Consider the following 56,794-nt stretch of genomic DNA (forward strand, 5'->3'; position numbering starts at 1 on the left):
GTGCCAGTGTGGCAGGCGAGATGGTGATGGCCGGGCAGGTGCGGAAACCGAAGTCCAAGGTCAGGTCCGTGTTCGAATTGGTGTCGCCGTCAGCGATGGATTCACCGTTCGAAGTCAGTGTGATCACCGGGCTAGTCACGGGCTGCCCTTGTGCGGTCTGGGTGCCGTTGTCATCATTGTCCACGCTGTTGTCCGTGGTCACAGTGGGACTTGTGCTCAGCGGAGCGGAAGCGGGCGGTGTGGGGATGTAGATGAAGTATTGGCCGGGCACCAGGTTGTTAAACACGTAGGCACCGGTGGCACTAGTCGTGGTGGTGGCGGTGGGCGTGGCGCTCAGGGGATTTTGACCGCTGCGGAAGAGCTGCAAGCCGACGCCGGAAATGCCGACCTCGGCGGCGTCCTTGACGCCGTTCACATTGGCATCAGTCCACACCATGTTGCCGATGCTTTGTGGCGGGTAACGGAAGCCCAGGTCCACGGTGAGGTCCGTGTTATCGTCATCAGCATTATCCGTGGTCTTGCTCACGCCGGTCTCAGTGGCGGTATCGGTCGGCTCAGCATCCGCCATGAGCGTGAAGACGGCGGTGCTGATGCCGGTGGTGCTTGGCGAGGCGGCATCCACACCGTCCTCTCCGGTGGCACTGTCATCGCCAGTGGCGGTGCCGGGCACTGACTCGTAGTCGTCGAGCGCCTGACCAGCGGCAAAATTGCGCAGCGGGATGTGGATGAAGTAGCTGCCCTCCGTTAGCGTGGTGAAGGCATACAAGCCGCCGCCCGCCGTGGTGGTGATCGCCACCGGGATGCTCGTGCCGGGCGTGTCACCCGAATCATACAGCTCCACCGCCACCCCGTCGGCGCCCTCGCCGCTGTCGTAACGGCCATTGAGGTTCGCGTCCTTGAACACCAGGTTGCCCACACCCACCTTGGGCTTCGGCGGGTAGGAGTCATACATGGCGGAGGCCTCCAGGTCGGCAGTGCTCGGCATCCCCGGCACCCCAGGGTAGAAGTTGGCCAGGAAGACATTGCTGCCGTTGCTGCCCAGCGTCACCTCGATGAAGCGCAAGCCGCTGTTGTCCACGGCGATCATGCGGTTGTTCACGTCGTCCCAGGCCAGCGTCTCCACATCCACCGAACCACCGCTCACGCCACCGACAATGTTATTGTCCGAAACCGCGAGAATGGCACCTGTGGTGGGGCTGATTTCATACACATGATCGTCGGTGCCATCCACGGCGTAGAGCCTGCCGTCAGCAGTCATTTCTAGCCCGTCGGTGTAGCGATCCACCTGACTCTGACCAGCGATGTCACCCACCAGTGTGAGGGTGGAGGCGAGCATGGGATTGGCATTGAGGTTGCGAATGTCCAGGTAGTAAAGGCGGTCCGTGGTGGTGCTATTGTTCTGATTATTATCACGCGGATCAGCCGTGTAGAAGCGCTTCGTGCCGGGGTCGTAGGCCAGGCATTCAATGGCCCCGCCACTGGTCGGCTGCTGGATGTGGCCGAGCAGGGTGAGGATGATGTTGCCGGCGTTCGCCGCCGCATCGTTGAGGTTGTAGATCCAAAGCGACTGGGTGTTTGCCGGGGCGCCGCTGAAGCGTTCGGTGGAGAGGATGTAGGCCTCGCCGGTAAAGCGGTTCACCGCCATGGACTCGATGTCCCCGGCGTCCTCAATGTCACGCACGGTGGGGTCGGAGGGGCGGCGATACTTCAGCCGGCCATAGTCATGAGAGGTCGCGGCGGGATTGGTGTAGTTGTCAAACGACCACAGGTGCATGGCCGCAGAGATCGTGTGGTCTTCGTCAATCAACCACAGCACGGTGCCGCCCGTCGTGGTCACATGGTCCTCCACTTCGCCATTGCCGCTCACTCCGATCGGGCCCGGGCTGCTGGTGGAAGTGAGCCGCACGCGCACCCCGGTGGTGCCGGGCGAGGCATTGTTTGGGACGGTGAAGTTGAACGTCCGGTTGGAGTTCGAGGTGCCATTGGCAACAGTCGTGTTATTGGTGATCTGCTCACCCGAATCAGTGAGCACACCGTTGCGGTTGAAGTCGATCCAGATGTTGAGGAAGACCGTGGAGCCCGTGGTGTTGGTCACATTCACCGTGAGGGTGTTGCCAGTTGCTCCCTTTGTGATGGTCGCGGGCACCGTTACGCCGTCCTCGTCATCACTCCCGGTGGTATCGTCACCCGTGGCGGTGGCGTTGGTGGTGTTGCTGGCATCCCCGTCCACAAGAGGGCCGATTTTCAGCGTGTTGAGCACCGTGCTGCTGGCACTGCCAAAGGGCGAGTAGTCGCCATAATCCACCGCTGCCTGGGCTGCGGAGGTGAGAAGCAGGCAGGCAAGCAATGCACGGAGGCCGGAGAACGAGCCATCTGCAATCCGCTCTGGTGCTCTGTTTAGATGGTACTTCATGTCAGTTCTTGCTTACGAAAGTTTTGCCGCACGGTGCCGATGCGCAGATTTGCAGGAGGTAGTCCTCCTTTTCGCCGCTGCCTGCCGTGCCCGAAACAGTGGTGGCGGCGCTGGACGTGAACCGGAAGCGCGCAGCCATATTGCCGACAAACGCACCCAATGGCACCGCCACGCTGGTGTCCACGTTGGCCGCCGTGGCGCCGGTGGTGTGGGTGACGTTGACCGTCATGCTGCTGGTTGCGCCCTGCGAAACCCTGGCTGGGAGGGTGACGCCGTCTGCGTCATCGCTGCCGGTCAGGTCATCACCCGTGGCGGTGGCGTCGGTAGCGGTGACGGATTCGGTATCGGTAAGTGCACCAATTTTCAGCGTGGAAAGTAGAGTGCCGCAGGCGCTGCCGACCATGGCGAAGTCGCCGAAGTCAGCCGTGGGTGAGGCGATGGGGTAACGGGCCGTGCTTTCATCGACGAGGCGGCGCACGGCGTTGGTGCCTGCGGGTTCAAAGCGTGAGGCCAGCACCTTGCCATCCGCGTCCCAGACTTTGAGGCCGACGTAGTTCAGCACCGTGGTGCCGCTGACATCACGAAACTCCACGCCGAGGGCATCGGCGGTGATGGCAGGCTGGAGATTGCCGCGTGTGCCGAGGGTGAAGCTGAGATCAGACCGATCAGTCCGATCCGACCAATCCGACCGATCCTTCTGGGAAGGCCGCTGCGCCACCGTGAAGCCGTGCTCCAAGCCGCGCAGATCATTCACAAACCACTCCTGCACCGTCGCATCCCACTGGTAGCTCAGGCGTTGGCCCTGGGTGGCCACCAGCGGTATGCCCGTTACCTCCTTCTGCGCCTTTCCGAAGCCATAGCTCTGCAACATCAGCCCCCACTCCCAGCCGCCGCTCTTTGGGGTGGTGTGGAAGCCCCTCCCGTCAAACTTCGTCACCCACTGCTGTCCAGGATTGTGCGCCTGCCAGGTACCGTCCACCAAGGTGAAAGCATGCTGCCCGGCCTCATAGGCAGCGCGGACACCCTCCCAATCAGACTTGGAAACGCCCGCTGGCAGCTTGTCAGCGGCAGCCATGCCGACTTTGGCCGCAGGCGGCTCACTGGTGGCGCTGGTGAGAAAAGTAACTGCCAGCGCTGCCAGCAAACAGATGTGACGGCTCACCCCTGAGCGACGCCACACCGTGATTGGGGCCGCGTCATTCGGCAACGGCGTTCGGGCAATCACACATTCCTCCAGCACAGGCGTCGATCCTGAAGCACTGGGTGAAGAGCAGGTCATGGATGTAAAGGAATGCAATTGAGGGGGGTGAAGTAGCTCTATTTTATGGGAATTATGGTTTTATTCCATTAAAATAAAATATTGCTACAGTAAAGTTAATATTTTTCCTCTTCGCCAGCCACTCAAGCCGCTCTCCGCCTCCTCCCATTCCCCTTCGGCTGCCCGATTGCCGTCCCACCCAGGTGCCGCCCTCAATTCCTGGCCGGGTGCGCCGCGCTCCCTACACGCCGGCAGCTCCCAAACGGCAGATTGGGCCGCTGTCGCGGCATGCTGAACCCAACGCACAAAAAACCGCCGCATGGCGGGGGCTCCATGCGGCGGTTGGGCGGTCTCGGTGGATGCAGACCTGCAGTTTTAACCCTGCGGCTTCGGTTCACGCGCTTTGGGCATCGCGGCGGTGCCCACGCAAACAGTTGTTCAATTCCAAGGGAAAACCGGCAGACCGGGCCAGTTGCTGCGCGCACCAGCCACCTGATGAATCTAGTTTCCGCTCCTGAATTGGTTTGAGCCACAGATTCAGGGAAGCCACAGATAGTTTTCTGCTTTGGAAATCTGCGGTTTTCCTGAATCTGCGGCAATTGATCAGGCTTTCTGAGTCCGAAGTTTTGGTGCGTAAGCCCTGCCCGCGCCCCCAAAAAATCCGCCCCCGCCCTCGACACCTTCGCATTCACCCGTATTCTCGCCGCCCGCATTTCCGCCCTTTCTTATCCCCAACTCCCATGAGTAAAAAAATCGTCCTCGCCTATTCCGGCGGCCTCGACACCTCCGTCCTCCTCTCCTGGATCAAAGACACCTACCAGGCCGAAGTCATCGCCTTCTGCGCCAATGTCGGCCAGGACGACGAATTGAAGGGCCTGAACGCCAAGGCCAAGAAGACCGGCGCCTCGAAAATCTACATCGACGACCTCCAGGAAGAGTTCGCCACCGATTTCATCTACCCGATGATCCAGGCCGGAGCCATTTACGAAGGCGAATACTTCCTCGGCACCAGCATCGCCCGCCCCCTCATCGCCAAACGCATGGTGGAGATCGCGAAGGCCGAAAAGGCCGGTTTCATCGCCCATGGTGCCACCGGCAAAGGCAACGACCAGGTGCGCTTTGAACTCACCGCCGCCGCCCTGGCCCCCGAAATCGAAATTATCGCTCCTTGGCGTGACGAACGCTTCCGCACGCAGTTCCCCGGCCGCGCCGAAATGATCGCATACTGCGAAGAAAAGGGCATTCCCGTACAGGCCAGCGCCAAGAAGCCCTTCTCGATGGACCGCAACCTCCTGCACATCAGCTACGAGGCCGGCATCCTCGAAGACCCATGGTTCGATGCCAGCGACCCCAAATACAAAGGCTACTTCAATACGCTTTCCGTCTTCCCCGAAGACGCTCCCGACAAAGGCGAAACTGTGATCCTTGAGTTCGAAAAGGGCAACTGCATCGCTGTGAATGGCAAGCTGCTCTCACCTCTCGGCGTCATGAAGCTGCTCAACAAACTCGGTGGCAAGCACGGCGTCGGCCGTGTGGACATGGTGGAAAACCGTTTCGTCGGCATGAAAAGCCGTGGCGTCTATGAAACCCCCGGCGGCAGCATCCTGCACTTCGCCCATCGGCAAATCGAAAGCCTCACGATGGACCGCGAAGTCATGCACCTGCGCGACAGCCTCATTCCGAAGTACGCCACGCTCGTGTACAACGGCTTCTGGTATGCGCCAGAGCGCTATGCCCTCCAGGCGCTCGTCACCGAGAGCCAGAAGAAAGTCAGCGGCACCGTGCGCATCAAGCTTTACAAAGGCAACATCATCGCCGCCGGCCGCAAGAGCATCTTCAGCCTCTACAACCCGCAGATCGCCACCATGGAGGCCGATCCCACGAAAGCCTACAACCAGGACGACGCCACCGGCTTCATCCGCCTCAACGGTCTGCGCCTCAAAACCGGCGCACTGCGCGACCGGAAGAAATAGCGGCCGTGTCACGCCCGTGAACAGATCAAGGCACCAGAAACGGCAGTTGATGGTTGATGGCCTGATATTTCGGGTCTTGCGCGTGAAAGCCACATTCTCCTGCGGCGTGGAACGCTGAGAACTTTGCAAACGGCTGATGTTCAGGCCATCAACTATCAACCAGCCACTATCAACTCAGCTTCACCATAACGTGAATCCCACCTGCCCCGCACGTCTGATGCTCGGGTTAAACAGCAGAAACAGCGCTCCGATCACATAGGTCAGATTGGCCAGTCCCACCCAGATCGGCACGACCACATGCGGAATCAGCGGACCGCGTGGCGGCTTTATGCCGGGAAACACATGGTTGATGAACAGCACCCCCGCGCCTGCTCCCGCCAGAAAGACCAGCGCCAGCAGCCAGCGGCAGTACTTCCGCTCATTCATGAACCCATACATCACTGCGAGGCTCAAGGTGTACCAAAGGGTGGCACCCGCAAACCACCAGAAAATCTCATGAAACAAAAACATCGTGATCACCACCGCCCCAAAAATCATGTGCGCCCACATGAACTTGCGCGCAAAATTAATTTCCTCGCGGTGGGTGGCTCCACGAAAGCGCTGTACATCAAGCATAACGTCAGGGATCGGTAGGGGAAGTCTGGTTGAGGTTGTCTTTGATGATCACTCCCGATTTATGCTCAAAGGGGAACCACGCACCGTTCTTAGCAAGTTTGCGGCCACAATCCAAGCAGAAATTGCTGGTGACCAATACATTTTTCACTGCTCCCGTGCTCCACACCGCTGAGGTGGAAAGTCCTGCAAACGTATTTCCATTGAGGATCAGTCCATTGACCCCACCACTCCCGGCAACATTCCTTGATGGAAAACTGCTTCACCAGCCCCTCAATCCTTCATTCCCAGCACCCGCACCAGAAACGCCCACTCGTCCGCCGTCTTCTCGATCGTCTTGTTCAGCGCCGTGCCCGCGCCATGCCCGGCGCTCGTTTCGATGCGGATCAGCGTTGGCGGCCCGTCCTTGGCCTGAGCTTCCTGCAAGCGTGCGGCGAACTTGAAGCTGTGCGCGGGCACAACGCGATCATCGTGATCGCTGGTGAGCACGAGCGTCGCCGGATAGCGTGTTCCGGACTTCAAGTTGTGATACGGCGAGTACTTGAGCAGCGCCTTGAACTCCGCGCCGTTCTCCACCGTGCCGTAATCGCTCTTCCAGCCCCAGCCGATGGTGAATTTCTCGAAGCGCAGCATGTCCAGCACACCCACGGCAGGCAACGCGGCGGCGTAAAGATCGGGACGCTGCGTCATGCACGCGCCGACGAGCAAACCGCCGTTGCTGCCGCCCTGAATCGCCAATTTTTCGCGTGAGGTGTATTTGTTCGCGATCAGCCACTCCGCTGCGGCGATGAAATCATCGAACACGTTCTGCTTGCCGAGTTTCACGCCCGCCAGATGCCATTCGCGGCCGTACTCGCCGCCACCGCGCAGATTCGGCATCGCGAAGACGCCACCCATCTCCAGCCACACAGCGCGTGAAACGGAAAATCCGGGCACCATGTTGATGTTGAAGCCGCCGTAGCCATACAGCAGCGTCGGATTAGATCCGTCGAGCGGGAGGCCCTTCTTGTGGACGATGAACATCGGCACCTGCGTACCGTCCTTGCTGTTGAAGAAGACCTGTTTCGTTTCGTAGCCCGCACCGTCGAATTTCACCTCGGGCTTCCGCCACAGCCTGCTCTCGCCGGTTTTCAAATCCATGCGGTAGATCGCACCCGGCTCAGTGAAGCCCATGAAGGTGAAAAACGTCTCCGTATCCTTGCGATGCCCCCAGAGGCCGCCTGCGGAGCCGATGCCTGGCAGTTTCACGTCACGAATCAGCTTCCCGTCATAATCGAAGCACTTCACCTCCGTCTTCGCATCGCGCAGATACTCGCAGAACATCTGCCCACCCACCGTGCTGACGCCTTCCAGCAGCACCTTCGGCACCTCCGGCACCACGATGCGCCAAAAGCCCCGCTGCGGCTTGCGCGTGTCGATGGCGATGACCTGGAAGCACGACGCATTCAAATCCGTGCGGAAGTAGAACACCGGCCCGCCATTGTCGATGAAGGAGTAGCGCGCGTCGTTGTCGTTGAGCAACTCCACCACCGGCCCATCACCGGCGATCTTCTTGTAAAACACCCGGTTCTTCGGCTCCGTGCCCAGCCACACCTGGATGATCAAATACTCGCCATCTTCTGTCACGCTGCCGCCAAAGCCCCACTTCGGCTCGTCTTTGCGCTCGTAGATCAGCGTGTCGTCACTCTGCGTCGTGCCCAGCTTGTGGAAGTAGAGCTTGTGAAACTCGTTCTTCGCCGTCAAAGCCGCACCGGGCTTCGGTTCATCATAGCGCGAGTAGAAAAAGCCGCTGCCGTCCTTCAACCACGACACACCGCTGAACTTCACCCACTTCACTACATCGTCCAAATCACGCCCCGTGGCGATGTCGCGCACGCGGATCGTCGTCCAGTCGCTCCCCGCTTCCGAAACGCCATACGCGATGAGTTTGCCATCCTCGCTCGCCTCATAATCCGACAGCGAGGTCGTCCCATCCGCCGACATCGCATTCGGATCGAGCAGCACCTTCGCCTCGCCCTCCAGCGAATCCGTCGTCATCAACACGGCCTGATTCTGCAAGCCCGAGTTGTGCGTGAAGAACCACCGTCCCCCACGCTCGAACGGCTGCCCCACGCGTTCGTAATTCCACAGTTCCTTCAACCGCTGCTGAATCGCCTCCCGCTTCGGCAGCTTCTCCAAAAAATCGAACGTCACCGCATTCTGCGCCTTCACCCACGCCTTCGTCTCCGCCGCATTGTCATCCTCCAGCCAGCGATACGGATCAGCGATTTTCACGCCATGATGCACATCGACGACGTCCTCCTTGCGGGTCTGGGGATACGTCAAAACATCGGCAGCGAGAGTGGAGGCAGTCATGAAGAGCAAAAATGCGGAGCGCATGCCTATCATCCTGCGCCGCGGGCAGGTATTTGCAACGCCTCAGGCCTTTGGTGAAGCCATGGCTGCCCGTTCCTCCAATCGGGCCGGGTCGTTGAACCGCAGCAGCTTCGCAGTGGCTCTGCCCATCACTGTCAGCCCTACAACCTGCAGGCCACGAATCTGGAAATGCTCATGCCACTTGTCCCGTCTCGGCTGAAACAGCACCACCACTCGTTTGCGTGAATCCAGAGTCGCAATGTCGGCACCCTTGTGCCGGTTGCAGAACGCACAGCAGAAAGCCAGATTGCCAGCGGTCGTGCTACCTCCGTGTTTTTCACTGATGATGTGATCCACTTCGCAACCCCAGAAGCAGTCATCCTCATGAATCAGACAATACTCGCAGCGCTGCGAAGCTCGGGCTGCAATTTTGCGCCTGAGCGCAGCAGCAATGTGCGACTCACTCACGACTGAGGAGCTGGCGCGCACGCGCTTTGGCGAGGCGCATGAGGTGTTCGAGCTGCATATACTCGTCCAACTCACGTTTCTCCTCGGGGAGCAGCCCGGTGTTTTTCTCCTTCGCAATCAAAGCGGCCACTTTCCTTCGTGCCTTGGCAGAAGGTTTGAACGAAGCCACGTCAGCGCTGGTGCTGCCGCCAGCCATGAATTCGATGATTTCCTGGTGCGCTTTGGTCATGTCACCATGCTAGCCACCATTCGCCATTTTCCAATTCTCATTTTGCAATTCCACCCTCCCCCGCCACGCTCGGGCTCACCCAACTCACCACCATGCCCATCAGCCCTGACCAATACGAAAAGCTCGGCAGCTTCTACCTCGGGCGCGAATACGATCTCGCTACCAAATCGATCAAAGACGATCTCATCCTCTACGATTCGAAGGATCTCGTCACCCACGGCGTCGTGCTCGGCATGACGGGCTCCGGCAAGACCGGTCTCTGCCTCGCGCTGCTCGAAGAAGCCGCCATCGACGGCGTTCCCGTCATCGCCATCGACCCGAAGGGCGACCTCGGCAACGCGCTACTCACCTTCCCCAATCTCACGCCGCAGGAGTTCCGCCCGTGGATCAATGAGGACGAAGCACGCCGCAAAAACCAGTCGCCCGACGACTACGCCGCCGCGCAATCGGCCATGTGGCAGAAAGGCCTTGGCGATTGGGGCCAGAGCGCCGACCGCATCAAAAAGCTGCGCGAGACGGTCGATATGGCCATCTACACGCCCGGCAGCAACGCGGGTCTGCCCGTCTCGATCCTCAGCTCGCTCAATTGCCCGCCCGCCGAAGTCACGGACGACGCCGAGGCGCTCGCCGACCGCATCGAGAGCACCGTTTCGTCGATGCTCGGCCTCATGGACATCGAAGCCGATCCGATTCAATCGCCCGAACACATCCTGCTCAGCAACATCGTCGCGCATTGCTGGAAGAAGGGGCAAAACATCTCGCTCGAAAACCTCGTTCGACACATCCAGCAGCCGCCGATTCGGAAGATTGGTGTCGTCGATCTCGACAGCTTCATGCCCGAGTCCAAGCGCACGCCGCTGGCGATGAAGCTGAACAACTTGCTCGCCTCCCCCGGCTTCAGCACCTGGCTGGAGGGCGAACCGCTCGACATCCAGCGCATGTATTACACGAAGGAGGGCAAGCCCCGCGTCACCATCTTCTGCATCGCCCATCTCAGCGACACCGAGCGCATGTTCTTCGTCTCGCTGCTGCTGAACCAACTCCTCGGCTGGATGCGTACGCAGCAGGGCACCACATCTCTGCGTGCTCTGTTCTACATGGATGAAATCTTCGGCTACCTACCGCCCACGGCCATGCCGCCGTCGAAGAAGCCGATGATGTTTCTGCTCAAACAAGCGCGTGCTTTCGGCCTCGGCATCCTTCTCGCCACGCAAAACCCCGCCGACCTCGATTACAAGGCGCTGGCGAACATTGGCACTTGGTGGCTCGGCCGCTTGCAGACGGAGCGCGACAAGATGCGCGTGCTCGACGGCCTCGAAGGCGCGGCCAACACCGCCGGTGGCAAATTCGACCGCCAGCTCATGGAGCAGACGCTCGCCAGCCTCGGGGCCCGCGTCTTCCTCATGAACAACGTCCATGAAGACGCGCCCGTGGTCTTCCATGTGCGCTGGATCTTGAGCTACCTCAGCGGTCCGCTCTCCCGCCCGCAGATCAAGGCGCTGATGGACCCGATCCGCCCGAAACAAGCCGCCGCAGCCGAAGATGATGGCTTCGCACCTCCAGGAGCCAGCAGCGCCGCAGCAGATCGCAACACCACGCGCCCGAAGCTGCCCGAAGGCGCCACCGAGCTGTTCCAGCCCACCGATGAAGACGGCGAACGCCTCACCTACACGCCCGCCATCCTGCGCAGCGCCACCGTTGTGTTCGACGATGCCAAACGGAAGATCAGCGGCAAGAGCGTCATCACACTCGTCAACGCCATCGACATCGAGAAGCAGAAGGTCTTGTGGGACAAGTTCATCGACATCCCGAAGGACGACGATCTCTCCAAGTTCGAGTCCGAACCGAAGGAAAACGCTGCCTTTGCCGATCTGCCCGGCCCTGCGCTGAAATCCAGCACCTACACCAGCATCAAGAAAGACTTCACCGACTGGGTCTATGCCAATCACAGCCTCGAAGTCTTCTTCAGCCCGCTGCTGGAGGCCTATTCCAATCCCGGTGAGAAGCAGGACGAGTTCAAAGCGCGCATCACGCAAACTGCCCGTGAGCTGCGCGACAAGGCCGTGGAAGAACTGCGTGAGAAGACCACCAAGGCGGTGAAGTCCTTGGAGACCAAGGCCACCAAGGCAATGGCAAAGGTGGAAACGCAGAAGGCGCAAGCCAGCAGCGCCACACTGAGCAGCGTCGTCTCCATCGGTGGCGGCATCCTTGGCGCCATCTTTGGTCGCAAAAGCGGCATCACCGCCGCCAGCAGCAGCATCGCAGGAGCCAGCCGTGTCATGAAGGAGCGCCGCGAGGCCGCCGCCGCCGCGAGCGAGCTGGAGGCCATCCAGTCCGAGATGACCGACCTGGAAAAACAACTCGCCGACGACACGCAGAAGATCCGGGATCAATACGATCCCGCTGTGCTTGCCCTCGATACTGTGAAGCTCACACCTGTGAAGAAAAACATCCAGGTGACCGCGACGGGGATTCTGTGGTTGGCGAAAGCGTGATCAATACACGTCGCGGCGATAGCGCTTCGCGTCCTTCATCGCCTGAACATAGGCGGCGGCTTCTTCGGGTGTTTTACCGCCTTCTTTTTCGATGATCGTGTGCATCGCCTTGTCCACGTCACCGGCCATGCGAGCGGCGTCGCCGCAGACGTACATGATCGCGCCCTGTTCGAGCCAGGACCAGAATTCGGCGCTGTGTTCGAGCATCTTGTGCTGCACATAGATTTTCTCGGCCTGATCGCGGCTCCAGGCGGTGCTGAGCTTGGTCAGGGTGCCGTCGGCGAGATAGGCGTCGAACTCGTCCTTGTAGAAGTAGCAGGACTTGGCGCTGACTTCGCCGAAGAACAGCCACGCCTTGCCCTTGGCGCTCGTCGCCTTGCGTTCTTCGAGAAACGCACGAAACGGCGCGATGCCAGTGCCGGGGCCGCACATGATGATGGGCGTCTCTTCATGCGGCTCGGGCAGGCGGAAGCCTTTGCCGTGATTCACGAAGCACGGGATGAGCGTTTCATTCGGCGTCACGCGCTCGGCCAGGAAGGTGGAGCACACACCGCCACGCGCACGGTTATGACTGGTGTAGCGCACGGTAGCGACGGTGAGATGCACTTCATTCGGGTGCGCTTTCTGACTGCTGCTGATCGAGTAGAGGCGGATGTTCAGCTTCTTCTGCGTCAGCATGAACTCCTCAGGCGTGAATTTCGCAATGGGGTTTTCCAGCAGCAAGTCGATCACAAAGCGGCCCCAGAGATAGTGTTGGAGTGCTTCTTTTTTCTCCGGCACACTCAACTCGGCCAACAGCGTATCGCCTGCGGTCTTTTCGATGATGGCTTTAATGAGTTTGTTGTCGATCTCGGTGATGAGCGCGCCTTCGATCAGCGCCTGACGAATCGGCACCTCTGCGGCGGTCTTGGGATGCTTCACGATCTCTGTGCCGGAGAAACCGAGCGCGGCGAGCGTGTCATCGACGAGTGCGGGATCATTCGTGGGCTGCACGGCCAGCGAATCGCCCGGCGTGTATTCGAGGCCGCTGCCGGCGAGATCAATCTCGTAATGCGCAGTGTGCTTGGGCGCATCAGGCCCGGAAAGGTTGAACATGCGCTTCACTTTCGCGATGCAGGGGTTCTTGACGTTGTAAACGGGCTTTCCGGCTTCTGGAGTGCTCATGATGGTTGGTGGCGAGATGCGCGAGACTAGGGAAGCCGGTCAGAATTGTCAAACCTGCCCTCCGCTACACAGCGAGAATCAACATCGCCTTAGCACCCGGCCCACTTTCAAGATTTGTGAGTTCGACGCTGCCTTCGTGCAGTTGAGCGACTTCTTTGACGAAACAGAGGCCGAGTCCGGTGCTCTTTTTGCCGGTGTCAGGCCGTGGTAGCGAGTAGAAACGCTCAAACACACGCTCGCGGGCATAGTCGGGAATGCCGGGGCCGCGATCTTCGATCTCGATCACGACCTTGGCATCGAAGCGATAGCCTCGGGCGATGATGGCGCTGCCGTGCGGAGCAAAGTCGATGGCGTTTTGGATGAGATTGCTCAAGGCCAGCTCGATGAGCCACGGATCGCCTTGGATCACGAGTTTTTCGTCCACATCACGCTGCAACGTGACGTCCCGTGCTGCGGCGATGAGCGCGTGATGATCCCAGGCGCGGTCGATCATCTCGCGCAGGTTCACTGGCCCGCGAACGACGAGCGCCTTCTGCTTTTCGAGCGCAGCGAGGTGCAGGAGGCGTTCGAGCAAGTCGCGCAGTCGTCCGGCCTCGGTGCGGATGTTTTGCAGGAAACGGGCGCGTTTGGGCTCGGGCACATCGCCTTGGAGAATCTCGCTCGCGCCGAGAATCGCGGCCACCGGGCTCTTCAACTCGTGCGTGAGGCTCTGCACGTAGTTCTCGACGTATTCGCGGCCTTCGAGTGCATCCCGCATGTCTTCGAGTGCCTTGCCGAGCGTCTTCATCTGATGTCCCGGCATGTGAGGCGAGGCGGAACGCTCCCCACGGCTCACCGCCAGCGCATGCTGTGTCAGCACCTCCAGCGGACGCGTGGCCCAGCGTGCGGCGAGGTAGATGCCGAGTAACATCAGCAACACCGTGGTGATGATGGACCACTTCAGCCAGCGTTCCGTCTCCCACACGAAAGCCAGCACACCGCGTATTGGCTTGGCGACGCTGATCATGCCGATGGTTTGGCCGTTCAGGCGGATCGGCGCACCGACATACATCACCACGGAGAGCGGATCGTATGCGCTCGTGCGTGAGGAGCGTGCGCCGTACTCGCCCATCAGCGTGAGATTCACATCGCGGTGATTGGAGATCGCGCCGGGCTTCTCGATGCCCGCAGAGTCAAACAGCACGCGCCCCTGCGCATCAGTGACATAGACCTGCATGTCCACCTGCTCCTTGGTGCGGTTGTAGATCTGCGCATTGAGCTGGCGCTGCTGAGCGGCGCGGATGGCTTTCTCGACAGCCTGCGTTTGCAGAACTCCGTCCTTCGCCTCTGCCGCGAGGATTTCGGCCAAAATGTTCGCCACATCGACCATCGGCTCCTCCACCGCTTCAAAATACTGCCGCTCGACGCGGTGTATAAGCTGCGAAAACAGCACGCTCAGGCCGAGAATGGCGACGTGGGCGAAACCAACGAGAAAGCGCGAAGTGAGGCTCATGCTTTGGGCCAGGTTTCGAGCAAGGAGTAGCCCATGCCGCGGTGGGTGACGATGGGATCAATGCCCGAGCGCACACCGCGCATGCGGGCGCGAAGTGTTTTGATGTGCGTGTCCACGGTGCGTTCCATGGAGGCATCGGGTTCTTCAGAAGCATGATCCATGAGCTGCTCACGGCTGAAGACGCGGCCTGGATGCGTGGCGAAGGCCTTGAGCATGCGAAACTCGTAGCGCGAGAGGTTCAACGCGGTGCCGAAGTAGATGGCCTGACAGCGCACGTCGTCGATGACGAGAGGAATGGAGGCATCATGGCCGTTTGGCGGCAGTGGTGTGGCTGAAACACGCCGCAGGATGGCACGCACACGGGCGACGAGTTCGCGCGGGCTGAAGGGCTTCACGACGTAGTCATCGCCGCCGATCTCCAGGCCCACGACACGATCCACTTCACTGGAGCGTGCGGTGAGGAAGAGAATGGGCAGGGACTGGGTCTTGCGGATCGTTTTGCACACCTCGAAGCCCGTCATGTCCGGCAGACCGACATCAAGGATGATGAGATCGAAGGTCTGCGACTTCATCTGCTCCAGTGCATCGCGACCGGTGGTCGCGGTCGCGACGGCGAATCCGTCGGTTTCGAGGGCATAGACGACGTTTTCGCAGATGGAGGGTTCGTCTTCGACGATGAGAATGCGTGCTGGCATGGACGACAGGATGGAAGAATGGAAAATGAAGGAACTGCAAATGGTAAATGGTCTGAAACTGACGTGGCGGCGAGTCTGGGGCCATTTTCAGTTCTCCATTCCGCCATTCTCAGTTCCTCCATGATTGGGATGACTCATGCGAGACGCGGTGACACCGCGCCGAGCTTCTGGCTCCAGTCCACTTTGGCAGTCAGGGCCATCAGAACGCCGAGGGTGACGATGCCACCGAGGGTGAGCGTGAGGCCGGTGAGACCTTTGAAGAAGAAGCTGTAGCTGAAGAGCACCATGTAGGCCGTCTGAGCGACGACAGAGACACGGAAGAGAAATTCTCCGGCGGCGGCACGCAGGTAGCCGCAGACGAGCAGCAAGGACGCACTGGCAGCGATGACGAAGCTCAGATGCACGGGAACGACATCGAGCATGTAGGAGAACAGCAGCGGGAAGGCGAAGAAACCGGCGGCGAGGAAGACATAGTTCACCGGATGCAGCGACACGCCGCGTGAGATGGCGGTGATGATGATGACGGCAAAGAACAGCAGCAGCGAGAGCGGCGCGTAGAACGAGATCTGCGCGGCCACGGGGCCGGCATTCAGCTCACGCGGCATTTCCATGCCGATGCCGGGGGCGGAGATGGCGTCTTCGTATTTCCAGATGAGCTGCATGCCTTTTCCGACAGGCTCACGGTCGGTGGGAGAGCTGATGGGGAAGTTCACGTCGCTGAAATCGGTGTTCATGGTCAGCGTGAAGTCGCGGATGCGGCTGGCATCGGCAAAGGCGTAGCGCCAGAAGTCCATGCCACGGCATTCATAGCTCACGGTGATGGGAATACTCTCGCCGGGGGCGAGTTGGACGCTGTCGGTGATGACGCCTTGCTCGGGAGCAGCGATGGAATCACGCGCTTTTTCTCCGGCACCGAGGGTGAACTTGATCTTGTCGAGCAAGGCATTGGCGCTGGGCAGTTCGAAGTCGATCTCGAGCGTCTGGGTGATGGCGGTGCTGTTGGTAAAGGTGTAGCTGCCATCGAATGTGACTCCATAGGTGCGGTGCCAGAGCAGGCCCATCTTCACAGGCTGATAGTCGAGTTTGACCTTCACATCGCTCTTCGCAGGCTGGAGCGTGACCTTGCCGCCGCTGGATGAGGTGTAGCGTGCTCCAGGATGTTTTTGCATCAAAGTCGGCCCCCAGCGGCCGCTGACACTGTCGCCAGTCTGGCTGGCGACGTGGTTGGTGCGGTAGTTGATGGTGCCGCCAAGAAACCACCAGGCGAAAGTGGTGCAGACGAAGATGACGGCGATGGCGATGAGGTGAGCGAGTTTCATAATTCAATGTTCAAAGTTCGATGTTCAAAGTTCGATGTTCAAAGTTCGATGTTCGATGTTCAGGGTTCAATGTTCGGAGTCAGTTGGAGGTGCGTTTGCGGTAGGTGATGCGGGCTTGAGGTTGTTGATCGCGGCAGAGGGCTTTGCGGAGGTGCAGGCCTGCGCTGGCGGGTTTGTCGGTGACGGGATCGGCGTTGCCGGTGAAGCTGAGATCGTAGCCGGTGGGCAGTTGCACGTTCCAGTCGATCTGCTTCGCAAAGAGCGGCGTCTGCGGCAGGGCGAGGTCGAGTTCGCCTTCAGCAGCCTGCAAAGCCGTGACAGTGGCGGTGAAGGAGAGTTTCACCTCGGATTCAGCGCCATCGGTGGCGGGATCTTCGAGCGGGATCTCGATGCGATTGGCTTCGCCAAGCGTGGGGCGCACGGGGTCGCCGTTGACGTGGCATTGCAGCAGTTTTGCGGCTGCGGGGAGCTGCAGGATGAGCTTCACGGGATGATCGTGACGCACGGTGATCGTGCCTTCAGTGAGTACGGAGCCATCACGGACGACTTGAGTCGTGTAAGTGGCCGTGGAGACGATGGCGTCGTCGGTGGAGTCTGCGAGCGGGGGTTGCGCCGCTTTGCGGGCGTCTTCGAGGGTGAAGGTGATTTCTCCGCCTACAGCGGGCAAGGCGGTGATGCCTGCGGTGACGAGGGTTTGCGTCGTGGTGCCAGTTTGGAGGCGCAGGGCTTTGCCTTCGGGCAGTTCTTTGACTTCGAGCGAGGCGACAGGCGATGCGGCGAGATGCAGCGTGGTCCCCTGCCCTTCGCTGGCGAGTGCGAAGGTGAGCTTCACGCTCTGCATGCCGGTTTTATCCGTGATGAGGCAGAGGTGGTCATCCGTGACAACGACGCGGGCGTCTTTGGGTTCAACGGCGATCGCGCCAGTGGCAGCGCCGGTGATGGGGATCATGTGCCAAGCGGCATCGAAGTTCTCCACCTGCATCTCGGCAGTGATCGTGCCCGCTTTGACATCGAGATGATATGCGGTAGCGAGCAGTGCGGCAGTGACGGGAGGAGCTGGTTTGACCTCCGGCGGTTTTTCTTTCGGCAACGTCGCGGCGACGAGGCGTTTGAGTTCGCCGTAGGTGATGCGCACCTCGCTTTCATCAAGCGTGGCGGTGGTGACGGGTTTGACGGTTTGAGCCAGCAAGGTGCTGGCTCCCAGGAGGGCGAGGAGGATCGGTTTCACGACGCCCATGCTCAGCAGGGACATGAAGCCTTGATGAAGCGGGCATGAAATGATGGTGAAATGTGTCTTTCACCCATCGTTGGTTGCTGTCATCCACCCACGCTATGTGTCGATCCATTCAAAAGCTGCTGCTTCTCTTTGCGAGTTTGAGTCACCTTAACGGCACCGAACCGCCGGAGAAAATGCGGGAACAAAAACTGCCGGAGGCCGCTAAGGCGGCAAACAGCGGGGCACGATTTGTGGATCTCAACGGCGACAAGTTTGAGGACATCGTCGTTTCGAATGTGCGTGAGTATGGCGTGTTTCTCTTTGTGCCGAAGGAGCGGGCCAAGAAGAACCTGCAATGGGATGAAGGCTGGACGCAGGTGCTGCGCGAAGGCAAGGCGGGCGACGCGAACAGCCTGCCGTTGATCGTTCGTGCCGATGGTAGCGACAATGGTGTCACGTTTCACGATGGAGCGATGTGGATCGCGGAGACGAAGCAGCGCATCCCCTTCTCCGAGCTGCTCAAAGTGCCCGGACCCGCGCCAAGATCGCCGCAGGACTCATTGAAGGCGCTGAAACTAAAGCCTGGCTTTGAAGCGATGCTCGTGGCGCATGAACCGCTCGTGCAAGATCCTGTGTTCATCGACTGGGACGCAAAAGGGAGAATGTGGGTCGTGGAAATGGGCGATTACCCCTTCGCTCCCGGCGAAAAGACGAAGGATGGAAGCATGGGACAGGACAAGGTGTCCGAACTGCAGACCGGACGCGTCAAAATCCTCGAAGACACGAATGGCGACGGTGTTTATGACAAGGCGTCGCTGTTTCTCGACGGTTTGAAGCATCCCACCGGCCTCGTGCCATGGAAAAACGGCGTCTTCATCGCGAACATTCCGGACATCTTCTTCGCCGAGGACACGGATGGCGATGGCAAGTGCGACAAGCGCGAGACGTGGTTCACCGGCTTCACGGCAGGCAATCCACAGCATCTCGTGAATGGCTTCTGCTGGGGGCTCGACGGCTGGCTCTACGGCGCGAATGGCGACAGCGGCGGCGACATCACTTGTGCGAAGACGGGCAAAAAGATCGCGCTCGGCACGTATGATTTTCGCTTTGATCCGCGCACGGGCGAATTCGCGCTCGAAGGCGGACGCAGCCAGTATGGCAAGTGGCGTGATGATTTCGGCAACTGGTTCGGCAATAACAACAGCACCATCGGCTGGCACTACTGGCTGCCGTTTCGTTATTTGGAACGCCATCCCGAAATCGTGGCGAAGTCGCTGCGCGGCAATCTGAACGACGAAAAGCGTGTGTTTCCCGCCAGTCCGCCGGTGAGGCGCTTCAATCAGGCGAGTTTCGTCAACACGCTGACCTCCGGCTGCTCGCCCATGCCGTTTCGTGACACGACCTTCGGCAAGGACGGTGAAAACGTGATGTTCATCTGCGAACCGGCCAACAATCTCGTGCATCGCGAAGTGTTGAACTTCGCGGGCGCTTCGATCACGAGCAAACGTCATCCTGGCGATGCCGAGAGCGAGTTCATCGCCAGCGAGGACAACTGGTTCCGCCCCAGCATGGCCCGCACCGGCCCGGATGGTGCTCTTTATGTCGTGGACATGTATCGCCTGGTGCTGGAGCACCCGGAATGGATTCCGGCGGAGATCGCGAAGGGACTCGATCTGCGTGGTGGCGAGGACAAGGGGCGCATTTATCGCATCGCGAAGACTGGACCGGCTAAAGCCGGGACTACGATGCCCGATCCCGTCGCTGCGATGGCATCATCGAATGGCTGGATGCGTGACACGGCGCAGCGCCTGCTGCTTGAGCGTGGTGATGCGGCTGCCGTTCCTGTATTGAAGAAGCTGCTCACGGAAGCACCTGCGGTGCGGATTCAGGCCGCGTTCACGATCATGCAGCTCGGCGGCATGACGCCGGATGAATTGCTCGCCTTGCTCAAACCCAACGCACCGCAGGTTCGCGCTGCCACACTCACCGCCACTGGCAGCATGAGTGACGATGTCTTCATCGATTTGGAGAAACCTCTGCTCATGCAAGCACCCTCAAAGGCTCCAGCCATCGCGGCGATGCCGGTGATCACGAACAACAACCCGAACCGGCAGAAGGTCGTCGCCCAATACAGCGCAGAAGTCGTCAAACTCAGCGGTGATGCCAAACGCGGTGCCGCCGTGTTCCAAAAAGCCTGCATGATCTGCCACAAAGTCGGCGAACTCGGCATCGAGGTCGGCCCCGATTTGAAAACGGTCGCCACCAAGCCGCGTGAGCAGCTCATCGAGGCCATCTTTGATCCGAATCGCGCCGTGGAGCAGCGCAACGCGGCCACGCAGGTGACGAGGAAGGACAAGACGCTGGTCGTCGGCCAGCTTGCGTCTGAAACGCCGGGTAATCTCACGATCCGCCTGCCCGGCGGTGCCGAGATCGTCGTTTTGCGTGCCGACATTCAGGAACTCAAGACGCTGACGACTTCCATCATGCCCGAGGGCCTCGAAAGCGTGCTCACCGCCCAGGATGTGGCCGATGTGCTGACCTTCATCGTTGGCAAATAGGCGTGACAGACATGGCGGTGGTTGGGTAAGCTCCCGTCATGAAGCATTCACTGCAGCTGTCGATTTACCTTCTCCTCACTGGCTGCGTCTCTTCCGGCACGATCACGAGTTACATGCCCAGGCAGGGCGACATCGTGTTTCAATCGCTGCCGCACATTCCGGTCATCGACGCCATCGAGGGCTGCACGCACTCGCCTTACTCGCATTGCGGCATCGTGGTGAAGCAGGACGATGTCTGGTATGTGCTGGAGGCGATCGGGCCGGTGAGAATCACACGACTGGATCGCTGGATCGATCAGGGACGCGAGGATGCGTTTGCGGTGTGCCGGTTGAAGCCTGATTTCCAGCCGAAGGTGGGCGCGATGATCACTGCGGCGGAAAAATTCATCGGACTGCCGTATGACATCCAGTATGAACTCGATGACGAGAAGATTTACTGCTCGGAGCTGATCTACAAAGGCTTCAAAGCCGCCACCGGCCAGGCCTTGGGCAAGATCGTCAAGCTGGGAGATCTGGACTGGAAACCGCACGCGCAGGTCATCCGCGCCATCGCAGGTGATCCGGTCCCGCTGGAGCGCGAAATAATCACACCACGCGATCTGGCGAAGGCGGAGCAGTTGGAGGAAGTGCTGCCGCTGGAGAAGCATGTCGTCTTGTCGAGATGACGAGCTTTACGCGGCGGCGGTCATTCGGTGGCGGCCTTGAGCAATTGAGCGGCGGCATCGACCATGTCTTGCCGAAGACGTAGTCGCATGAAGCGGTTGTCCGAAGATTCACCGGGTGTGGCTGCCCCCAGCACGAAGTGGCTGGCCTTGACCGGGCCGGGCGATGTCTCCGAAGTAAAGTGTTCCTTCAATGTGCGCAGAGCATCCGGGCAAGCGGGATTGCCGAGGCGAACTTCCTCGGCAAAAGCCGTGATCGCGGCGTCCGTGCCACCGTCATAGTGGCGGAGCGTGTAAAGGATGTCGAAGGCGTCCTTGGGCTGCTGGCGGTCGCAGAAGGCACGAAGCTTGAGAGCGAGGAATGGGCCGACCTCGCAGATGCGAGCGGTGAGTTTCTGTTCGGCTCCGTGCAGGTCCACGCCAGTGACGAGGATTTGACGCGCCGTGGCGAGCGCTCGATCGACTCCGGGCAAGATTCCTGCGGTGATGTCCTCGACTTGGGTGGTGCCCGTGGTGTGTGGTGGCTTTTCGACGAGGAAATCGACCGGGATGGTGAAACCTTCGATGACTTTTTCGAAGCGTGACGGGTGGGCTTGGTTGGGTCTGAATCCCTGACCTTGGAGTTCCCAAAGCAGATTGCCATACTGGCCCGAGTCGGTGGCAAGAGCGATGCCGAGATCGACATCCAGTGTGGCGGGACGTGGCAAGTCACGCTTCTGAGCAAGATCACCGCACAGATACTTCGGCACATGTCCGCCGACGAGCACGAGACTGTCGCGCCACCTGCCAAGAGTGGACCAGACGGTGAGGAAGGCACTCTCGGCAAGACCGACGTGGTGCGGATCATACTCGGTATAGGTCTCGTATTTCATGACCGGCAAAAGTCTTCCCGCTCACGCAGGGCAGCAGCGGCGTCAGGGCCACGCAGGCCGGTGCGCTGAAGGTCCAGATAGATCTGCGCATCGGTGACCAGCGTCAGATCATTGCACGTCTGGGTTTCGGTCAGGATGCCTTCGTCATCTGGGAAGTGGAGCCAGAGATTGCCCCCTTCTGTGACGGGGCGAAGCCGCAGTTGTTCCAAGGTGGCTGCGTCCGGTGGTTGCGATACATAGGCAGAGCAGATGCTGGGTTCGGTAAACGGATGGCGAGTCCAGGCGGCAATCCATTGGGTGAAAGCGATGGCGGCAGATTCCTGCTTCGCCCAACTTTGCAGAAGACGAGCCAGCTCCTCCGGACGGTTGATGAACCCAGTGTAAAACGTGGTGCGGGTGCGCTTGGCAAAGCGGTCAGACTCCACCCAATCATCTAGGAGGGCCTGGGGATCACGCAGACGAAACTCACGGGCGCTGGTCTTTTCGGCGAAGCCCTGGCTGATGAGGTGCTGCACGATGCGTGAGACGAGGCCGGAACTGGCTTTGGTTCGGGGAACTATTTCGCCCTGCGTCCAAAGGCGGTCGCGGTCGGTGAGCAGGCAGCGAATGATACGGGCGCTCTTGCCGACGAAGATGTTACGCGGCTCCAGCTCGTAGCTGAACGAACGTCCGGGCAGCGGCCCGCGATCCACGAGCAAGCCTGGTGCGCGCAAATAAGCGCGTCCGTTGAGGTCCATGGCGGAGAATCCGTGGCGCTTGCAATGATTGAGCACGCGGGTGGTTATTTCGGCAGTAACGATGAGTGGCAGGGGAGTGGTCTGAAGCAGCGGTGTGCCGTCCTCTGGCAGGTGGGTGTCCAGCCAGAGGAGACTGGGCTTGAGTTCGTAGAAGGGGCGGAATGCAATACGCTTGCCATCGAGTCCCACCTCAATGCGATCTGGTCGATGAGGTGTGGATGCCGACACAAAATGCCAACTCAGGTCAGGGTCCGCAGCCAGAAGCTCCAGGAAGTGGGCCACCAACTCGCTTTCGTGGCGTATGATTGCGCCTTTACTGTTTTCTTGATTTTTCAATGCGCAGTAAAAATAGCACGTTCGAGTAAAAATGTGAATTTAATTTTACTGGGAAACGCAATTTTCACCATTCATTCAAAGAGACTATTTCAATAAAGGAGAGATCTGCCTGAGCAGCGAAATCATGATGAGAGCGTGCCCATGCGCACGGCTCACTTCACATCGCGCCAGAGCCAGCGGAGGGCGGCGGGGAGGCTGGGGGCCATGCCTTTGCTGCCGTGGAAACACTGGGTCCAATCGATGCGGAAGTCATAGTTCATGTATTTGAGCGCGGCGGCCATCTGCTGGTTGGCGAGGGGCCAGTTGCCGAATTTGTTGTCGAGGTCGTTTTCGCCATCGAGCAGGTAGATGCGGAGGGGTTTGCGCTCGGTGAGGCGAATGAGGGAGGGATAGACGTGCCCGCCTTTGAGATCGACGAAGGAGCCGACCCAGGAGAGGACTTTGCGGAATTTGTCCGGGCGCTCCCAGGCGACGGTGAAGGCGCAGATGCCGCCGGAGGAGCCGCCGGCGATGGCCCAGGCCTCGGGCTGCGGGCGGAACTTGGTTTGATAGCGCTGTTCGACTTCGGGCAAGATTTCGTCGATGAGGAAGCGGGCGTAAGCATCGCCGATGGAGTCGTATTCGAGGCTGCGATTCGCGGCTTTGTCGCCGGGCTTTTGCTTGGGCTTGCGGCCGGGGTCGATGAAGACGCCGACGGTGCGGGGCATGTCTTTTTGGTGGATGAGGTTGTCGAAGACGACTGCGGCACGCATGGAGCCGGTGGGATCGACGTGGCGGGAGCCGTCCTGCCAGACCATGAGGCAGGTTTCCTCGCCGGGCTGGAAGCCTGCGGGCAGATAGACGGTGACATCGCGCACGGTGTCGGGGAAGACCTGGCTGGTTTTCCATTCGAACTTTTCGAGCCTGCCCTGCGGCACGCCTGGCTGCGGCTGGCTGTCGGCGGTGTAGTCGTAATGCTCCACATGCACGGTGCCTGCGAGGCGCGGCATGCCTTCGGATTCAACACGATAGCCGAACTCGGTGAAGTTCGGCATGTCGGCGACGAGCACTTGGAGACCATCCGCACCGAGCGCGATCATGTCGCCAATGAGGGTGCCGTCCTGCTGCACGACGCGGGCAGGTTTGGGGTCGATGACGGCCCAGGCGACGGTGGTGGCCTCGATCTTCGCGCCAGCGCGGCCCTGAGTGAGATTGTTGAGGCCAAAGAGGCGCACGACTTTGGCCTGCAGCGCGGTTTGCTCCTGCGGCTGGGAGGTCGTCAGCAAGGCCGCCGCGATCTGTCGCGGTGTGATGGGCGGCGGCGCCCCCGCTTTGCTCTGAGCCTGGCTGTGACTGAAGGCGAGAAGGAAAAGCAAAAGGATGGCGGCACGCATGAGTGCGCCTTCTAACGACATGCACACGGCGGATTATCGCCCGATTTCCCTGCGGCGCTGATTTACAGCGAGGCGGTCGTGACCGGCTTCTTGCCTTCTGGCATTCCGGCAGTACTCAGGCGGGCCTCGATGCCCTCCATCATGGCGCGGACGTGCTTCCATTTCGTGCGGTCGCGCATGAGCTGCATGCTGCGCTCATAGGATCCCCACTTGATGACCTCGATGTCCACATGGCGCACACCCCAGTGGTTCATCATGGACTGGCTGGGCTTGTAGAGATCGATGGTGCCGGTGCCGACGAGGGCGCTGCCGTAATCATCGACTTCATAAACAACGTCGGGCTGGCCGGCGATGCGGAACTTCGTGCCGACCGGGAAGCGGGACCAGTCGGCGGCGGCGCTGCGCACATTGCCGAACTTCAAATTGGTGCCGACGGCGTTTTTCACGCCATAGACGATGTGATCGCTTTCATCGTGCGTGTAGGCCGTGGTGCGGACGCGCATCTGCGATTTGCGATGCGAATTCGAGGCGAGCACGAGCGGTGGCTTGGGCGCGTTGAAGACGAAGGTGTAGCCTTTGAGCTGGCTGGGGCGGAACGGGATGTGTGTGGCGAGCGCTTTTCGCACCTCGTATTTCTTGCCGGTTTCGAGGGGGGCGGCTTTCGGGCGCTGCTTTTCGAGCAAGTAGGTGAGCAACGGCTGCTTGGGTAATGCGCAGGATGATAGCGTGGCCGCGAAGGCGACACAGAGGCCAGTGGTCAGCAAACGTGAGTTGTACATGGCTGGATATTTTTGGAATTACGAAAATATTACCGTAATTTTCATATATCCTCAATACATAATTCATAATTTACATACTTTTAAAGTTCAATAGAAGTTAACAACCGTAGCCACTCCATCGTGAACAACTGATGCCGCAGCGCTTTATAACCAGTCTGGGCTGCTTGTCGGCTATCCTTGCTGAGCCTGCTCTTCCCAAAGCTTCCGCCAGTGATCGAGGCGCTCCTTGATCCGGCCTTCGAGGCCGTTGGGCGTCGGGTCGTAATACTGGCGGCCGCCTTCCAGGCAGCGCTGGGGGACGAAGCCGCCTTCATAGTTGTGCGGGTAGAGGTAGCCTTCCCCGTGTCCAAATTCCTTCGCGGCTTTCTTGTGGTGCGCGTCGCGCAGATGCTTCGGCACTGGCAGGGTGCGGCCGTTTTTCACATCCTCCAACGCGGCGTCGATGGCGGTGTAGGCGCGGTTGCTCTTGGGAGCCGTGGCGTTGTAAATCGTCGCGTGGGCCAGAATAATGCGCGCCTCGGGCATGCCAATGAACTCGACGGCCTGCTGCGCCGCCACGGCCACGCGCAGCGCGTTGCTGTCCGCCATGCCGATGTCCTCGCTGGCGGCGATGACGATGCGCCGGGCGATGAAGCGGATGTCTTCCCCGGCGTAGAGCATTTTCGCCAGCCAGTAAAGCGCCGCATCGGGATCGGACGCTCGCATGCTTTTGATGAAGGCGCTGATCGTGTCGTAATGCGCGTCGCCATCACCGTCATAGACGACCGTCTTTTGCTGCACGGACTCCTCAGCAGCAGCCAAGGTGATGACGATTTCGCCCGCAGCATCCGGCAGCGTCGAGAGCACGGCCAGTTCGAGCGCATTCAGGCAGCGTCGCGCATCGCCATCGGCCACGGTGGCGAGGTGATGTCTCGCATCGGGCTCAATCCGTGCCTTCATGCTGCCCAAACCGCGCTCTACATCGTTCAAGGCACGATCCATGAGTGCTTCGAGGTCGGCGATGCCCAGCGGCTCCAGCGTGAACACCTGCGAGCGGCTCACCAGCGGGCTGTTCACATAGAAGAACGGGTTGTGCGTCGTCGCGCCGATGAACCGCACGGTGCCACGCTCCACATGGGGCAGCAGCACATCCTGCTGCGCCTTGTTGAAGCGATGAATCTCATCCACAAAGAGGATCGTCGTCTTGTTATAAAGTCGTTGGTGCTGCGAAGCATGCTCCGCCTCCTTGCGAATGTCCGCCACGCTGCTTTCCACACCGCTGAGCGTGACGAAACGCGATTTCGTCTCCTGCGAGATGATGTGCGCCAGCGTCGTCTTTCCCACGCCCGGTGGTCCATAGAGGATGAGCGAGGAGAAACGATCCGCCTGCACCGCACGACGCAGCAGCTTGCCCTCCGCCAGGATGTGCTGCTGCCCGACGTACTCATTGAGCGTGCGCGGTCGCATCCGCGCGGCCAGTGGCGCGCCCGCATGATGCACCGCCGCAGCAGCACGAGGCGGCTCCGAGGGTGGTGGGGCGAAAAAATCGTCGCTCATGCGGTTCACAGCCGAAGCACAGTATCTCCCGCTTTGCACTTCGATTTTGCCACTGCTCATCCAATGCGCTAACGTCGGCACGTCATGAAACTCGAAAACCCCTTCCCCGGCATGAATCCCTGGCTTGAACTGGGCTGGGAAAACGCGCACTCAACGCTACTGACCTACATCAAGGATGCGATCAATGAGGCTTTGCCGCCAGATCTGCGGGTGCGTACGGAGGAAGGTGTGACCATTGGTAACGCTGACACAGACCGCCCCTCAAGGCGCAGGCCCGATGTCTCGGTCATCGAATCCTGGAAGCAGGGTGTCCCACCGCAATGGCAGCCGCAGGAAACCGGCGGTGCCTTGCTGGCCGAGCCGGACTTGATCGTCGCGGAGGAGGAGATTCCGCCGCGCTGGCTGGAAATCACCGACCGCACTGGTCGTCTCGTCACCGCCATCGAGCTGCTCAGTCCCTCGAACAAAGGGCACGAACGCCAGGAGTACAAGCTGCGCCAGCATCGCTATCTCGAAAGCCACGTCAATTTGGTCGAGATCGACCTCCTGCTGTCTGGCAGCCACACGGTCGCCGTGTCTCCCGACATGCTGCGGCCTGCCAACGGCAGCGCGCGCTACCTCGTCTGCGTGGTCCGTGACTCCGCGCCCAAACAACGCGAAATCTACCATCTCCCCCTGCGCGAACGTTTAAAACCCATCCGCATCCCTCTGCGCCCGACTGACCAGGATGTGATCCTCGACCTCCAGCCGCTCATCGACCGCTGCTACCAGACCGGACGCTACTGGCAGACAGCTTACACCCGTCCGCTGCCGCAGCCGCTGAATGCTGAGGACACTGCCTGGGCCGCCGAACTGCTCCAGCAGGCAGATCTCCTCTAAGCGCCCATGAAGCTCTCGAAAAAAGCCGAATACGCCCTCCGCGCCCTCGTGGCGATGGGACGTGAGCGCGAAGGCACGAACTTCTCCATCCAGGATCTCGCCCGCAACGAACGCATCCCGCTGAAGTTCCTCGAACAAATCCTGCTGGCCCTCAAAAACGGCGGCCTGCTGCGCAGCAAGCGCGGCGTGGGCGGCGGCTACCAGCTCGTCACGCATCCGGCTCGCATCACGCTGGGCGAGGTCGTGACGCTGTTCGACGGCCCCTTTGATCCGATCCCCGGCGCGGATCATGACGCGCTGGGGCAAATCTTCGTCGGCTTGCGTGATCAGGTCGCGCAATGGTTCTCCGAGCACACCGTGGCGCAAATTATCGCGAAGGAGCGCTCGCGCGAGTCGGTCTCGTTTGAGATCTGATCACTTGCCGAACAGCCACAGCGCCAGCACCAACGTCCACGCGATGTTGAAGACCTGACCACCGAGGAAGGCAATCGCTGGACGACCGCCACCGAGCTTGAAAAGTTCTCCGAGCCGCGTCTCCAGGCCGATGCAGACGAACGCAGCGGCAAACCACACTTCACGCAGACCTTTGAGCGGCTTGCTGGCCGCCTCGGCCACGGCGGTCGGCACGAAATACGAAAACACGATGGAGGCGATCACGAAGCCGATCACGAACTTCGGGAAACGCTCCCAAATCACGCCAATGGACGGCTTTTGGCCCTTCGTCGCACCATCCTTGCCACCGCGCATCGTCCACCACACGGACAAAATGAACGCCGCCACGCCAATCAGCACGTTTTGCGAGAGTTTGACGATTACACCGACCTTCGTGGCCTCTTTGCCGACTTGTTCGGTCGCTGCGGCCACAGAACCACTGGTATCGAGCGTCCCGCCGATCCACGCGCCGCCCACGGCTTCGGACAAACCAAGCTTCTGCACCGCCACCGGCATCAGAATCATCATCGGCACCGCGCACAGCAGCACCACCGAAGTCACATACGACAGCTTCTTCCGGTCCCCTTGAATCGCTCCGCATGCGGCGATGGCCGCTGAGACACCGCAAATCGAAACCGCCGTCGAAAGCATCACGCCGAACTCGTCATCCACCTTCAGTTTCCTGGCGATGAAGAAACACGCATACCACACCACCGGAATGACCAGTGCCGCTTGGATCAGTCCCGGCATGCCCGCCTTCATCATCTCCGGCAGCAGAATCGTGGCACCGAGCAGCACGATGCCGACTTTGATGAAAAACTCCGTGCGCACCGCCTCGCGCAGCCATGCGGGCACCGGCAGCGTGTGGCTCCACAGCATGCCCAAACCGAGCGCGAACACGACGTATTCGAGACCCCACGCCTTGATGCTCGCATGATTGGCGATCCACTGCGACAACCACGCCAACACAAACACCACCACCGCACCGCCGAGAAATGAAACGACCCGCTTTCCGAGCGAGGCCCCCAGCGCGAGCACTGAAATGCCAAGAAACACCGCCAGCAACACGCCGCTGAGCGCGAGATTGTCCGCTGAAAACGCCTTTGCCGCATCTGCGGCACCGGTCCAGCCCAGTGATGGCATCTTCGGGCTACACCCCTTCGCCACCGCGATCAAGATCGGCAGCGCGGCCAAAACCGCGAGCCAGTCTTCATTTTGCCACCAACGAGCGGTGGAGGGGCCAGGGGATGGATAGGCGGAGTCGGAAGCAGCGGCGTTGGCGGACATGATGGGTATAAAAAAATCGCGGCGGGAAAACCGCCGCGATTCAAACGCCTGCTGTGCCGCTGTTTTTACTGCCAGGTGCCGAACGAGTAAGGATTGCAGCTCGACTGCTGGCCGTAGCCGTAGTTCGGGCTGTAGCCGTTCTGCTGGCCGTAGCCGTAGCCTTGCTGGTAGCTCGGCTGGCCATAATAGCCCTGGTTGTAACCTTGATTGTAGCCCGAATTGCAATTCGACTGGCCGTAACTCCGCTGCTGGCGGCTGTTTTGCATCATGCCACCCGCAAAAGCACCCAGCAAACCACCGATGGCCGCGCCTTCGAGGCCACGACGGCTTTGATTGCCGATGATGCCACCCGCCGCAGCACCGAGCAAAGCGCCCGTCACCGCACCTTGGGCTGGTGGACGACCGTATCCACCACCACCGTATCCACCTCCATACCCGCCACCGTAGCTTGGGCCATAGCCGTAACCATACGGATCAGCGCAGGAGGTCAGGGTGAAAGTCAGCAGCAAAGTGCCAATGGTCAGCGTGCGAACGAGGGATGTCTTCATGGGGTGGTGGTGTGAATTTTGTCCCGCACTCTGACGCCGTCTCTGGCAGCCTATTCGATTCATTTTTTCTTCGCCCGTCACAAACCATCACCGCAGTTGCAATACCGCCCAGCTTGCGCTGGGGTGCGCCACCATGAAGCTCCTCCCTGCCCTCCTGCTTGCCACGCTCGCAGCCGCCACACCGCTCACTGCGGCCGATTCGTATGACATCGTCGTCTATGGCGGCAGTTCCGGCGGCATCACCGCCGCCATCCAGGCTGCACGCATGGGCAAAACCGCCGTGCTCATCGAACCCACCAAATTCCTCGGCGGCCTGACCACCGGCGGCCTCGGTGCCACGGACATCGGCAACAAGAAAGCCATCGGCGGCATGTCGCGGGAGTTTTATGCCAACGTCTTCAAGTACTACAGCGATCCCGCGCAGTGGCAGCAGCAGACGCGCGAGGAATACTTCGCCAAAAAACTTCATGGCAACACCGGCAGCGAGGACACCATGTGGACCTTCGAGCCGCATGCCGCGACCGAGATCTACGACGCCATGCTGGCAGCCGTGAAGGACAAGGTGACCGTCGTGTTCAGCGAACGCCTCGATTTGAAGCAGGGCGTCGTTAAAAACGGCACCCGCATCACCAAGATCATCATGGAGAGCGGACGCACGTTTGAGGGTAAGATGTTCATCGACGCCACCTACGAGGGCGATTTGATGGCGAAGGCCGGCGTGAGCTACGCCGTCGGCCGCGAGGCGAACGCGATGTATGGCGAGACCATCAACGGCGTGCAGAAGGTTAAGACGATTCATCACCAGTTCATCAAGAACGTCGATCCCTATGTGAAACCCGGCGATCCGAAGAGCGGCGTACTCCCAGGCATTGATCCAGGCGACATCGGCGAAGACGAAACCGGCGACCGCAAACTCCAGGCCTACAACTTCCGCATGTGTACCACCGACGTGCCGGAAAATCGCCGCGACTGGGAAAAGCCCGCGAACTACGAAGAAAAGTGGTTCGAACTCGCCCTGCGCAATGTCGAGGCCGGTGACGCGCGCATCTCCTGGGCGCCGACGTGGATGCCAAATCGAAAAACCGACACCAACAACAACTTCGCCATCAGCAGCGACTTCATCGGCCAAAATTTCGACTACCCCGACGCCGACTACGCCACCCGCGCGAAGATTTGGCAGGCGCACGAAGACTGGCAGAAGGGGCTGATGTGGACCTACGCGCACCATCCGCGTGTGCCGGAGAAAATCCGTGCTGCCTTCCAAAAACTCGGCCTCGCCAAGGACGAGTTCACCGACAACGGCAACTGGCCGCGCCAGCTCTACATCCGCGAAGCACGCCGGCTCATCGGTGGCTACGTCATGAGCGAGAAGAACTGCAAGCGCCGCGAAATCATCGAAGACAGCGTCGGCATGGGTGCCTACAACATGGACTCACACAACGTGCAGCGTTACATCACCAAGGAAGGCTTCGTCCGCAATGAAGGCGACATCCAGATCGGCACACGGCCCTATCCCATCAGCTACCGCAGCATCACGCCGAAAGCCGACGAGTGCAGCAACCTCCTCGTCCCCGTCTGTCTCAGCGCCACCCACATCGCCTACGGCAGCATCCGCATGGAGCCCGTCTTCATGGTCATGGGGCAGAGCGCCGCCACCGCCGCCGTCATTGCCATCGACTCCGGCAAAGCCTTGCAGGAAATCGACCTCGCCAAGCTCAAAGAGCGCCTCCTCGCCGACGGCCAGATGCTCGATTTCGAATCACCACCGGCACCAGAACACGCCTCGATCACCAAAGAGAAACTCGGCGGCATCGTCGTCGATGACAGCGAGGCCAAACTCACCGGTTTCACGTCCGAAGGCCACACCACACCCGGCTTCGTCGGCGAAGGCTACCGCCACGACAGCGACAGCCTCAAAGGCGAGCAAAAAGCCCGTTTCACACCCGATCTCCCCGCCGCCGGCCAGTATCGCGTCGCCATCACCTACACCGCCCTCGCCAACCGTGCCGACAACGTCCCCGTCATCATCCACCACGCCGATGGTGAGAAGACCGTCATCGTGAACCAGAAGAAGAAAGCCGCCGAAAAAGAAGTCCTCCAGTCCCTCGGCACCTTCCGCTTCGAGAAAGGCAAAACCGGCTGGCTCGAAATCCGCAACGAAGGCACCACCGGCCACGTCATCATCGACGCGGCGCAGTGGCTCCCGGCGAAGTGAGTGCGCACTACAGGGCGAGTGTTTGATTTACCACCATCTGCCTTTAGATAGTCCCCAAGACCATGATCACACAGACAACACTCAACAATTTCGGCCCGCTGACGAACCTGAATTGGAACGGGCTGGGGAGCATCAACCTGGTCATCGGAGGGAATGGCGCAGGCAAGACGTTCCTGCTCAAAGCGCTCTATTCCGCCATGAGAACGATGGAGGAGCATCAGCGAGGAGATGTTCCTTTTACAGCCGCCGAAATCCTGGGGCCAAAGCTACACTGGACTTTTCAAGAAGATGATGTGGCAAAGTTGGTGTCCCGAGGAGCTGAGGCAGCACTGCGCTTTGAAATGACCTTTAACGGGCATGATTTCAACTTCACGCTGGAGCGCCTAGCCGAACCTAGACTCACGGTTGTGAACAACGCGCCGCCGAGGCCGAGCAACTCGATATTCCTGCCAGCCAAGGAAATTCTCTCGCTGCATAGCATCATCCTGAAATCGCGTGACAATGATCAGGTATTTGGCTTTGACGACACCTACTACGACCTCGCCCGCGCACTACTCCAACAAGGCACCTCGGGCAATCAGATCAAAGAATTCATGCAATCGAGGTCGAACCTGAAGGAGTTAATCGCGGGCAAGGTCCATTATGAACCGGGCAAGACTCGATGGAACTTCAATCAAGGTGAGGACTGGTTCACGATGGGGGTGACAGCCGAAGGTGTGAAGAAGATCGCCATACTAGAGACCCTGTTGAGCAACCGCTATCTGGACACAGAGTCCATCGTGTTCATCGACGAACTGGAATCAGCCCTCCATCCGACTGCAATCTCAAAGTTGCTCGATATTGTCTCTCTGCTGGCAGAACGGGGCCTTCAGTTCTTCATCGCAAGCCACTCTTACTTTGTGGTGAAAAAGCTGTTCCTCATCGCCCAGGAGAAAGGCATGTCTATTCCCGTAATCTCCGCCAATGCCGAAGGCTGGTCAGCGGCAGACCTCAAGGATGGAATGCCGGACAACCCAATCATTTCTGAGTCGGTTCGTCTTTATGAAGAACAAGTGAACCTAGCACTACGATGAGTGAAATCACGATCCCTGAGTCAGGCATGAGTTTCGGTCCCTTCGGCGAGGCCGAATGTTTCCGCATCGAAACAAGCGAGACCTATAAGGCCATCCAAGAGGGGGTCATGATGGCTGAGTTCCTGTTGATCCGGGATAGCCAAGGCAAGCGACAAGTCTGGATCGTTGAAGCCAAAAAAAGCTCACCGCAGAAGGTGGCCGATCCACAGAGGTTCGATGAATTCATCGGCGAACTACGGGACAAACTGCTTAACGGGCTGAGTTTGGGACTCGCGTCCATGCTGGGCAGGCATCTCGCTGCTGAGAACGAATTACCTCAAGCTTTCCGTGATCTTGATCTCAAGCTTGCCGAGTTTCGTTTGATCGTAGTGATTAATGGGCATCGGGACGAGTGGCTGCCACCCCTTGATGATGCGCTCAAGATAGCCCTGCACTCCACCATCAAGACTTGGGCGTTGGGTGCCAACTCAGTTGCAGTTCTGAATGATAAAATGGCTCGGAAGCATGGCTTGATTGCTGACATGTAATCTGAAGCGTGCTGATGCAGTTCCCCAAGTATCAGGCATGGCGGAAGGCGGTCTCGGAGGCAGTGCCCTATCCGCCCCCCACTCCCACGCCAACCCCCGACAACGAGGAAGAGCAATTGTCGCCCGAGGAAGCCATCGCCAATGGTTATGCCACACTGCGGGCCAACCTCGCCGCCGAGCTGCTGGAGCGCATCATGGCGAAGCCATCCGGCTTCTTTGAGAAACTCGTCGTCGATCTCCTACTGGCAATGGGCTACGGCGGCTCCCGCGCCGAAGCTGGCACCGTCACCAAAGCCTCCGGCGACGGCGGTATCGACGGTGTGATCAATGAAGATCGTCTGGGCCTGGATGCCGTCTATGTGCAGGCGAAGCGCTGGGAAGGCAATGTGGGTGTAGGTTCTCTCCGCGAGTTCGTTGGCTCCCTCTCCGCCCACAAGGCGCACAAAGGCATCTTCATCACCACGAGTGACTTTGCTCCCGGTGCCCGTGAATTCGTCCATCAAGTCAGCCACAAGATCGTCCTCATCAACGGCCAGCGACTTGCCGAACTCATGATCGACTACGGCGTCGGCGTCTCCACGCGTGAAACCTACGTACTCAAGCGGGCGGATGAGGACTACTTTGCGGAGGGGTGAACCTCGGCTGCATCCCCCTCATTTGAAATGACGGCTTGAACGAATCGCCACCGGTCATGTCATCATGAACGCCGCACAGTGGCTGGCGTGAGCGACATCACCTCGGCCTTCTCAGCTCAAACATGTCGCGCGTGCGGCAATACCAGTGCGGACTCTGCATGCGGCCGATGGGATGGTAGGTGCCGGGCTTCACGAGCCACGTCTCGGGATCGAAGATGTCGTCGCGCACATGAACGCGGAGGACTTCACCGATGATGAGACGGTTGTCGCCGATCTCGATGATGCTGTGGCTGCGGCATTCGAGGCTGGCGGGAGATTCGGCGATGCGCGGTGGTTTGACGACGCTGCTGGCCACTGCGGTGAGCCCAGCATGCTGAAGTTCATTCTCACCGGGCGGCAATGAGGCCGAACAGAGGTTCATTTTCTCCGCAATCGCCTCATCCACGAGGTTCACGACGAATTCATGGGTCAGACGGATGTTCCGCGCCGTGTCCTTCGGCACACCGGGAGAGCGGTCGCCGGGACAGAGGCCGACGATGGGTGGTGAGTCGCCCAGCACATTGAAAAAGCTGAACGGTGCCGCGTTCACGCGGCCCTCGAGATCGACGGTGGTCGTCAAAGCGATGGGACGCGGTGTGACGAGTCCGGCGAGGATCATGTAGGCGTCTTCGCGATAGGGGCCGGTGAGATCGAGTTCCATGGTGATGAATAAAGCTGAGGGTCATTCGGGTTTGCCGCAGAGGGGCAAAGAGGCAGAGTCAGCAGAGATTTTTGATTCAAAACTCTGCGCCCTTTGCTCCTCTGCCACTCTGCGGCGAAAAAGTGAAGGCCATGATGCTCACGAAGATGTTTCCGCCCGATAGGCGCGTGCCAGCAGTGTGACCGGCTGCGTGACTTCGTGGCAGGGATGATCACCACAGGAGCGGAGACCGTTGGCGAGCTGCAGATGGCAGCCGGGATTGCTGGTGGCGACGATGGGAGCTTGCGTGAGCTTCAAGTTGGCGATTTTGCGGTCGAGCAGCTTCTGGCTCTGCTCGGGCTGGGTGATGTTGTAGATGCCGGCGCTGCCGCAGCACCAGTTCGACTCAGGCAGTTCCTTCAACACAAGCCCAGGGATGCTGGCGAGCACCTGACGCGGCTGGGAGACGACTTTTTGGCCGTGGCAGAGGTGGCAGCTCTCGTGATACGTGACTTCGCTCACGCCCGCACCGGCGGTCGGCTTGCGGAAGCGGATTTGCACGAGCCATTCGTGGATGTCCTTCACCTTCGTGTCCCAAACCTTGGCTTTGGCGGCGTAGAGCGGATCATCGTGCAGCAGATGACCGTAGGTCTTCAAATGCGAGCCGCAGCCGCCGGCATTCGTGATGATGGCATCAAGCGCATCGAGATCAAAGCTGTCGATCTGTCTCCGAGCCAGCTCACGGGCGAGTTCGAGTTCGCCATTGTGCGCATGCAGCGAGCCGCAGCAGCTCTGTGAGCGGGGCGTGATCACCTCACAGCCGTTCGCGAGCAGCACATCGGCCGTGTCACGATTGACGTTTGAGAAGGCAAGGTCCTGAATGCAGCCGGTGAGCAACCCCACGCGGCTCCCCTGCGCCGTCTTCGGTGATTCCTCAGGCCAAATGACTTCATCAGAGAAATGCGCCGAGATCTGCGGCGTCTGCGGCTCCAGCGCGGCCAGCGAACGCGGCATGAGGCCGAAGAAATGCAGCTTGCGCATCAGCTTGTCGAGTCCGGTGCTTTGATACACCCGCAGCACACGTCCGATCAGCCGCAGCAGCCACGGATGCATGAAGATGACGTTCAGCGTGATCCAGCGCCAGAAACCGCGCTGCATGCCATCATTCACATTCGCCTGCTCCACCTCGGCACGAGCGGTTTCAAACAACTCCGCGTAGTTCACACCCGCCGGACAGGCGGTCTGGCACGCAAGACAGCCAAGGCAGTAATACATTTCATCCGAAAGCGCCTTCGAGACTTCGAGATCGCCATCCGCCACGGCACGCAGGAGTGCGATGCGGCCACGCGGACTGTTCTTCTCCATTTTCGTCTCCACATACGTCGGACACGTCGGCAGACACATGCCGCAGTGCATGCACTGCTGGAGCACGGAGTAATCGAGAGATTGGAGGAGCGAGGCTTGGGGCATGATCAGTTCCTCAAATCGAAAATCTTCCCTGGATTCAGCAGCCCTTGCGGGTCGAGGGCTTGTTTAATGCTGCGCATGAGTTCGTAGCTGCCTTCGCCGAGCTGACGTTTGAGGAAGGCTTTTTTGGCGAGGCCGACACCGTGCTCGCCGGTGACGGTGCCGCCGAGGCGGATCGTCTCTTCAACGATCTCCTCAAGCGCGACCTCGACGCGGTGCATCTCTTCGTGATCGCGCTCGTTGGTGAGGAAGGTCGGATGCAGGTTGCCATCGCCCAGATGACCGAAGGTGCCGATCTGGAGGCGGTGCTTCTTCGCAACGCTGTCGATGAAAGCGACCATCGTAGCGAGTTCGCTGCGTGGCACGGTCACGTCTTCAAGAATCGTGGTTGGACGCACTCGAGCGAGCGCAGAGAAGGCATTGCGGCGCGCGGCAGCGAGTTTGGCACCTTCGGCTTCATCGACGGCGGCACGGACATCGCGGGCACCGTTGGCTCTGGCGAGCGCCATCATCTGCGCGGCTTCCTCTTCGACGACAACGGGATGACCGTCGGTCTCCATGAGCACGAGGGCTTCCACATCGGTCGGCAGGCCGATCTTGGCGTAGTCTTCGACGCATTGCACCGTGACGCGATCGAGGAACTCCAGCGTGCAGGGGATGATCTTGGCGGCGATGATGGCAGAGATCGTTTTAGCGGCGGCATCCATCGAATCGTAGAGCGCGAGCATCGTTTTGCGCGCCTTCGGACGCGGCAGCACTTTCAGGATGACTTCGGTGATGATGCCGAGCGTGCCTTCGCTGCCGATGAACAAGTCCTTCATCGAGTAACCGGCCACGTCTTTGACGCATTTGTTGCCGAGGAAGGTCAGCGTGCCGTCCGGCAGCACGACTTCGAGGCCCATGACATAATCACGCGTGACGCCATACTTGAGGCCGCGCAGGCCGCCGGAGTTTTCGGCCACGTTGCCGCCGATGGTGGAGATTTTCATCGAGCCGGGATCGGGCGGATAAAACAGACCGACCTTTGCTGCGGCATCGTCGATCTCTTTGGTGATGACACCGCTTTGCGCACGCAGGGTGAGGTTTTTCTCATCGACTTCGATGAGCTTGTCCATCTTCACGAGGCAGATCACGAGACAACCGGCCAGCGGCACGCTGCCGCCACTCAAACCAGTGCCAGAACCACGCGTAACGACGGGAATGCTGCGTTTGCGGGCCAGCCTGACGCAATGGGACACTTCTTCGGCGGTGAGCGGAAACACCACGGCACCGGGGCGCTGCTTCAAGACCGCCGTGCCATCGAAGCCATAGGGAATCACATCCTCGGCAGACGTGAGCACACGCTCTGGGCTGAGGATGGCTTGAAGCGATTGAATGAAGCTGGCGTCGGCGATGTTCACGGGTGCAATTTGGCAAGTTCGTGATGGAGCGTCAATGAAGGCTGTGTTTGATTGTTCGCATGAACTTCAACCAGCTCATTCGTTTCACCCCCATCTACCAAAGTCGTGTCTGGGGTGGCCGTCGCATGGAAACCCTGCTGGGAGCCACCCTGCCGGATGCGACGACGCCGTTTGGCGAGGCCTGGACCGTGTCAGATCGTGCCGAGGCCCCCAGCGTGACGGCAGAAGGTGTGTCATTGCATGAGTTGTGGAGAAATCATCGCGAGGCCGTGTTTGGCAAAGCGTTGATGCATTCCACGAGCGCCACGTTCCCGCTGCTGATGAAGATTCTCGATGCCTGCGATGATCTGTCGATCCAGGTGCATCCGCCCGCGAGCATGGCAGCGGCGTTGCAGGGCGAGCCGAAGACGGAGATGTGGTTCATCGCGCATGCCGATCCTGGCGCGAAGATTTATGCAGGATTGAAGCCGGGCGTGACGCGGACAGCTTTCGAGCAGGCGCTACAACACGGCACGGTGGCGGATGTTGTGCATGTGATCGAAGCGCACACCGGCGACTGCTTGTTCATCCCAAGCGGCCGGGTGCATGCCATCGGTGCCGGACTGCTGATCTATGAGATTCAGCAGAACAGCGACACGACGTATCGCGTGTTCGACTGGAATCGCGTGGGCTTGGATGGCAAACCGCGTGCGCTGCACGTGCAGGAGTCGCTGCAAAGCATCGATTTCGCGGATTTCGAGCCGCAGGTGCAACTGATCGAAGCTGATGGCACGCTGGTGAAGTGTGATTACTTCGATGTGCGGCTGTGTGATAAAGTCGGGGCCGTGGGTGAGGCCGGTGAATGTGTCACGCTGGCCGTGGTGAGTGGTGAGATCAGCGTGGGCGGCATGACTTTGAAGGCGGGCGACTTCGCGCTGCTGCCTGCGAGCATGGATGCGGCATCGCGAATGGTAAAGCCTGCGAAGGTGGCGAGTCAGTGGCTGGAGATTCGGGTGCCAGCGTGAGAGTGGATGCTGAAGTTGAAGGCCAAGGGCCTTCCGTATTGCAGGCTCTTCAGACTTTCCTGTGGGATCAAACTCACGACTGGCTTGACGAGCTCATGGGCGCAAGCCCTGTGTTTACAAGGGTTTGCGTCTCGCAAAACCCATAGGGACCGCCTTTCAGATGCAGAGCGTAGTGCAGGGGAGAACCGGAATAAGTGCCGCAGGCCGAGCGCAGCGAGTTATGCCGGATTCTCCCTTGCACGGAGCGGCGCATCTGATCCCCAGGTGTCCTCGGATGCCACATAGAATCCCACGGGAAAGTCTGGATAACCGTATTGCAGCCCAGGGTTGGAACAACCCTGGGATACTGACGGATCAGACCTTTCTCCCAAGGACGAACTCCAACGGAGTTCCGTCCATCGCCGATGCTCAGAGCGCTCCAAAGGACGGAACCCCGTTGGGGTTCGCCCTTGAGAAAAAAATGACGTTCAACGGTTAGCCCAGGGTTCTGCGAACCCTGGGCTTCAATACGCAAGCCCGTTGGGCTTGAGGGAAGGTCTCGAACATCACTTCTTCACTTCCACCGCAGGCTTCTCGTCTTTTTTCGACTCCGGATCTTTAGGCGTATTCGGCACGGCGATGAATTTCGCCTTCTCCGGGTCCATCTGCGGCAGTTTGCCTTGAGGCACGGGCGACTGCGTTTTCTTTTCGGGCGCTGGTTTGGCCGCCACGGGCTTGGGTTCTTCTTTTTTGCCGCAGGAGGAAAGCAGCAGACCAGCGAGGGCGATGGAGACGAGGTGTTTCATGAGCAGCGGATGGCAACAGAACGGCCGTGCGCGTCGAGTCCTTCGACCTGGCTGAAAGCGCGGACGATAGGCTCGGATTTGGCGCAGCTTTCGCGATCCAGGCGAATGATGCTGGTGCGGCGCTGGAACATGTCAGCCGTGATGCCGGGGAAGGATTTGCCGGAGCCGCCAGTAGGCAGCGTGTGGCTGGGACCGGCAAGGAAATCGCCGACGGCGACGGGCGAGTGGTTGCCGAGGAAGATCGCGCCAGCAGTGCGGATGATCGGCAGGATGGCGTCTTCTCGCGTGGTGATGAGCGTGAGATGCTCAGGCGCGAAATCGTTCACGAGACGTGCGCCTTGCTCCAAACTCGGCACGAGCATGCAGAACACGCCTTGTTCGAGCACGGGAGTGAGCTGGGCCTGGCGGCTGAGGGTTTTGGCCTGCGTTTCGACTTCAGCAACGACGGCGTCGAGCAACGAGGCGTCATCGGTGATGAATCCGGCCATGCTATCCTTGCCGTGTTCGGCCTGCGCGAGGATGTCGGCGGCGATGAAGGCAGGATTGCCGGACTGGTCGGCGAGAATAAGTACCTCGCTGGGTCCGGGCAGCAGGTCGATGGAAACGACGCCAAAAGCCTGGCGCTTGGCTTCGACGACGTAGCTGTTGCCGGGGCCGAAGATTTTGGTGACAGGACGAATTGTCTCCGTGCCGAAGGCGAGTGCTGCGATGGCCTGTGAACCGCCGATTTTATAGACTTCGGTGGCTCCGGCGAGTTTGAGCGCCGCGAGCAAGCCGGGATTGACGGTACCATCGCGACCGCAAGGTGTGCAGACGACGATCTCAGGCACACCGGCGGCGGCGGCGAACGTCACGGTCATGATGGAGGTCGAAACGAGCGGCGCGGTGCCGCCCGGCACGTAGCAGCCGACACGTTCAAACGGATGAAACACTTCGCCGACATCGGCTCCCTGCTCGTTTTTGTAGCTCCAGGCCTGGCGCATGCTGCGTTGAGCGAAGGCCATCACATTGCGATGCGAGGCTTCGAGCGCGGAACGCAGCGTGTCATCTGCGGCACTCCACGCGGCATCGAGTTCGGCCTGTGGGATGCGCATCTGAGCGGCAGTGAGCTTGGCCCCGTCAAATTTCTCGGTGAGTTCGAGTACGGCGGCATCGCCACGTTCACGCACGGCCTTGATGACACCTGCGACGACTTCACGCACGGCATCGCTGGCCTCGGCACGGCGGTTGAGTGCGGCGGCGGCGCTGGTGTAGCCGGGATCGGTGTGACGGATGACTTTCATTCGGAAGGTTTACGTGCCAAGCAGGGCGGAGGCGTCAAGGAAGGAAGATGCGTGCTACATCGACAAAAAAAATGCGGGCATTGCTGCCCGCATCGTCCTGGCGGGATCAGGATGATCCCGCTCCTTAACACAGGGTTTACGGCACCACTTCGCCGGAGCCGGTGTACACCCACTTCTCGACCCTGCCGTTCTTGATGCGGGCCTGGGCCTCAGTCTCGAACTTGCCGAACATGGTCTGCGTTTCGTATTTCACGTTCACGGTCCAGTAATCGGCGCCGTCGATTTTTTCCTGCGCCGGATCGCCCCAGGACTTGATGTTGTCGGGTTTGACCTCGGTGACTTCGCCGGCCTTCATGCTGGCGACGAGCAGCGGGTAGGTGCCGTCCTCGGCCTTGGCGGGCTTGTCGTTGCTGCTGCCGCCGCCGCCACCGGCAGCTGAAGCCGGAGCATTTTGAGCGCGTTCGGCAGCGGCAAGCCGGTATGCATGCGCTTTACGGGCGTTCTCAGTCTGCACAATCTTCACCTGCTCATAGGCGGCGGCGAAAACTTCTTTAATATCAGTGTCTTCCATGGCGACCTGACCACGCATGGGCGAACCGGCGGAGGCTCCAACGATAAGGTTCGCCCCTTCCTGGCCCATGACGAAGATTTTGGCCCCGGCCTTGAAGTTGGTGGCAGCAGTGGCCTTGCCCATCTGCATCTTGAGTTCGAGATCTTTCTTCATCGTCACCTGCTTGGGTGTGGTGAAGAAGCCTTTCGGAATCACCGCCCAGTTTTGAGTGAGTTCATCGACGGGTGGGAAAACAGGTGCCACGAAAGCGTCCGGGTCAACTGGTGGCGGCTCGGGGATCTTCGGCATCTCGGGCTTCGGCTCGGGTGCCATCTCGGGCTTCGGCTCGGGCTTCGGCGCTTCCATCACGACCTTCGGGGCCTCTTTGACGACCGGCTTCGGCACCGGAGCGACAGCGATTTCCTTCTTCGGCGCCACCTTCGGCACATGCTTGGTGAACTTCATGACATCGGCGAAGGTCGGATACACATACTCGTAGGAGACGTAGCCGACGGCGAGGGCAAGGATGATGACGATGAGCGGTTTCATGGTGGGGGAGTGTAGGGGCGAGACGGTGGATTTCAACTGTCCACATGCAGCATTCTTCAAACGCAGCCGCCAGCCTTTTCTTGGGCTTGATCTCCCCTGCCCCACGCGGCTTGTGTGCCACATGCCAGATAACGTGATCCGCGTGCGTGGCGCACGGCAGCACAACCTCCAGAACATCGACGTGGACATCCCACGGCATAAGCTCGTGGTGCTCACCGGCGTGAGCGGCAGTGGGAAGTCGTCCCTGGCCTTCGACACGCTCTTCGCGGAAGGCCAGCGGCGCTATGTGCAGAGCCTGTCGGCCTACGCACGACAGTTTCTCGATCAGATGCAGAAGCCGGACGTGGATTTCATCGAGGGGTTGTCCCCGGCGGTCGCCATCGAGCAGGTTCACTCGAATCCGAACCCACGCAGCACCATCGCCACGGTGACAGAGATCTACGACTACCTCCGCGTGCTCTACGCCGTGGCCGGACAGCCGCACGACCCCCAAACGGGCGAAAAACTCCTGCGCAGCACGCCGCCGGAGATTGCGGACAAGGTTTTGGCGCTCGGTGAAGGCACACGCGTCATGGTACTCTCCCCGCAACCTCCGGCGACTGGCGAGAACACGCGCACGCTGTTTGAAAAACTCAAACGCCAGGGCTTCGTGCGCGTGCGCTTGAATGGCGAGATCGTGGAACTGGAAGACACGCTCAAACTGGCCGCCAACGAGCAGCAGCAGGTGCAGATCGTCATCGACCGCCTCGTGGTGCGTGCGGATTCACGCCAGCGGCTCATGGAGGCCATCGAGAGCTCGCTGCACTGGAACGAGCGCGAGGTGCAGTTCCTCGTGAACCTCGACGGCAGCGATGAAATCCTCAGCTACACCACCGAGTTCGCGAATCCACGCACCGGTTACGTCATCGAGCGCCTCACACCGCAGCATTTCTCCTTCAACACACACCTCGGAGCCTGCCCCACCTGCGAAGGCACCGGCATGACGCCGACACCAGACGCGACACTGCTGGTGCCCGACGAGTCCAAATCGCTCGCCGATGGCGCGATCAAGGCCTGGTGGGCGCGGCATCCGAAAGTGCGCGTCATTTTCAATCAAAGCGTGGAAGCACTGGCGAAGCACTTCGGTGCCGCGATGAACGTTCCCTTCCAAACTCTGCCGCAAGCGTTCAAAGACGCCCTGTTTCACGGCACGGGTGATGTATTGATCAGCACCGGTTGGAAAAAGACCGACAATACCCGCAGTGTGGCGAAGCCGTTTGAAGGTCTGCTGCCCGAAATCGCCCGCCTCTATCAAAGCGCTGAAAGCGACGCCCTCCGCTCCGCCCTCACGCGGCTCATGAATCCCCATGCGTGTGCGACGTGCGGAGGCAAACGGCTCAACCCGCAGTCGCTCGCCGTTCGGCTGAGTTCCAAGTTTCAGGTTTCAGGTTTCAAGTTGGATGACGCTCGTGATCCCAACCTGAAACTTGAAACTTTAAACTTTAAACCCGGTTTCGATCTCAACATCCACGAACTCACCGCACTACAAATCCGCGACGCCCTCGCTTGGGTGCGTGACCTGGAAGTCACCGAGCAGCAGAAAGCGTATGTGGGCGAGTTGCAGCGTGAGATCGTGAAGCGCATCGAGTTCCTGGAGCAGGTCGGGCTGGGCTACCTCGCCTTGAATCGCGAAAGCGGCACGCTGTCCGGCGGTGAGATGCAGCGCATTCGGCTGGCCTCGCAAATCGGAGCGGGACTCGCGGGTGTGCTTTACGTGTTGGACGAGCCGAGCATCGGCCTGCATCCCTCCGACAACGAGCGGTTGATCCAAACGCTGCTGCGCCTGCGCGATCTCGGCAACACTGTGCTCGTCGTCGAACACGATGAGGCCACGATGCGTGCCGCCGATCACATCATCGAACTCGGTCCCGCCGCCGGCCCGCACGGCGGCAAACTCGTCGCTCAAGGCACGCCTGCTGAAATCGCCGCGAATCCGAACTCGATCACCGGCGCTTATTTGAGCGGCAAAACCCGCATCCAGGCCACCGCATTGCCGCAAACCCTCTTGACCGAGAACCAAGGACCAAGAACCCAGAACTCATTAACGATTCACGGTGCCAGCGAGCACAACCTGCGAAACGTCACCGCCGCTTTCCCGCTCGGCAGCTTCACCTGCGTCACCGGGCCGTCGGGCAGCGGCAAATCGACCTTGGTGGACGACATCCTCATGCGGGCGCTGCGCCGCCATTTTTACGACGCGAAGGACATTCCCGGCAAGCACGAGCGCATCACCGGCCTCGAACATCTCGACAAAGTTGTCGTCATTGACCAATCACCCATCGGCCGCAGTCCGCGCTCGAATCCGGCGACTTACACCGGCGCGTTCGGGCCGATCCGCGAGCTGTTCGCGCAACTTCCCCTCGCCCGCATGCGCGGTTACGATGCCGGACGCTTCAGCTTCAACACGCCCGGAGGTCGCTGTGAAAAATGCGAGGGTGACGGCTCCATCAAGATCGACATGCATTTCCTCGCCGATGTCTATGTCACCTGCGAATCCTGCAAAGGCCGCCGCTACGGTGCGGAGACGCTCGAAGTCACCTTCAAAGGCAAAAACATCGCCGATGTGCTCGAAATGACCGTCAGCGAAGCCGCACGCTTCTTTGACCGCAACAACGCCATCGCCCCGAAATTGAGCACACTGGAGGACACCGGCCTCGGCTACATCAAACTCGGCCAAAGCGGGGCCTCGCTCTCCGGCGGCGAAGCCCAGCGCATCAAACTCAGCGCCGAACTCGCCAAACGCAGCACCGGCCGCACGCTCTACGTCCTCGACGAACCCACCACCGGTCTGCACAGCGCCGACATCCAGACCTTGCTCGGCGTCCTGCTGCGCCTGCGCGATGCCGGGAACACCCTCATCGTCATCGAACACCACCTCGATGTCATCCGCTGCGCCGACTGGATCATCGACCTCGGCCCCGGCGGCGGCACCGAAGGCGGCCACATTCTCGCCACCGGCACGCCAAGGGAGATTGCCTCGAATAAGAGCAGCGTGACGGGACGATTTCTGCGGGTGAAGGATTGAAGATGTATTGCTTCTCGACGCCGCGTGAATTGGCGATAGGGAGAGGCGCTCCATGTCTCCTTCCCGTCTCCAGTTCCAGCTCGAAGCACAAGCCACCGGCTCCAAAGCCCGTGCGGCGACGTTTTGCACGCTGCATGGCGTGGTGCAGACGCCGCTGTTCATGCCGGTGGGCACGCAGGCGACGGTGAAGGCGCAGACGCCGGAGTCGTTGCATGCCTCCGGTTCGCAAATCCTGCTGGCGAACACGTATCATCTGCTGCTGCGGCCGGGACCGGAGGTGTTTCGGAAGCTGGGCGGCATTCATCGCTTCATGGACTGGCCGGGATCGGTGCTCACGGATTCGGGCGGCTATCAGATCTTCTCGCTGCCGCATTCGCGGTCGATGACGGAGGAAGGCGCGGTGTTTCAAAGCTATGTCGATGGCCAGCGCATCCTGCTGAGTCCTGAACTGAGCATTCAAACACAACGGGCCATCGGCAGTGACATCATGATGGTGCTGGATCAATGCATCCCGTCCACAGCCGATGAAAAAGCCGCACGCTCCGCGCTGCAAGTCACGCAACGCTGGGCCGTGCGCAGTCTCGCCGCGCGTGAGGACTCGCCGCAGTCGATGTTTGGCATCGTGCAGGGAGCGCTGTATCCGCATCTGCGGCGCGAGAGCGCGGAGGGGCTGATGCAGATCGATTTCGACGGCTTCGGCATCGGCGGACTGGCCGTGGGCGAGGAAAAGAACGAGCGCGAGGATGTGTGCGAGCTGACGGCCGCGCTGCTGCCGCAGGATCGCCCCCGCTACCTCATGGGCGTGGGCACGCCGCTGGATGTGCTGGAGGCCGTGCATCGCGGCGTGGACATGTTTGACTGCATCATTCCCACGCAGGTGGCTAAGCGCGGCTCCTGCTTCACCTCACGTGGCATCGTCGAGCTGCGGCGCTCGGTTTATAAATTCAGCGAGGAGCGGCTCGATCCCGCCTGCACCTGCCCGGTGTGCGCCAAATACTCACGCGCGTATCTGCATCACCTCACCAAGACGCAGGAACCACTCGGCTGGCAGCTCATGGGCCAGCACAACATTCACTTCTACCACCAGCTCATGCGCGAAATCCGCCAGAGCATCCTGGAAGACCGCTTCCTGCCGCTCTACCGCGAGAAGCGCGAGATTTTGCAGGTCGAAGATGTCGATCATCCGGTGAAGGGACCGAAAGCAGGCACCGCCAAGCCGCTAGCCCTCGGCGACTACGAATTCCAGCTCGATCCCATCGCGATTCATCACCGCAACGGCCAGATCATCCCCACGCAGACCGATTCCAAGTGGCCTGAGCAACTTCAGCTCGCCCAACGCCTCCGCCTTCCCGCCGGGGGCACCGCAGAAGACGCCACGCCGCTCATCATCTGGGATCTCGACCTCGGTGCCGCCGCGCCCGCGCTCTCCCTCATCCTCGCGTATGAAGAAGAGACGCAAAAAGGCCCTGTGCGCCCGCTGCACCTCGTCAGCTTCACCGACGATCTCTCGCCCCTCCGCCTCGCCCTCAGCCACAAACGCCACCTCCCGTATTTGCGTCATGGCGCAGCGGATACGCTCGTGCTGCGCAACGTGTGGGAGTCCCGCTACTGCACCGGCTTGAAGTGGACGTTGATCCATGGATGCGGTGAGGAGATGCGCGCGCGGGCTCCAGGACCGGCGGAGGTGATGTTGGGAGAATCGTAGCCGCACAACTCACTTGCTGACATCAATGTCATGCGTCTTCGGCTCAGGCTTGGCCGCCTCGCCTTTGCGGCGGAGGAAGTGGCCGAGATCGATGCCGAAGTAGGCTAGGCAGTTGATGAGCAGGGCTGTGGCCGCCGCTTCATCCAGATTGCCAAAGATCGGGATGTTGTCGGGAATGAACTCCGCGACGCCAAAGCTGATGTTCAGCAGGTACAAGGCCGAGAGGATGCCGGAGGCGAGCACCAGAAGATCGCGAATGAATTTCATGAGGAAGTGTGGGGCGTTAAGTTTGCACAAATTTTGATGAGCTGCGCACTCAAGCAGCCATAGAAGCCGCAGAAACACGGCGGGGCTTCACATACTGCTCACACAACTGCTGGACAAAAGCTTCAGGATCATCCGCCATGGCGGAACGCATTTCACCGAAGCGGAAAACAGATTCGCGAGTCCTGACCAGTTCGTCGAAGATTCCGCGAGCCTGCCGCCGATCAGTGGTGCCGTGAATGAGGGCGCGGACACGCTCCAACTCCTCAATGATGGCTTTTCGGCCTGCCTGATAGGTGGCGCGATCGACAGCCGGGAAAAACCGCAGCACTCGCTGCATGTCATTCTCGTAGCTGGCGTGGCCGAACCAGCCCAGCTCCGGGCAATGCACCACGACTCCCACGTTCACAAACTCACCCGTCTCCGGGTAGGGCAGATACCGGAGGACCGCGTAGTTGCAGACATGTGGTGCAGGATTCATGGCAGGGACCAAAAGGCATCCGACTCCGTGAAGGGCAGACGCAATGCCGATGATACGCGTTCTTCGTCCAGTTGCACGGGCAGAGTATCATCCCCGTCCAGATACCGCCATTCGTCGGGCAGCTCGGCAAACCATTGCGGCAGCAGCTCCGTGGCCTGCATCATTTTGGTCGCCATTTTCTCTCTAACGGCGGGATCGCCAACGGCAGCCCATCCAGCAGGAATTGCGCGGCACGTCCCGCGATCCACTCGCAGCAAAGAGATCTCTGCCCCGCATAGCGTCCTTTGACATAATGGATCAACGCACCCGCACGGCAGATGAACGGACGTGTCATGCCCTGCTCACTGCGACCGAGAATCTCAGTGATGGCGAGTGTGGCGTTCATTGTGTTATTAACTCATGACACCGCAACAGGACTACTTCTTCACCCAGCCATCCTTCAGCGTCACGGTGCGGTTAAACACTGGAGCGCCGGCCTTGGAATCAATCGGATCGGCGTAGAAGTAGGCGACGCGTTCGAACTGCCAGTGGGTGCCGGGGGCGGCGTCCTTGAGGCTGGGTTCGAGTTTGGCATTCTCGATGACTTCAAGGGATGCGGCGTTGAGGAACTGGGTGAAGTCGCCGGCTTCGCCAGCATCAGCGTCTGGAGTTTCGACGGTGAAGAGGCGGTCATACAAGCGCACGGGGGCGTCGATGGCGTGGCGGGCGCTGACCCAGTGGATGATGCCTTTGGGCTTGGTGCGGCCTTCGGGCTTTTTGCCGTGGCGGGTGGTGTCGTCGTAGGTGCAGCGGAGTTCGACGATGTTTCCGGCGTCGTCTTTGATGACCTCCTGGCAGATGATGCAGAAGGCGAACTTGAGGCGCACTTCTCCGCCGGGCTTGAGGCGGTGGAAGCCATCGGAGGGGAACTCCATGAAGTCGTCGGACTCGATGTAAAGCTCGCGGCATAGTGGCACCTGGCGTGTGCCAGCGGCGGGGTCTTCGGGATGGTTGGCGGCTTCGAAGTGCTCGACTTGGTCCTCGGGGTAGTTGGTGAGGACGACTTTGATGGGACGCAGCACGCCGTAGGCGCGGCGGGAGATTTTGTTGAGGTCTTCACGGATGGCGTGCTCCAGCAGGGCGATCTCGGTGAGCGAGTTGAACTTGGTGAGGCCGATGGTTTTGCAGAAGCTGCGAATGGCGGCGGCGGTGATGCCACGGCGGCGCAGACCACTGATGGTGGGCATGCGCGGATCATCCCAGCCGTTGACGAGGTCTTCTTTGACGAGGCGGAGCAGCTTGCGCTTGCTCATCACGGTGTAGGTGAGGTTCAGGCGGGCGAACTCGCGCTGATAGGGCTGGCCGGGCAGGCCATCGACATTGTTGACGAGCCACTCGTAGAGCGGGCGATGAATCTCGAACTCGAGCGTGCAGAGGCTGTGCGTGATGGACTCCAACGCGTCGCTGAGCGGGTGCGCATAGTCATACATCGGGTAGATGCACCATGCGTCGCCGGTGCGGTGATGATGCGCGTGCAGGATGCGGTAGAGGGCCGGATCACGCAGGTGCATGTTCAGCGAGGCCATGTCGATCTTCGCGCGGAGGACTTTCTCGCCCTCCTTGAACTCGCCCTTCCGCATGCGGCGGAAGAGATCGAGATTTTCCTCGACGCTCCGATCAGCAAACTTGCTGCGCGTGCCGGGCGTGGTGAGCGTGCCGCGATTGAGGCGCATCTCCTCCTGCGTCTGGTCATCGACATAGGCGAGGCCCTTGGTGATGAGCTGTTCGGCGAAGGAGTAGAGCTGCTCGAAGTAATCGCTGGCGTAGAAAAGGTGCGTTCCCCAGTCGAAGCCGAGCCACTTCACGTCAGCCATGATGCTATCGACGTACTCGACTTCTTCCTTGGTGGGATTGGTGTCGTCAAAGCGCAGGTGGCAGCGGGCATTGGGCGCATGCTCCTGCGCGAGGCCGAAATTGAGGCAGATGCTCTTGGCGTGGCCGATGTGGAGGTAGCCATTCGGCTCAGGCGGGAAACGGGTGACGACCTGGCAGCCGTTGCGACCGGCTGCGAGGTCGGCAGCGATCATTTCACGGATGAAATCGAGGGAGGCGGGAGGTGTTGCGGCGGCTTCGGACATGGAGGGCGGAGTTTGGGCCGAAAGTTTAAAGTTCAAAGTTTAAAGTTCAAAGTCTTGACCTCCGAAGCCTTGGCGAAGGAGGTTCGCGGTTGCGCGCGGGCGGAATCCGTTGTTTTTCCCGCCACCCATGTCCCATCCTGCCTCCGCACCCACGCACCTCGATCTCTCGAAACTCGGCGAGCCCGTTTATCGCGGCTCTGTGCAGAATCTCTACGCGGTGCCGGATCATCCGGGCTTTGTGGTGTGCGAAACGACACCTGCAGGCTCGGTTTTCGATGTGGGATCGATCTTCAACATCGAGGGCAATGATTTGAACCGCGCCATCTTCCGCCACGCGATGTATTCGCGCCTCGGCAAGCCAGAAACGTGGCAGCGCGTGAAGGCGGCCATCGAAAAGACGCCGATGGACGAATCGTGGCGCAAAGAATTGCTCAGCGGGCCGATGGAGCAGATGCTGGAGCACGGCGCGCACACGCATCACGTCGGTATGGTGGATGCGCAGACGGGTGAGATCGTGCGCGATGGACTGCCAATGAATCCGAGCTGCTACAACGTCGTGCGCCGCTTCCCGGTGATGCATCCGCCGCAGCGGAACTTACTGGGCACGCATGTGTTTGATTACGCCCAGTTCCACCAGAGCGCGACGTATGTGGTGCCGCTGGAATACATCGTGCGCTTCGGCGTGACGAGCGGCTCGTCCATTTTGAAGAAGTATCAAAGCCTCAGCGATTCCGCGAAGCGCAGCTACGAGCAGGAACTCGGTCTCTCGAAGCCGATGGGGGTGTGGGAGATGCTGGAGCGGCCGATTTACGACCTGACGAGCAAGTACGAGCCGGAAGACCGTGCCGTGAGCAAGCAGGAGGCGCTCATGATGTCCGGCCTGAGCAGCGATGACTTCCTGCACACCGTCAAACTGGCCATTCTCGGCGGCTGGGCCGTGCGCGAGTTGCTGGAAAGCGCGGGGCTGCTGCTGTGGGATTTGAAGTGGGAATTCGCGGTTGATCGCGAGGAACTGCTCTTCGTCGATACCATCGATGCCGACTCGTTCCGTGGCACCACTTTCCTGGATGTCGAAGGCCGCAAGCTGGTGATTCACTACAACAAGCAGGCCATGCGTGACTACTACCGCCTCGTGCATCCCGGCTGGTATGCGGGCATCAACGAAGCGAAGACGCAGGCGCAGAAGATCGGCACACCTTTCAAGCAGGTGCTCAAAGCCGGGCAAGCCGAAGGCAAATGGCCGCAGACGCCGGTCGTCGATGCCAAGTTCCTCGATTTGCAGGCCCGCAAGACCGCGCTGATCCGCGAACACGTCGCTTCCGAACGTGATGCGGCGGCCATTCGTGCCGATTTGCAGGCCACCGGCGAGGCGGAGGTCGAGTTCTACCGTCAGCGCGGTTTGCTGGGCGAACTTCTGAAGGCAAATGCGGTGGCGTAAATGACTTCCGGCGCAGGCCGACAAAATGCTTGCGTGATGGAAGGGAGGGTTTACAGATTGCGCCCCTTTCTTCGGGAGGGGAATGTGATTCCTGAGTAGCTCAGCGGTAGAGCGGGTGGCTGTTAACCACTAGGTCGTAGGTTCGAACCCTACCTCAGGAGCCATTTCAAAAATGACATTACCGGCAGTGTAGCTCAGCGGTAGAGCAGAGGACTCATAAGCCTTTGGTCGGCGGTTCAAATCCGCCCTCTGCCACCATTTGGTGGCCCGCACATCAGGACTGAAGTCCTGGTTCTTTTTTTGCCTCGTAAAGCGAAGCGATGCCAAACGTCAGAGGCGTTGTCGTGGCCGTTTGGAAGCCATTGGCGCAGATTAGAGCCTCCATGGCCTTGCCGGAGGGGAAGCGCTCGATGGAGCCGCAGAGATAGACGTAGGCGTCGCGTTTGCCGGTGATCCAGCCGGCGATGCGGGGCATGATTTGCTTCAAGTAGAAGAGGTAAAGCTGCCGGATGCCGGGAAAACGCGGGATGGAGAAATCGAGCACGAACAGACTGCCGCCAGGACGCAGCACCCGGCTCATTTCCTGCAACGCAGCGGGCCAGGAGGCCATGTTGCGCAGGCCGAAGGCGACGGTGAGGACATCGAAGACGCCGTCTTGGAATGGCAAGGCAAGGCCATCGGCGGCGATCAAGGTATGAAAGTGGCGGGCCTGAGCCTCACGCATCATGGGAACGGAGAAATCGGCGCCGAGCACTTTGGCATCAGGACAGGCAGATTGAATCGCCTGGGCGAGATCGCCACTGCCGGTGGCGAGATCGAGGACGCGCTGGGGCTTGAGAGCAGCGATGCGTTTGGCAGTGGTGCGACGCCAGAGGCAGTCGATGCCGAGGCTGAGGACATGGTTCGCGAGCACATAACGTGATGCGATTCCCGCAAATGCCTGCCTCACGAATCCTGCGTCTTGCATGTGACTTGATGTATGACCGGTCACCCGTGCGGCAAGGCGCCGCTGGATGGTGCTCACGAGAGGACTCGAACCTCCACGATGTTACTCACTAGAACCTGAATCTAGCGCGTCTACCAATTCCGCCACGTGAGCAAAGGAGTCGGGTTGACCGGGACGGCGAGTTTTGACCACGGCAGGGATTTCTCAAGCGGGAAAATGAGTTTCTTCTGGCGAGTGGCACCGCTTCGGGTTAGTCGCGTGCGCATGTCCTTTCGTCTTGAGATGCTGCAAGTGGCTCGTTTGGCGCCGAAACTCCTGGGTGAGTCCGCGGGGCTGGTGGAGGCGTTTTTGCGATCGCGCAGGAAACCCGAAGGCGGTTTTTTTGATCGCAACGACAAGCCTGACCTCTACTACACTGTGTTTGGGTTAGAAGGATTGCAGGCGTTGCTGATTGACCCGTCCAAGAAGGCGGATGTGCGTCCATGGCTGACCACTTTTGGCAACGGTGAGCGGCTGGACTTTGTGCATCTCTGCTGTCTGGCACGTTGCTGGGCGAATGCGGGCCTGGATGACCTCCCCATGGCATCGCGTGAGGCTTTGGCCACTCGCATTGAGACCTTTCGCTGTGCCGATGGCGGCTACCATCAGGCTCCGGGAAGAACCAAAGGCAGTGCTTATGGCTGTCTGCTGGCTTGGGGAGCGTATCAAGATCTCGGCGGCCTGCCGCCGGAACCGTGGCGCATGGCGGAATGCATGGGCGGACTGCGCACGCCGGATGGTGCCTGGTCGAACGAGCCGAATGTCCCGGTCGGCTCCACCACGGCCACGGCGGCGATGGTGGCGCTGCATCGTCATCTGGACATGGCACCGCCAGCGGAAGCCGTGGACTGGTTGATGCGGCAATGCCTGCCGAATGGTGGCTTCCTGGCCTTTCCCGTGGCTCCTCTACCCGATCTGCTTTCGACGGCTGTGGCTTTGCACGCGCTGGATGCGGTGCAGGCGGATTTTTCACGCCTCAAGGAGCCGTGCCTCGATTTCGTCGATTCGCTCTGGGATGCGACGGGTGGTTTCCACGGCAATTGGACGGACGATACGCTGGACTGCGAGTACACCTACTATGGACTGCTGGCGCTGGGACATCTGAGTCTTTGAGCAAGCCTGGCTGTTAAACAAGACCATGAACTCGGCTCTGGAGAGCCAAGCTACGCACAAAAAACCCGGACATTGCTGTCCGGGTTTTCCGTGTGATTCGTGGTGTCGTCGAATTAGGCGAGAGCTTCCGTGAGGATGCGGCCACCGTTGACGATGTCGATCGGGCGTGCGCCGTCGGACATGATGCGCTTCTCGGCATTGATGCCAAGGAGGCGGTACATGGTCTTAGCAAGATCTTCTGGGCCGACAGCATCGCGATCCGGCTCACCGCCGAGAGCGTCGGAAGCACCGTGGATGTAGCCTTCCTTCATGCCGCCGCCAGCCATCGCCACTGAGAACACACGCGGCCAGTGGTCACGACCATTGGTGCCGTTGATCTTCGGTGTGCGGCCGAATTCGGAACTGACCATGACGAGCGTGCGCTTGAGCATGCCGCGATCCGCGAGATCGGTGATGAGGCGAGCAAAGGCCTGATCGAAGTTCGGGGCCTGGCCGGTGAAAGCGTCTTTGATATTGGAGTGGTGATCCCAGCCGCCGTAGTTGACGGAAACCATGCGCACACCGGCTTCGACCAGACGACGGGCAAGCAGGAAGCGCTGACCGGCGCTGTTGCGGCCGTATTCGTCACGCAGCTTGTCGCTTTCCTTCGTGATGTCGAAGGCTTCGCGGGCTTTCTGGCTGCTGATGAGGCCATAGGCGGCCTGATAGAAGCTGTCCATGGCGCTGATGGAGTCGGCCTTTTCCACCGCCTTGAAGTGTTCGTCCACAGCGCCGAGCAGATTGCGGCGGCGGTCGAAGCGCTTCTCATCCACATCCTTCGGCGTGAGCAGATCGCGCACGCTGAAGCCCTTGTCAGCGGGATCGCTGCCAAGTGCGAACGGGCCGTAGGCGCTGCTCATGTAGCCGGTGCCCTGATCGGGAGCGAACACGCTCGGCACCGTGACGTAGGGCGGCAGATTGTTGCGGCTGCCCTGCTCGTGGGAGATGATGGAACCGAAGCTGGGGAACTTGATCGCCGGGCTGGGGCGGTAGCCGGTGAACATGTTGTGCGTGCCACGCTCATGGGCGGCTTCACCGTGGGTCATCGAGCGGATGACGGTGAGCTTGTTCATGATCTTGGCGATGTTCGTGAACTTCTCGCCGACGTATTCGCCAGGAATGGAAGTCTTGATCGGCGTGAATGGGCCGCGGTAATCGGGCGAGGCGAAGGGCTTGGGATCCCACGACTCATGCTGGGCCATGCCGCCGGGCAGGTAGATGTGAATCACGGAGTCAGCGATCGGCTTGAAGGTCTCCACATCAGGGATCACCTGAGCGGCCTGGAGGCGAAGCATTTCTGGCAGCGTGAGACCACCGAGTCCGCCGAGCATGCCGACGTAGAGGAAGTCACGTCGGCTGACACCGGAACGGAGATCAAGGTGGTTGCCCTGGCAATTGGAATGCATTTTCATAGGATGAGATGAGGGGTGTTGTTGCTGGAATCGTGAGGAGTTACGGGGAGCATTTGGGGTTCTTGCAAATCTTGCGAAAAATATCGCAAATCTTGATCATCGTGCTGGCCGCTTTCATTTTGTCACCCACCCGGACTGTACGACGTGGGTGATCCAAACTTGGAAGTCCACCGGTGCATCGAGCGGAAATTTCAGGCGCAGTGTGATCGGCACTGTGGCGTCGCTGTTTTGCTGCAACCAGTAGTCCAGCTCTTTGGCCAGCGCACTGGCCTTGTCCACGTAACCATAGACCACCTTGGCCCCCGGCTCGGAGATGTTGCGCAGACTGTAGCATTTGAGGAGTCCGGGATCGCCGAACTGGTTTTCAAAATGACCCGCAGGAGAAACCAACACGCGGAGCAGCGTCGGTGACGTCGGCTTCGCTTCGAGAAAGTCCGACCACGCCATCTCACCCGCTCCCACGAAGGACTCCCAGTCCACCCGTGGTCCTTCAGCCGTGTGCTCGACCGTGGCGAGACGCCGTCCGCCGCCCTCGAACACCACCACATGCTCGCTGAACTGCGGCGAAAGCTCTGTCGTTTCAACGATGGAATCAAACACCGTCGGTCCGTCGGCGTTCTTCGCGTAGTAGATGCTCATCAAAGGAGCGACGCGCAGATTGTTGCGCACCAGCAGCGCGCGCTGCTTCCAGTTGGCCGCCTGCAGAAACTTGCCCAGCACTTCCTCCGCAGCGGCGAGTCTGGCGAGATTCTCAGGAGCGTCACCGCGAGCGGGCATCGCCGTGGCGGTTTTGAGTTCGCTACTCCCCGGTGCGCGAAAGACGAGGTTTCCTGAACTCACCGGCAACGGCACATCCTCTGGCGGAATCATGCGTGTCACGGCTGGCGCACTCCCGCCACTTCCACTCGGTGATGTCGCTGCGCCAGCCTTCGTTTGCCCGGGACCAAACAACTCTTTCTGCAGCGCCTTTTCCTGGACCGCATGATATAGGCTCATGCCGAGGATCACGATCACGATGAGACCGACCACGCCTGCGCCAAGCACCAGTCGGCGGCGGAACTGCTGCACCTCCGGGTCCAGGCGCATGCGGTCAAAAGCATCACCAAGCAGTGGCTGCGGCCCTTGCGAGGGTTCCAGCCGCGTCAGGCTCGTGGTCGTCGGTGGCTCGGCTTGATTCATCAACAGCGCACGCCGTTTCGTCTTCGTGCTTTTCTCCGCCATCTGCAGCATCACCATCTCTCCGCATTCCGGGCATGGGCGCGAGCGTGTGACGGACGAAACCTGGATTTCGACGGTTTTTTCGCAGTGGGGGCAAACGAGAGTGGTGGCCGGCATTCTTGACTGGACGATTGGGGGTGGAGCACTCTGCCTTTAAGAACGATTCGTCGCAACCCTGTGGTTGTTCAATTTCCCATCCATGCCATGGCCACGCCGCCGCGTGACCGCAGCCGCTGCAAGCCCCAGCTCATCATGATGCGGGCGTCTTCCCAGATGTACTTCGTCTTGGTGCCGAGCTGCACCAGGATCACCTCACGGCTGCCGCTGGCAGCGCTCGAAATCAAACAGCGCCCGCTCGCCACCGTGTAGCCGGTTTTCATGCCGTTGCACTCCGGCATCACGCCCAGCAGTTCGTTCGTATTCTCCAGCGTGACCGCCCGGCCATCCGCCCGTTGGAAGGTGTAGTACTTCCGCCGCACCACATCGCGAATCACGCCGTTGCGATACGCCGTCATCGCCACGCGGGCCATGTCACGCGCGGTGGAATACTGCCCGGAAACCGTCAGTCCGTGCGGGTTTTTGAAATTGGAACTCGTGCAGCCCAGCGAGCGTACCTTCGCATTCATCTTCGCCGCAAAGGCACCGATGCTGCCCGCATTGTCACGCGCCAGTACATTCGCCACATCGTTCGCGCTCTTGACGAGGAACGCATACAGCAGCGCACGCCGCGAATAAACCTCGCCCGGCCTCAACCCCAGCCGCGTCGGCTCCACCGCCACATCGGAGGCTTGTACCCGCACCATCTTGTCCAGATTACCCGCATCCAGCACCACCAGGGCCGTCACCAGCTTCTGCGTGCTCGCCACTCCGCGCACCGACTCAAAATTACGCCCTGCCAGATGCTGTCCGGTGCGCGCATCCAGCAGCAGGTAAGAGGCCGCACGGATCGCCGGCCCGGAGTTCGCCACCAGCATCGTTTGCTCCGGCAGCATCACCGGCACGGCAGAGGGATTGCCGTTATCGCCCTGCTGCAAGTAACTGGTGCCCGGGGCCACGGGAATCGCGCGCACCACGCTTTGGCTCGCACAACTGCTCAGCGACCA

At 60.2% G+C, this 56,794-nt stretch carries 48 protein-coding genes and 3 tRNA genes (1 of these 51 cut by a window edge); 17 read left to right on the plus strand and 34 right to left on the minus strand.

From position 1 onward, the window contains the following. Together ACKVY0_RS28465 and ACKVY0_RS28470 are read right to left on the minus strand one after the other, a co-directional pair. Nucleotides 1–2,413 (minus strand): SdrD B-like domain-containing protein (locus ACKVY0_RS28465; RefSeq protein WP_409218271.1); only part of this gene is annotated, 2,413 nt, incomplete at its 3' end. Between the two features lies 1 nt (nt 2,414). Beyond that, nucleotides 2,415–3,575, minus strand: coding sequence for a hypothetical protein (locus ACKVY0_RS28470; protein ID WP_409218272.1), 1,161 nt, complete (start codon nt 3,573–3,575; stop codon nt 2,415–2,417). 836 nt (nt 3,576–4,411) lie between these two features. On the opposite strand from ACKVY0_RS28470, the gene ACKVY0_RS28475 reads away from it, so the two are divergent. After that, nucleotides 4,412–5,644, plus strand: coding sequence for an argininosuccinate synthase (locus ACKVY0_RS28475; protein WP_409218273.1), 1,233 nt, complete (start codon nt 4,412–4,414; stop codon nt 5,642–5,644). Between the two features lie 180 nt (nt 5,645–5,824). Here ACKVY0_RS28475 and ACKVY0_RS28480 read toward each other — a convergent pair whose 3' ends face one another. The 4 genes from ACKVY0_RS28480 to ACKVY0_RS28495 form a co-directional block, all read right to left on the minus strand. After that, a complete protein-coding gene (locus ACKVY0_RS28480; RefSeq protein ID WP_409218274.1) occupies nt 5,825–6,259 on the minus strand; it encodes a hypothetical protein in 435 nt (144 codons plus the stop codon). 270 nt (nt 6,260–6,529) lie between these two features. Continuing rightward, nucleotides 6,530–8,611: a prolyl oligopeptidase family serine peptidase gene (locus ACKVY0_RS28485; protein WP_409218275.1), complete on the minus strand. Its 2,082-nt coding sequence runs from the start codon at nt 8,609–8,611 to the stop codon at nt 6,530–6,532. 63 nt (nt 8,612–8,674) lie between these two features. Beyond that, complete coding sequence (locus tag ACKVY0_RS28490) at nt 8,675–9,079, minus strand: HNH endonuclease (RefSeq protein WP_409218276.1); 405 nt, start codon at nt 9,077–9,079, stop codon at nt 8,675–8,677. Beyond that, complete coding sequence (locus tag ACKVY0_RS28495) at nt 9,072–9,308, minus strand: hypothetical protein (protein ID WP_409218277.1); 237 nt, start codon at nt 9,306–9,308, stop codon at nt 9,072–9,074. Before ACKVY0_RS28495 ends, ACKVY0_RS28490 begins: the two co-directional genes overlap by 8 nt. Before the next feature lie 92 nt (nt 9,309–9,400). On the opposite strand from ACKVY0_RS28495, the gene ACKVY0_RS28500 reads away from it, so the two are divergent. Beyond that, nucleotides 9,401–11,803: an ATP-binding protein gene (locus ACKVY0_RS28500; protein WP_409218278.1), complete on the plus strand. Its 2,403-nt coding sequence runs from the start codon at nt 9,401–9,403 to the stop codon at nt 11,801–11,803. On the opposite strand, the gene ACKVY0_RS28505 is transcribed toward ACKVY0_RS28500, so the two are convergent. From ACKVY0_RS28505 to ACKVY0_RS28525, 5 genes are all read right to left on the minus strand, one after another. After that, a complete protein-coding gene (locus ACKVY0_RS28505; protein ID WP_409218279.1) occupies nt 11,804–12,967 on the minus strand; it encodes a sulfite reductase flavoprotein subunit alpha in 1,164 nt (387 codons plus the stop codon). 64 nt (nt 12,968–13,031) lie between these two features. Then, complete coding sequence (gene creC, locus ACKVY0_RS28510; protein WP_409218280.1) at nt 13,032–14,459, minus strand: two-component system sensor histidine kinase CreC; 1,428 nt, start codon at nt 14,457–14,459, stop codon at nt 13,032–13,034. After that, on the minus strand, nt 14,456–15,154 hold the full coding sequence (gene creB, locus ACKVY0_RS28515) for a two-component system response regulator CreB (protein WP_409218281.1): 699 nt from the start codon (nt 15,152–15,154) through the stop codon (nt 14,456–14,458). The genes creC and creB overlap by 4 nt, the downstream gene beginning before the upstream one ends. A gap of 134 nt (nt 15,155–15,288) precedes the next feature. Beyond that, on the minus strand, nt 15,289–16,473 hold the full coding sequence (locus ACKVY0_RS28520; RefSeq protein ID WP_409218282.1) for an inner membrane CreD family protein: 1,185 nt from the start codon (nt 16,471–16,473) through the stop codon (nt 15,289–15,291). A gap of 79 nt (nt 16,474–16,552) precedes the next feature. Beyond that, nucleotides 16,553–17,725 carry a hypothetical protein gene (locus ACKVY0_RS28525; protein ID WP_409218283.1) on the minus strand — a complete coding sequence of 391 codons (1,173 nt, stop codon included), beginning with the start codon at nt 17,723–17,725 and terminating at the stop codon, nt 16,553–16,555. An 80-nt stretch (nt 17,726–17,805) separates the two neighbouring features. Here ACKVY0_RS28525 and ACKVY0_RS28530 point away from each other — a divergent pair, with 80 nt between their 5' ends. Together ACKVY0_RS28530 and ACKVY0_RS28535 are read left to right on the plus strand one after the other, a co-directional pair. Further along, complete coding sequence (locus ACKVY0_RS28530; protein ID WP_409218284.1) at nt 17,806–20,247, plus strand: PVC-type heme-binding CxxCH protein; 2,442 nt, start codon at nt 17,806–17,808, stop codon at nt 20,245–20,247. Between the two features lie 38 nt (nt 20,248–20,285). Further along, nucleotides 20,286–20,912: a YiiX/YebB-like N1pC/P60 family cysteine hydrolase gene (locus tag ACKVY0_RS28535; RefSeq protein ID WP_409218285.1), complete on the plus strand. Its 627-nt coding sequence runs from the start codon at nt 20,286–20,288 to the stop codon at nt 20,910–20,912. A 20-nt stretch (nt 20,913–20,932) separates the two neighbouring features. Here ACKVY0_RS28535 and ACKVY0_RS28540 read toward each other — a convergent pair whose 3' ends face one another. From ACKVY0_RS28540 to ACKVY0_RS28560, 5 genes are all read right to left on the minus strand, one after another. Next, a complete protein-coding gene (locus ACKVY0_RS28540; RefSeq protein ID WP_409218286.1) occupies nt 20,933–21,781 on the minus strand; it encodes a hypothetical protein in 849 nt (282 codons plus the stop codon). Next, nucleotides 21,778–22,746 carry a hypothetical protein gene (locus ACKVY0_RS28545; RefSeq protein WP_409218287.1) on the minus strand — a complete coding sequence of 323 codons (969 nt, stop codon included), beginning with the start codon at nt 22,744–22,746 and terminating at the stop codon, nt 21,778–21,780. The genes ACKVY0_RS28540 and ACKVY0_RS28545 overlap by 4 nt, the downstream gene beginning before the upstream one ends. Before the next feature lie 260 nt (nt 22,747–23,006). Continuing rightward, on the minus strand, nt 23,007–24,227 hold the full coding sequence (locus ACKVY0_RS28550; protein WP_409218288.1) for an alpha/beta hydrolase: 1,221 nt from the start codon (nt 24,225–24,227) through the stop codon (nt 23,007–23,009). A 62-nt stretch (nt 24,228–24,289) separates the two neighbouring features. Next, a complete protein-coding gene (locus ACKVY0_RS28555; protein ID WP_409218289.1) occupies nt 24,290–25,006 on the minus strand; it encodes a 3D domain-containing protein in 717 nt (238 codons plus the stop codon). Nucleotides 25,007–25,177: 171 nt separating this feature from the next. Next, nucleotides 25,178–26,542, minus strand: coding sequence for a replication-associated recombination protein A (locus ACKVY0_RS28560; RefSeq protein WP_409218290.1), 1,365 nt, complete (start codon nt 26,540–26,542; stop codon nt 25,178–25,180). Between the two features lie 84 nt (nt 26,543–26,626). Here ACKVY0_RS28560 and ACKVY0_RS28565 point away from each other — a divergent pair, with 84 nt between their 5' ends. Both ACKVY0_RS28565 and ACKVY0_RS28570 read left to right on the plus strand, forming a co-directional pair. After that, complete coding sequence (locus ACKVY0_RS28565) at nt 26,627–27,421, plus strand: DUF4058 family protein (RefSeq protein WP_409218291.1); 795 nt, start codon at nt 26,627–26,629, stop codon at nt 27,419–27,421. A 6-nt stretch (nt 27,422–27,427) separates the two neighbouring features. After that, nucleotides 27,428–27,835, plus strand: coding sequence for an RrF2 family transcriptional regulator (locus ACKVY0_RS28570; RefSeq protein ID WP_409218292.1), 408 nt, complete (start codon nt 27,428–27,430; stop codon nt 27,833–27,835). Here the strand turns inward: ACKVY0_RS28570 and ACKVY0_RS28575 are convergent, their stop codons facing one another. Both ACKVY0_RS28575 and ACKVY0_RS28580 read right to left on the minus strand, forming a co-directional pair. Continuing rightward, nucleotides 27,836–29,140: a YeiH family protein gene (locus ACKVY0_RS28575; protein ID WP_409218293.1), complete on the minus strand. Its 1,305-nt coding sequence runs from the start codon at nt 29,138–29,140 to the stop codon at nt 27,836–27,838. 65 nt (nt 29,141–29,205) lie between these two features. Continuing rightward, complete coding sequence (locus ACKVY0_RS28580) at nt 29,206–29,688, minus strand: YMGG-like glycine zipper-containing protein (RefSeq protein ID WP_409218294.1); 483 nt, start codon at nt 29,686–29,688, stop codon at nt 29,206–29,208. 133 nt (nt 29,689–29,821) lie between these two features. On the opposite strand from ACKVY0_RS28580, the gene ACKVY0_RS28585 reads away from it, so the two are divergent. The 4 genes from ACKVY0_RS28585 (at nt 29,822) to ACKVY0_RS28600 (ending at nt 34,138) form a co-directional block, all read left to right on the plus strand. Further along, nucleotides 29,822–31,903, plus strand: coding sequence for an FAD-dependent oxidoreductase (locus ACKVY0_RS28585; RefSeq protein WP_409218295.1), 2,082 nt, complete (start codon nt 29,822–29,824; stop codon nt 31,901–31,903). Nucleotides 31,904–31,965: 62 nt separating this feature from the next. Continuing rightward, a complete protein-coding gene (locus ACKVY0_RS28590; protein WP_409218296.1) occupies nt 31,966–32,976 on the plus strand; it encodes an AAA family ATPase in 1,011 nt (336 codons plus the stop codon). Further along, entirely contained in the window at nt 32,973–33,503 is a 531-nt protein-coding gene (locus tag ACKVY0_RS28595; protein ID WP_409218297.1) for a hypothetical protein, read from the plus strand. The genes ACKVY0_RS28590 and ACKVY0_RS28595 overlap by 4 nt, the downstream gene beginning before the upstream one ends. Before the next feature lie 14 nt (nt 33,504–33,517). Then, complete coding sequence (locus ACKVY0_RS28600) at nt 33,518–34,138, plus strand: restriction endonuclease (RefSeq protein WP_409218298.1); 621 nt, start codon at nt 33,518–33,520, stop codon at nt 34,136–34,138. 97 nt (nt 34,139–34,235) lie between these two features. On the opposite strand, the gene ACKVY0_RS28605 is transcribed toward ACKVY0_RS28600, so the two are convergent. The 3 genes from ACKVY0_RS28605 to ACKVY0_RS28615 all read right to left on the minus strand — a co-directional run bounded on the left by ACKVY0_RS28605 (nt 34,236) and on the right by ACKVY0_RS28615 (nt 37,684). Then, entirely contained in the window at nt 34,236–34,838 is a 603-nt protein-coding gene (locus tag ACKVY0_RS28605) for a flavin reductase family protein (protein ID WP_409218299.1), read from the minus strand. A 138-nt stretch (nt 34,839–34,976) separates the two neighbouring features. Beyond that, entirely contained in the window at nt 34,977–36,287 is a 1,311-nt protein-coding gene (locus ACKVY0_RS28610; protein WP_409218300.1) for a (Fe-S)-binding protein, read from the minus strand. 2 nt (nt 36,288–36,289) lie between these two features. Then, nucleotides 36,290–37,684 (minus strand): FAD-binding oxidoreductase, encoded by a 1,395-nt coding sequence (locus ACKVY0_RS28615; protein WP_409218301.1) that lies wholly within the window; start codon nt 37,682–37,684, stop codon nt 36,290–36,292. Between the two features lie 59 nt (nt 37,685–37,743). On the opposite strand from ACKVY0_RS28615, the gene ACKVY0_RS28620 reads away from it, so the two are divergent. Beyond that, on the plus strand, nt 37,744–38,688 hold the full coding sequence (locus ACKVY0_RS28620; RefSeq protein ID WP_409218302.1) for a type I phosphomannose isomerase catalytic subunit: 945 nt from the start codon (nt 37,744–37,746) through the stop codon (nt 38,686–38,688). A gap of 545 nt (nt 38,689–39,233) precedes the next feature. On the opposite strand, the gene ACKVY0_RS28625 is transcribed toward ACKVY0_RS28620, so the two are convergent. The 3 genes from ACKVY0_RS28625 to ACKVY0_RS28635 all read right to left on the minus strand — a co-directional run bounded on the left by ACKVY0_RS28625 (nt 39,234) and on the right by ACKVY0_RS28635 (nt 41,855). Continuing rightward, complete coding sequence (locus ACKVY0_RS28625; protein ID WP_409218303.1) at nt 39,234–39,473, minus strand: hypothetical protein; 240 nt, start codon at nt 39,471–39,473, stop codon at nt 39,234–39,236. After that, nucleotides 39,470–40,756: a histidinol dehydrogenase gene (hisD, locus tag ACKVY0_RS28630; protein ID WP_409218304.1), complete on the minus strand. Its 1,287-nt coding sequence runs from the start codon at nt 40,754–40,756 to the stop codon at nt 39,470–39,472. The genes ACKVY0_RS28625 and hisD overlap by 4 nt, the downstream gene beginning before the upstream one ends. A 136-nt stretch (nt 40,757–40,892) precedes the next feature. Then, the gene (locus ACKVY0_RS28635; protein WP_409218305.1) at nt 40,893–41,855 is read right to left on the minus strand and encodes a hypothetical protein; all 963 of its coding nucleotides are present in this window, start codon (nt 41,853–41,855) and stop codon (nt 40,893–40,895) included. 121 nt (nt 41,856–41,976) lie between these two features. On the opposite strand from ACKVY0_RS28635, the gene uvrA reads away from it, so the two are divergent. Next, nucleotides 41,977–44,919, plus strand: coding sequence for an excinuclease ABC subunit UvrA (gene uvrA / locus ACKVY0_RS28640; RefSeq protein WP_409218306.1), 2,943 nt, complete (start codon nt 41,977–41,979; stop codon nt 44,917–44,919). 52 nt (nt 44,920–44,971) lie between these two features. Next, nucleotides 44,972–46,624, plus strand: a complete 1,653-nt coding sequence (gene tgt, locus ACKVY0_RS28645) for a tRNA guanosine(34) transglycosylase Tgt (protein ID WP_409218307.1) — start codon at nt 44,972–44,974, stop codon at nt 46,622–46,624. A 9-nt stretch (nt 46,625–46,633) separates the two neighbouring features. Here tgt and ACKVY0_RS28650 read toward each other — a convergent pair whose 3' ends face one another. The 5 genes from ACKVY0_RS28650 to ACKVY0_RS28670 are packed head-to-tail and all read right to left on the minus strand — an operon-like array spanning nt 46,634 to nt 49,486. Then, complete coding sequence (locus tag ACKVY0_RS28650; protein WP_409218308.1) at nt 46,634–46,891, minus strand: DUF1232 domain-containing protein; 258 nt, start codon at nt 46,889–46,891, stop codon at nt 46,634–46,636. A 49-nt stretch (nt 46,892–46,940) separates the two neighbouring features. Beyond that, on the minus strand, nt 46,941–47,369 hold the full coding sequence (locus tag ACKVY0_RS28655) for a DUF3037 domain-containing protein (protein WP_409218309.1): 429 nt from the start codon (nt 47,367–47,369) through the stop codon (nt 46,941–46,943). Further along, nucleotides 47,366–47,545, minus strand: coding sequence for a HipA family kinase (locus ACKVY0_RS28660; RefSeq protein WP_409218310.1), 180 nt, complete (start codon nt 47,543–47,545; stop codon nt 47,366–47,368). The genes ACKVY0_RS28655 and ACKVY0_RS28660 overlap by 4 nt, the downstream gene beginning before the upstream one ends. After that, a complete protein-coding gene (locus ACKVY0_RS28665; protein WP_409218311.1) occupies nt 47,530–47,754 on the minus strand; it encodes a HipA family kinase in 225 nt (74 codons plus the stop codon). The genes ACKVY0_RS28660 and ACKVY0_RS28665 overlap by 16 nt, the downstream gene beginning before the upstream one ends. A gap of 31 nt (nt 47,755–47,785) precedes the next feature. After that, a complete protein-coding gene (locus tag ACKVY0_RS28670; protein WP_409218312.1) occupies nt 47,786–49,486 on the minus strand; it encodes a glutamine--tRNA ligase/YqeY domain fusion protein in 1,701 nt (566 codons plus the stop codon). Between the two features lie 127 nt (nt 49,487–49,613). Between ACKVY0_RS28670 and ACKVY0_RS28675 the strand changes: the two genes are divergently transcribed. The 3 genes from ACKVY0_RS28675 (at nt 49,614) to ACKVY0_RS28685 (ending at nt 51,182) form a co-directional block, all read left to right on the plus strand. Beyond that, nucleotides 49,614–50,924 (plus strand): phosphoribosylaminoimidazolesuccinocarboxamide synthase, encoded by a 1,311-nt coding sequence (locus ACKVY0_RS28675; RefSeq protein ID WP_409218313.1) that lies wholly within the window; start codon nt 49,614–49,616, stop codon nt 50,922–50,924. Between the two features lie 89 nt (nt 50,925–51,013). Beyond that, a tRNA-Asn gene (locus tag ACKVY0_RS28680) sits at nt 51,014–51,088 on the plus strand. Between the two features lie 19 nt (nt 51,089–51,107). Then, nucleotides 51,108–51,182, plus strand: a tRNA-Met gene (locus ACKVY0_RS28685). 16 nt (nt 51,183–51,198) lie between these two features. Here ACKVY0_RS28685 and ACKVY0_RS28690 read toward each other — a convergent pair. Next, complete coding sequence (locus tag ACKVY0_RS28690; RefSeq protein WP_409218314.1) at nt 51,199–51,891, minus strand: ubiquinone/menaquinone biosynthesis methyltransferase; 693 nt, start codon at nt 51,889–51,891, stop codon at nt 51,199–51,201. 47 nt (nt 51,892–51,938) lie between these two features. Further along, nucleotides 51,939–52,023, minus strand: a tRNA-Leu gene (locus tag ACKVY0_RS28695). 111 nt (nt 52,024–52,134) lie between these two features. Here ACKVY0_RS28695 and ACKVY0_RS28700 point away from each other — a divergent pair. Beyond that, nucleotides 52,135–53,022, plus strand: a complete 888-nt coding sequence (locus ACKVY0_RS28700) for a prenyltransferase/squalene oxidase repeat-containing protein (RefSeq protein WP_409218315.1) — start codon at nt 52,135–52,137, stop codon at nt 53,020–53,022. 113 nt (nt 53,023–53,135) lie between these two features. Here ACKVY0_RS28700 and ACKVY0_RS28705 read toward each other — a convergent pair whose 3' ends face one another. The 3 genes from ACKVY0_RS28705 to ACKVY0_RS28715 all read right to left on the minus strand — a co-directional run. Next, nucleotides 53,136–54,473: a DUF1501 domain-containing protein gene (locus ACKVY0_RS28705; RefSeq protein WP_409218316.1), complete on the minus strand. Its 1,338-nt coding sequence runs from the start codon at nt 54,471–54,473 to the stop codon at nt 53,136–53,138. Between the two features lie 114 nt (nt 54,474–54,587). Continuing rightward, nucleotides 54,588–55,808 (minus strand): hypothetical protein, encoded by a 1,221-nt coding sequence (locus ACKVY0_RS28710; protein ID WP_409218317.1) that lies wholly within the window; start codon nt 55,806–55,808, stop codon nt 54,588–54,590. 68 nt (nt 55,809–55,876) lie between these two features. Beyond that, on the minus strand, nt 55,877–56,794 hold the 3' portion of the coding sequence (locus ACKVY0_RS28715; protein ID WP_409218318.1) for a D-alanyl-D-alanine carboxypeptidase family protein. It continues 18 nt past the right edge of the window; 918 of the gene's 936 nt are visible here — the last part of the coding sequence; the start codon falls outside the window, past its right edge; the stop codon is at nt 55,877–55,879.

Source organism: Prosthecobacter sp. (genome assembly GCF_046154365.1).
GTDB lineage: Bacteria > Verrucomicrobiota > Verrucomicrobiia > Verrucomicrobiales > Verrucomicrobiaceae > Prosthecobacter.

What these genes read in the sequence shown, in the direction of transcription:
- tgt (WP_409218307.1), top strand. Translation starts at nt 44,972, where the DNA reads ATGTCTCCTTCCCGTCTCCAGTTCCAGCTCGAAGCACAAGCCACCGGC.
- ACKVY0_RS28610 (WP_409218300.1), bottom strand. Translation starts at nt 36,287, where the DNA reads ATGCCCCAAGCCTCGCTCCTCCAATCTCTCGATTACTCCGTGCTCCAG.
- ACKVY0_RS28625 (WP_409218303.1), bottom strand. Translation starts at nt 39,473, where the DNA reads ATGAAACACCTCGTCTCCATCGCCCTCGCTGGTCTGCTGCTTTCCTCC.
- ACKVY0_RS28540 (WP_409218286.1), bottom strand. Translation starts at nt 21,781, where the DNA reads ATGAAATACGAGACCTATACCGAGTATGATCCGCACCACGTCGGTCTT.
- ACKVY0_RS28560 (WP_409218290.1), bottom strand. Translation starts at nt 26,542, where the DNA reads ATGAGCGACGATTTTTTCGCCCCACCACCCTCGGAGCCGCCTCGTGCT.
- ACKVY0_RS28475 (WP_409218273.1), top strand. Translation starts at nt 4,412, where the DNA reads ATGAGTAAAAAAATCGTCCTCGCCTATTCCGGCGGCCTCGACACCTCC.
- ACKVY0_RS28520 (WP_409218282.1), bottom strand. Translation starts at nt 16,473, where the DNA reads ATGAAACTCGCTCACCTCATCGCCATCGCCGTCATCTTCGTCTGCACC.
- ACKVY0_RS28570 (WP_409218292.1), top strand. Translation starts at nt 27,428, where the DNA reads ATGAAGCTCTCGAAAAAAGCCGAATACGCCCTCCGCGCCCTCGTGGCG.
- ACKVY0_RS28710 (WP_409218317.1), bottom strand. Translation starts at nt 55,808, where the DNA reads ATGCCGGCCACCACTCTCGTTTGCCCCCACTGCGAAAAAACCGTCGAA.
- creC (WP_409218280.1), bottom strand. Translation starts at nt 14,459, where the DNA reads ATGAGCCTCACTTCGCGCTTTCTCGTTGGTTTCGCCCACGTCGCCATT.
- ACKVY0_RS28595 (WP_409218297.1), top strand. Translation starts at nt 32,973, where the DNA reads ATGAGTGAAATCACGATCCCTGAGTCAGGCATGAGTTTCGGTCCCTTC.
- ACKVY0_RS28525 (WP_409218283.1), bottom strand. Translation starts at nt 17,725, where the DNA reads ATGTCCCTGCTGAGCATGGGCGTCGTGAAACCGATCCTCCTCGCCCTC.
- ACKVY0_RS28505 (WP_409218279.1), bottom strand. Translation starts at nt 12,967, where the DNA reads ATGAGCACTCCAGAAGCCGGAAAGCCCGTTTACAACGTCAAGAACCCC.
- ACKVY0_RS28580 (WP_409218294.1), bottom strand. Translation starts at nt 29,688, where the DNA reads ATGAAGACATCCCTCGTTCGCACGCTGACCATTGGCACTTTGCTGCTG.
- ACKVY0_RS28550 (WP_409218288.1), bottom strand. Translation starts at nt 24,227, where the DNA reads ATGCGTGCCGCCATCCTTTTGCTTTTCCTTCTCGCCTTCAGTCACAGC.
- ACKVY0_RS28530 (WP_409218284.1), top strand. Translation starts at nt 17,806, where the DNA reads ATGTGTCGATCCATTCAAAAGCTGCTGCTTCTCTTTGCGAGTTTGAGT.
- ACKVY0_RS28555 (WP_409218289.1), bottom strand. Translation starts at nt 25,006, where the DNA reads ATGTACAACTCACGTTTGCTGACCACTGGCCTCTGTGTCGCCTTCGCG.
- ACKVY0_RS28705 (WP_409218316.1), bottom strand. Translation starts at nt 54,473, where the DNA reads ATGAAAATGCATTCCAATTGCCAGGGCAACCACCTTGATCTCCGTTCC.
- ACKVY0_RS28535 (WP_409218285.1), top strand. Translation starts at nt 20,286, where the DNA reads ATGAAGCATTCACTGCAGCTGTCGATTTACCTTCTCCTCACTGGCTGC.
- ACKVY0_RS28495 (WP_409218277.1), bottom strand. Translation starts at nt 9,308, where the DNA reads ATGACCAAAGCGCACCAGGAAATCATCGAATTCATGGCTGGCGGCAGC.
- ACKVY0_RS28650 (WP_409218308.1), bottom strand. Translation starts at nt 46,891, where the DNA reads ATGAAATTCATTCGCGATCTTCTGGTGCTCGCCTCCGGCATCCTCTCG.
- ACKVY0_RS28620 (WP_409218302.1), top strand. Translation starts at nt 37,744, where the DNA reads ATGAACTTCAACCAGCTCATTCGTTTCACCCCCATCTACCAAAGTCGT.
- ACKVY0_RS28655 (WP_409218309.1), bottom strand. Translation starts at nt 47,369, where the DNA reads ATGAATCCTGCACCACATGTCTGCAACTACGCGGTCCTCCGGTATCTG.
- ACKVY0_RS28565 (WP_409218291.1), top strand. Translation starts at nt 26,627, where the DNA reads ATGAAACTCGAAAACCCCTTCCCCGGCATGAATCCCTGGCTTGAACTG.
- ACKVY0_RS28690 (WP_409218314.1), bottom strand. Translation starts at nt 51,891, where the DNA reads ATGCAAGACGCAGGATTCGTGAGGCAGGCATTTGCGGGAATCGCATCA.
- ACKVY0_RS28585 (WP_409218295.1), top strand. Translation starts at nt 29,822, where the DNA reads ATGAAGCTCCTCCCTGCCCTCCTGCTTGCCACGCTCGCAGCCGCCACA.
- ACKVY0_RS28675 (WP_409218313.1), top strand. Translation starts at nt 49,614, where the DNA reads ATGTCCCATCCTGCCTCCGCACCCACGCACCTCGATCTCTCGAAACTC.
- creB (WP_409218281.1), bottom strand. Translation starts at nt 15,154, where the DNA reads ATGCCAGCACGCATTCTCATCGTCGAAGACGAACCCTCCATCTGCGAA.
- ACKVY0_RS28665 (WP_409218311.1), bottom strand. Translation starts at nt 47,754, where the DNA reads ATGAACGCCACACTCGCCATCACTGAGATTCTCGGTCGCAGTGAGCAG.
- hisD (WP_409218304.1), bottom strand. Translation starts at nt 40,756, where the DNA reads ATGAAAGTCATCCGTCACACCGATCCCGGCTACACCAGCGCCGCCGCC.
- ACKVY0_RS28635 (WP_409218305.1), bottom strand. Translation starts at nt 41,855, where the DNA reads ATGAAACCGCTCATCGTCATCATCCTTGCCCTCGCCGTCGGCTACGTC.
- ACKVY0_RS28575 (WP_409218293.1), bottom strand. Translation starts at nt 29,140, where the DNA reads ATGTCCGCCAACGCCGCTGCTTCCGACTCCGCCTATCCATCCCCTGGC.
- uvrA (WP_409218306.1), top strand. Translation starts at nt 41,977, where the DNA reads ATGCCAGATAACGTGATCCGCGTGCGTGGCGCACGGCAGCACAACCTC.
- ACKVY0_RS28600 (WP_409218298.1), top strand. Translation starts at nt 33,518, where the DNA reads ATGCAGTTCCCCAAGTATCAGGCATGGCGGAAGGCGGTCTCGGAGGCA.
- ACKVY0_RS28700 (WP_409218315.1), top strand. Translation starts at nt 52,135, where the DNA reads ATGTCCTTTCGTCTTGAGATGCTGCAAGTGGCTCGTTTGGCGCCGAAA.
- ACKVY0_RS28590 (WP_409218296.1), top strand. Translation starts at nt 31,966, where the DNA reads ATGATCACACAGACAACACTCAACAATTTCGGCCCGCTGACGAACCTG.
- ACKVY0_RS28500 (WP_409218278.1), top strand. Translation starts at nt 9,401, where the DNA reads ATGCCCATCAGCCCTGACCAATACGAAAAGCTCGGCAGCTTCTACCTC.
- ACKVY0_RS28660 (WP_409218310.1), bottom strand. Translation starts at nt 47,545, where the DNA reads ATGGCGACCAAAATGATGCAGGCCACGGAGCTGCTGCCGCAATGGTTT.
- ACKVY0_RS28670 (WP_409218312.1), bottom strand. Translation starts at nt 49,486, where the DNA reads ATGTCCGAAGCCGCCGCAACACCTCCCGCCTCCCTCGATTTCATCCGT.
- ACKVY0_RS28480 (WP_409218274.1), bottom strand. Translation starts at nt 6,259, where the DNA reads ATGCTTGATGTACAGCGCTTTCGTGGAGCCACCCACCGCGAGGAAATT.
- ACKVY0_RS28485 (WP_409218275.1), bottom strand. Translation starts at nt 8,611, where the DNA reads ATGACTGCCTCCACTCTCGCTGCCGATGTTTTGACGTATCCCCAGACC.
- ACKVY0_RS28605 (WP_409218299.1), bottom strand. Translation starts at nt 34,838, where the DNA reads ATGGAACTCGATCTCACCGGCCCCTATCGCGAAGACGCCTACATGATC.